The organism is Streptomyces sp. NRRL F-5755, from assembly GCF_001279365.1.
GTDB lineage: Bacteria > Actinomycetota > Actinomycetes > Streptomycetales > Streptomycetaceae > Streptomyces > Streptomyces rimosus.
On the sequence record NZ_LGCW01000299.1, the window covers coordinates 1 to 44634 of the forward strand.

Below are 44634 nucleotides of genomic sequence, written 5' to 3' on the forward strand. Positions count from 1 at the left end.
CCCCGGGCCCCCGCATCGCCGCCCCGGGCCCCCGCGGCCACCCCGCCAGCCCCGGTCGCTCCGCCACGTCCGGTCGCCCCGCCAGGCCCAGCCGAGCCGCCAGACCCAGCCGAGCCGTCAGACCCGGTCGTGCCGCCAGGCCCAGCCGAACCGTCACGCCCAGCCGTGCCGTCCCCAAGCCCCCGCAGCACCGCATAAGCCTGCAGCCGCTTGCCCTGAGGGGTGTCGCGGGCGATCACCGCGGCCTGGGCCACGGACGGGTGGCGGGCCAGGACGGCCTGGATCTCGCCGAGTTCGATGCGGAAGCCGCGGATCTTGACCTGGTCGTCGGTGCGGCCCAGGAACTCGACCGTGCCGTCCGTCCGGCGCCGCACCAGGTCCCCGGTGCGGTACATCCGGCCGCCGGGCTCGCCGTGCAGCGCGCCGTACGGGTCCGCGACGAAGCGTTCGGCGCTCAGGTCCGGCCGCCCGAGGTAGCCCCGGGCCAGGCAGGCGCCCGCCACGTACAGTTCGCCGGTGACGCCGTCCGGCGTGGGGCGCAGGCAGGAGTCGAGGACGTAGACCCGGGAGCCGCGCACCGGCCGCCCCTCGGGGGCCTGCCCGACGCCGCCACTCACGGCCCCGGCCCCGACCCCGACCCCGACCCCGGCCCCGGTCTCGGTCCCGACTCCGGCCCCGGCCCCGGGCTCGCGCTTGGCCCCGGCCCCGCGCTCGGCCTCGCCCACCGTCCAGTAATACGCGTCGACCGTCGTCTCCGTGGGCCCGTAGAGGTTGACCGCGTGCAGTCCCTCGGTCGCCGTCAGCCGCTCCCACAGCGGTGCGGGTACGGCCTCGCCGCCGACGACGAGTACGGCCGGGTGGTGCCGGCCGTCGTCCAGCAGTCCTTCGGCCAGCAGGGCTTCGGCGTAGGAGGGGGTGACGTCGAGGTAGTCGATGCGGTGCTCGGCCACGTACCGGGCGAGCGCGGCGGGGTCGCGGTACGACGCGTCGTCCAGCAGGTGCAGTTCGTGCCCGTGCACCATCCACAGCACCGGGTCCCAGGACGCGTCGAAGGCGAACGACGCGCTGTGCGCGACGCGCAGCCGTTCCCGGCCGGTGCGGGCGACGGCGGGCGCGATGTGGTCACGGCCGTGCCCGGCGTACAGGTTGGCGAGCGAGGCATGGCCGACCACGACACCCTTGGGGCGGCCGGTCGAGCCGGAGGTGTGGATGACGTACGCGGCCTGGCCGGGCGCGGGCGGCGTGGCGGGCGCGTCGGCGGGCTGCGCGGCGAGCGAGGCGGCCGTGCCGGGGTCGTCCAGCGTGACGACGGGCAGGCCGTGCGCCGGGAGTCCGGCGAGCGTCGCGGCCGTACCGATCACGCAGACGGGTCGGGCGTCTTCGAGCACGGCCAGCGTCCGGGCCGCCGGGTGCCCGAGGTCGAGCGGCTGGCAGACGCCGCCCGCCTTCAGGACCGCGAGGAGTGCCGCCATCATGTCGGTGCCACGCGGCAGCGCGAGGGCGACGGGCCGTTCCGGTCCGGCGCCCAGTCCGGTCAGCAGGTGGGCCAGCCGGTTGGCGGCAGCGTCCAGTTCGGCGAAGGTCAGGGCGGTGCCGCCGGTGCGGACGGCCACCGCCCGCGGGGTGCGGGCGGCCTGTTCGGCGAAGTACTCGGTGAGGGTGCGGGCGGCGGGCGCCTCGGTGCGCCCGGCCGTGACGCGGCGTATCCCGGCCGGGTCCAGCAGGTCGACGGTGCCGATGGGGCGGTCCGGGTCGGTCAGCAGCAGTTCGGTGAGCCCGTCGAGGTAGCGCAGGAACGTTTCTTTGTGTCCGGCGAGTTCGGCGGGCGCGTACCGGCCCGTGTGGGCGTCGAGGCTGATGCGCAGTCCGCCGTCGGCGCCGGGCGCGGCAGTGACGGCGAGGTCCTCGACCGGCCCGGCGGCGAGGTTGTGGACGGTGCCGGGCAGCCCCGCGAAGTCCAGGTCGGCGTCGAACGGCTTGATGTTGACCATGGGTCCGGTCAGCGGTGTACCGGCGGAGGAGAGCGCGAGGTCGCGGCGGATGTCGGCCTGCGGGTAGCGCTGGTGGCGGCGGACCGCGCGGATTTCGAGGACGACGCGGCGCAGCAGTGCGGCGCCGGTGTCCTGAGGACGTACGGCGATGCGCAGCGGCAGGACGTTGACGGTCATGGCCGGGGTGCGCAGCGCGGCGGGGCCGCGCCGGTTGGTCAGCGGCAGGCCGAGCACGATGTCCTCGGCGCCGGTGACGCGGTGGAGGTGGCCCGCGGTCGCGGCGACGACGAGTTCCGCCCAGGTGGCCTTGACCCCTTCGGCGGCCCGGGTGAGCCGGTCCAGGGCCGCGGCGGGCAGGCCGGTACGGGCGCGCAGCACGTCGCCCGCGCCGATGGCATCGGCGAGCGAGGCCGCGCCGGTGCCGGCGGCCTCCCGCGCGCCCGCTCCACCCCCGGCGGACCCGGCGGACCCGGCGAACCCGACGGACCCGGCGCCCCCGCCCGCAAGCGTCACCGGCTCCGGCCGTCCCGCCATCCGCCCGGCCCAGAACTTACGGTCGATCGTGTACTGCTCGCTGTCCAGGTACCGCCGCTCGTCCTCGACCAGGTCGCGCAGCGGCGCGAACCGGGTGGCCGCGGGTTCCTGTCCGGTGGCGAGGGCGGTGTAGACCTCGGCGACCCGCTGTCCGACGAGCTGGAGGGCATATGCGTCGACCGCGATGTGGTGGACGCGCTGGTACCACCAGTACCGGTCGTCGGCGACGCGGAACAGCGCCTGCGTCATGAGCTGTCCGGCCTCGCCCGGGTCGGCGGCGCGGGTGAGGTCGGCGTGCATCCAGTCGCGTGCCGCTTCCTCGGCGGGCCGGTGCCCGCCGCGCAGGTCGGCGCGGTGCAGCAGCCGGTCGGGGGCGGGCGGCGCGAGGTGCTGCGCGGGGATGCCGTCCGTCTCGCGTACGCACACGCCCAGCGTCTCGGCCTCGGTGACGGTGCGCAGCAGGGCACGCTCGAACAGTGCCTCGTCCAGCGGCCCCTGGATCTCCACCACGTCCGCGGTGTTCAGGGCCGGGCTCTTGGGATCGATTTGACTCGCGTAATGAATGCCGGCCTGCGCGGTGAGCAGGGGGAAGTCCTCGGGCCCCGCGGACCCGGGAACGCCCGGCGAGGGGGTGCCGGGGCGCGGCGTCGCCGTGGGGGCTGCCTGGTCGAGCGGACGCTGATGCATGTGTGTGACAACTCCCGGGGAGAAATCCGACCTTCGCGCACCGGCCGGGACAGCCCGCGCGCAAACTTAGGGAAGCCTAAGTTATTTTTTACTCTTCTGTGGTGCCGCCGACCGCTGCGGGCACCGGCCACCGAGCCCGAAGAGGAGACGATGACGTCCGCCACCACCCCCGCCCCCGGGTCCGCCGTAGCGCCCGCCGCCGTCAAGGACGCCGTACGGCAGCACATCGCGGACCGGCGCGGCGCCCTGCTGGACCTCAGCCGCCGTATCCACGGCTGTCCGGAGACGGCCTTCACCGAGCACCGCGCCGCGGCCTGGTGCGCCGAGCTGCTGCGCGAGCACGGTTTCGCCGTGACCGCGCCCGCCCACGGCCTGGACACCGCGTTCGTGGCCACCGCCGGGACCGGCCCGGTCACGGTGGCGATCGCCTGCGAGTACGACGCGCTGCCGGACCTCGGCCACGCCTGCGGCCACAATCTGATCGCGGCGGCCGGTGTCGGCGCGGCGCTGGGCCTGGCCCCGTTCGCGGCGGAACTGGGCCTGACCGTGCGGGTGGTGGGCACGCCTGCCGAGGAGCGCGGCGCGGGCAAGGCGCTGCTGCTGGAGGCCGGTGCGTTCGGCGGGGTGGACGCGGCGATGATGGTGCACCCGTGTCCGTTCGAGATGTCCGACTTCCGGTCGTTCGCGCTGGGCACGCTGTCCGTCACGTACACCGGCCGTACCGCCCACCCCAGCCTCAACCCGCACGAGGGCCGCAACGCGGCCGACGCGCTGACGGTCGCACAGGTCGCCCTCGGCCTGCTGCGCCAGCAGTTGCCGCCGCAGTGGCGGGTGCACGGCGTCACGACGTCGGCGGGCTCGGCGCCCAACGCGATACCGGACCGCGCGACGGCCGAGTACGAGATCCGCGCCGAGGCCGCCGAGGACCTGCGCGAGCTGCGGGAGCGGGTGGAGGCGTGCTTCCGGGCCGGGGCGCTGGCGACCGGCTGCGAAGTGGCCCTGGAGCGCCCGGAGCCCGACTACCTGGACTTCCGCGGCGACCCGGGCCTGATCGCCCTGTGGGAGGCGAACGCGCGCACCTTGGGCCGGCCGGAGCCGGTCGTGCGCGGGCCCTTCGCCTGTACGGACATGGGCAACGTGTCGCACGTGGTGCCCTCGATCCATCCCGTACTGGACATCAGCGGGGGCGCCTGCGGGCCGCACGAGCCGGAGTTCGCCGCGGCGGCGGTGTCGCCGGCGGCCGAGCAGGCCCTGCTGGACGGCGCGGTGGGCCTGGCCTGGACGGCCGCGGACTTCGCGTACGGCAGGAACGGCGGCGCGGCCGGGGCGTGACGGAGCGCCGGTGGCACCCGGGGGTGCCACCGGCGTCCGGACGGCCGTGCGGGCCGCCGCGGCTCAGGACTTGGACAGCGCCTTGCTGATGTCGTTCATGACGACATCGCCGGCGAGCGGGCCGCCGCGGGTGGACCAGACGGAGCCGTCGACGGTCGCCACGTGGTTCTTCCGGACCGCGCCCAGCTCCTTGTAGGCGGGCTTGGTCTGCACGTCCTTGAGGGCCTTCTCGCCGTCGGAGGTCAGCGTGGACAGGAACAGCCAGTCGCCGTCGATCTCGTTGATCTTCTCCAGGCTGAGCGACGGGGTGTGCGCGTTGCCGTCCTTGTTCTGGTTGGCGGGCCGCTTCAGGCCCATCTCCAGGGCGACGCCGCTGGCGAACTGCTTGCGCTCCATCCAGCTCGGCCCGTCCTGGTTCCAGCGGACGATGGAGACGGCGGCGCCCTTGTTGGCGCCCAGCTTCTCGCCCGCCGCCTTGGCGGCCGCCTCGTGGTCGGCGATGACCTTGTTGGCGTCGTTCAGCTTGTTGACGGCGTTTCCGATGCCGCGGAAGGAGATCTTCCAGTCGTCGGTGGGCGCCATGGTGACCAGGGTGGCGGGGGTGATCTCGCGCAGCTGCTTGAGCACCTGCTCGTCCTGCATGTCACCGGCGAGGATCAGGTCGGGCTTGGCGGCGATGACCTTGTCCATGACCGGCTTGAGCAGACCGCCGACGACGTCGATGCCCTTGACCTTGTCGGCCAGGTAGGCGGGCGGCTTGTCCAGGCCCTGTCCGTTGGTGATGCCGACCGGCTTGATCTTCAGCGCCAGCACCGCGTCCAGGTCCTCCTGGGTCAGCGTGACGATCCGCTGCGGGTGGGCGGGCACCTGGACGACCTTGCCGGTGGCGTCCTTGACCGTACGGGTCTCGCCGGACGCCGCGTCCTTGCCGCCGTTGTCCTTGGAGTCCGCGCCGGCGTCCGAGCCGCAGCCGGTCAGCAGCAGCGTCGCGGCCCCGAGGGCGGCGACGGCCGCGGCGGCACGGCGTCGGGTGGTCAGAAGTGAGCGGCGGGACACGGTCATCGAGGACTCCGGGTTCAATGGGACACGAGGTGCGGACGGCATACGGGTGGCCGCCGGAAGCAGCCACAACGTGGCCGATTCGCGTTAAGGTTAGCCTTACCTTATGACAAAATGGCAAGAGGTGTGACACGCCTGTGACCACCCTTGCCCCGGAGAAAGGCCGGCCCCAGTGGAACTCCGCGTCGAGCAGCTCACCGCCGGATACGCCGGGCACCCGGTCGTCGACCGGGTGGACCTGACGGTCGAGTCGGGCACGGTGGTGGCGGTGGTCGGCCCCAACGGCTGCGGCAAATCCACCCTGCTGCGCTGCCTGGCCCGCCTCCACGAGCCGGAATCGGGGCGGGTGTTCGCGGGCGACGCGGACGTGTGGCGGCTCAAGCAGCGGGAGGCGGCCCACCGCATCGCGCTGCTCCCCCAGTCCCCCCAGGCGCCCGAGGCGGTCACCGTCGCCGGGCTCGTACGGTACGGACGCCACCCGCACCAGGGCCTGTTCCGCCAGTGGTCGCGCGAGGACGAACGGGCCGTGACCCGCGCCCTGGAGCAGACCGGCACCAGCGCCCTGGCCGGCCGGCGCCTCGACCAGCTCTCCGGCGGCCAGCGCCAGCGCTGCTGGCTGGCCATGGCGCTCGCCCAGGAGACCCCCGTCGTGCTGCTCGACGAGCCGACCAGCGCCCTCGACATCGGGCACGCCGTGGAGGTGCTGGACCTGGTGCGCGAGGTCGCGGCGGGCGGGCGCACCATCGTCATGGTCGTCCACGACCTCGCGGCGGCGGCCCGCTACGCCGACACGGTCGTCGCGATGCGCTCGGGCCGGGTGGTCGCCGCCGGCCCGCCGCGCGAGATCATCGACGCCGCGCTCGTGAAGGAGCTGTACGGCGTGGACGCGGAGATCCTCGCCGCCCCCTCCGACGGCGCCCCGGTGGTCGTACCGACGGCCCGCGCGGCGGAACCCGTACGGTCCTGACGGCCGCCGCGGTCACCCACACGCGGACGGGCCCGCCGTACGACGGACCCGTCCGTGGGTGTGGCCGGAAAGTGCCTCAGGCAACCAGCTTCTCCAGGTCGGCGACGACCTGCCCGATGTCCGGCAGGGCGAGGCTCGCGAGCTGCGCCCGCCGGCAGCGCGCGGCCGTCTCGCGGTCGGCCAGCAGCTCCCGGCAGACGGCTGCCACGGCGTCCGGGTCGGTGTCGGTGAGGTGCCGGCCGAGGCCCAGTTCCTGTACGCGCTCGGCGTTGGGCAGCTGGTCGCCGAAGTTCGGCAGCACCGCCATGGGCGTGCCCGTGCGCACCGCTTCGCGGATGCTGTTGTAGCCGCCGTGGGTGACGAACAGGTCGGCGCACTCCAGCAGCAGCGGCTGCGCGAGGCGGTCCGTCAGGTGGACGTGCGGCGCGGGCTCGACGCCGCCGGCCGCTTCGATGCCGCCGGTCGCCACCACGGCCGTGCACTCCAGCCGGGACAGGCCCGCGATGATGGTCGCCAGCTGCTCCGCCGGGTCGGTCATGCCCACCGGCAGCGGGGTGCCCGGGGGCAGCACCTCGCGGAACATCGGCAGCGCGGTGCCCACCGCGGCGAACACCAGCGGCCGGTCGGCGGGGAGTTCGGCGACCCAGCCCGGCAGTCCGGCGGTGCGGTCCACCACGGTGGTCTGGCGGTAGGCCAGTACGGTGGCCGGGAACCGTGCGAAGGAGTACTCGGCGGGCAGGTAGTCGAAACGGCCGTGCGGGTAGAGCGACCCGGGCTCCTCCTGCACGGGCAGCCCCAGCTGCTCCCGCAGCCGGTTCAGCGCCGGGAGCAGCGCCGCCGGGTCGAGGATGTTGACGGTGCCCGCGGGGATGGGCAGCTGCGGGATGCCGAGCTGTTCGGCGAGCAGGCAGGCGCCGATGTCCATGCCGTCCCGGATGATCGCGTCGGGGCGGAAGTCCCGGGCCAGCTCCGCGAGGACGCGGTGGCCTTCGAGGGCCATGTCGCCGGTGAGGCGGTCGACCAGGACCTTCAGGTGCGCTTCCTGGCCGCCCTCCGGCGCGTCGGCCCCCGCCGCCTCGGCCGCCTCGGCCGAGGCCCGCCCCATCGCGCTGAAGTCGATGCGCGGCAGGGTGGGCTCGACCGTCACGGGGTCGGCGGCGAAGACCGGCGCCACGTCGGCCGTCGTGACGACCGTGACCTCGTGTCCGGCGCCGGCCAGCGCGCGGGCCAGCGGCAGCAGGGCTCGGCCGTGCGAGGGGGAGCCGGTGGCGGTGCACAGGACGCGCATGGTGTTCCTCAATTCTGGGCCGGTGGGAGGTTCGATCACCGTAGAAAGCCGCGAAAACACGTGTCAAAGACGGGTGACGGCGGTCGGCGACATTGAGTCATTCCCAGGGGAAAGGGCTTGTAAAGAGGAGGTGGGTGTGGGCAAAGGCGTCCCGCATCCGGGGCCGCGGCGTGATCCGGAGCGGGGTGCCGCACGCTCCGCCGCCCGCAAGATGCGATCAGCGGCGGGGCGCCACACGATGGGACCACGCAGGCGCCGCGGCGCACGGCCGGCAGGAAGGCGGACACCCGACGTGGAGCACATCGAAGAGCGCTCGGCGCCGTCCGGAACCGGCGGAGCGGACGGGGCCGCGTCCCCGGTCGAGGCCGCCCGCTCGTGCCTGACCCGCTCCTCCGTCTGCCTGATGTCCCCGGCCTCGGTACGGGAGCACCTGGGCGCGGACGACGAAGCCTGGGCGCGCTTCGCCGCGCACTGGGACGAGCTGGGCGAGGACCGGTACGCGGCCGAACGCGGGACCCGCAGGCTGCGCCGCTACGGACAGTTCTCCCTCACCCCGGCCACCGGGGAGCTGGAGCGGCTGCCCCACACGCCGTTCGTCCAGCCGGAGGACACCAACCCCCTGTACGAGACGGTGGACCGCGACTTCGAGCCGCTGACCGACACGTTCGCCGCCGACCCGCTGCTGCGCCCGCTGTTCGACCTGCTGGCACAGGCGGCGGCCGCGCTGGACGACGCCGGGCGCTGGATCGTCAAGGTGCACCCGTTCCGGGTCGTCGCGACCGCCGGCGACGAGGGCAACCCGACCCCGGAGGGGCGGCACAAGGACGGGGTGACGCTGGTGTCCTCACTGCTCGTCAACCGGGAGAACGCGGTCGGCGGCCAGAGCTGCGTCTACACGCTCGACGGGCGGGAGCTGCTGTGCACCACCCTGCACCGTCCGGGCAGCCTGCTGCTGTCGGACGACCGGGACTCGCTGCACTGCGTCTCCCCCATCCGGCCGATGGACATCACGGCGCCCGCCTACCGCGACGTACTGGTGACCACGCTCACCGCCGCATAGCCGCGGCTCCGCCCCGGGCTGCAAGGAATGGTGCGACCGGGGTACCCGTGGCGGGTGTTCTTCATCAGACCGCCGGGCGTGTACGCGCCCCAGGAAGACACCGGGATGCTGGCCGCGGCGCTCCGGCGGGAGACCCTGCGGCCGGGCGCGGAGGTGCTGGACGTGGGGGCGGGCAGCGGGGCCCTGGCGGTCGCCGCGGCCCGGCACGGTGCCGGGCGGGTCACCGCCGTGGACGCCGCGCTCGCCGCCGTGCTGACCACCCGGTTGAACGCCTGGTTCGCCGGGCACCGGGGCCAGGTGCGCGCGTACCGGGGCGACCTGCTACGCCCGGTGGCCGGGCGCCGCTTCGACCTGATCATGGCGAATCCGCCGTACGTGCCCAGTGCCGCACCGGTGCCGCCGCGCGGCGGCCGGGCGCGGGCGTGGGACGCCGGGCCCGACGGCCGGGCCGTGCTGGACCGGCTGTGTGCCCAGGCGCCCACGCTGCTCGCCCCGGACGGCGTGCTGCTGATGGTGCATTCGGGGCTCTGCGATCCCGTCCGGACCGTGGAACTGCTGGCCGGGGCCGGGCTGAAGGCCGCCGTCACCGACCGGCGGTCCATCCCTTTCGGGCCCGTGCTGCGGCGGCGCGCGCCCTGGCTGGAGGCCCAGGGGCTGACGGCTCCGGGCCAGGACAAGGAAGAGCTGGTGGTGGTCCGTGCCCAGCGCCCCGCGTGAGGAGCAGGAGCCGGTACGAGAGTGCGCGCACGGCGGGCGCGAGGACGCCCGCCGGGTCGTCCAGGACCCCGGGGGCCCGGTGCTGATCGAGGGCCCTGTCGAGGTGCAGCTCGACGACGGTACGACGGCCCGTTCGGACCGCCCTTTCGTGGCGCTGTGCATGTGCCGCCGCAGCCGGTCCTATCCCTGGTGCGACACCAGCCACCGCGGGCGCAAGCGGCCTCCGGGGCCGCGCGCCCGGACCACCGGGGACTCGTGAAACAACGGTCGGGGCTTCAGAGCGGGGCGAACAGCGAAGTCCGGCCCGCCTGCCACGCGTCGAGCAGATGCGCGCCCAGTCGCTCCTCCAGCAGGTCGGTGGCGGCGATGCCGAAGGCCACGTCCGGCGCGAGGGCGGGCTCCTCGCGCAGCAGTCCCCGTACGACCTGGTGGCGCACCAGCTGTTCGTGCACGGCGTCGGCCTCGACGTGCTCGGCGTAGAAGTGCACGGCGGCCGGTCCGGCGTCCAGCCGCTCCAGCGCCTGCGCGAGGCGGCGCGAGCCGGGTGACGAGGTGACCTCCACCCAGGCGAAGTGGCCGACCAGGGCGCCCCGGTGCGCGCGGTGCAGCCCGAAGAGCGACATGAGGTTGTTGACGGCGAGCATCTGCCGCGGGCAGACGCCCAGGTAGTGGCCGTAGGCGGGGTCCAGGCCGAGGTCGGCCAGGAGGCCGGCGAAGAGCCGCGCGTGCACCCGCTCCGCGCGTCCCGCCCCGAACTCGTCGTACTCCACCGCCATCATCCCGGCCTTGGCCTGGCCCCACAGGCGCGGCACGACCCACAGGTGGGGGTCGGCCTCTTTGAGGTGGTACAGGGACCGCTGGGCCGCGTACTCGCGCAGGTGCCACAGTTCGCCCTCGTCGCGCAGGAAGTACGACACGCCGGTGCCGTCGGCGGGCTCCACCAGCAGGCCGTCGAGCAGCGCGGTCACCTCGCCCGGCCGTGGGAGGTCCGCGCGCAGCGCGCCGAGGAAGCCCTTCTCCAGCAACGCCCGGAAGCGCAGCAGCTCCGGGTCCCACTCCCAGGTGTCGGGCACGGCGTCGAAGCCGCGGTAGTGCAGTTCGTAGCAGAGGGCCAGGGCGAGGTGGAGGTCGTCGCCGTACGGGTCGGCGGCGGCCACCGTACGGGCGTCCGGCAGCCGTACGGTGCCGGGCGGCCGCTCCAGCGCGGAGACGACCGCCGCCGACAGGTCTCCGCGTGCCGGGGGGCGTCGCACGTCGCGGTCCTTCCCTTCACCCGACCGGGGCATGGTGTGCCGTGTGGTTCACGGGTGCCCCGGGGGTGCCCGGGAAAACGCGGGCGGCCCGTCCCTGCGCACGGCGGGTGACCTGCCCGTACGCCCGGCCGGGGTCACCCGGCCCGCCGCTCTTCCGCCGCCGGCTCGCCGGACACGTCCGAGCGGGCGAAGTTGGTCAGTTCGTACAGCAGCTGCTTCATCTCCACGAGCAGTTCGCCGCCTGCCGCGGTGGCCGCGGGGTCGTCCAGCCGCCGGAACTCGTCCGCCAGCTCGTCGTACAGCTCCTGGGACCGGTGGCGGGCCGCGTGGTAGCGCTTCTCCGCGTCCTCCCGCTCGTGGCCGGCCAGCAGGTCCGCCTCGGCCTCGCAGAGCGCCGCCGCCTCGTCCGCGAGGTCGGCGTAGCGCCGCAGGAACTCGGCGCCGGGCGTGGTCAGGCGGGCCCGTTCCCCGGAGGCGCCCGACAGGGTGCGGGTGATGGCCCCGAGGTGGTCGGCGGCGCGTTCCCACACGGTGTCGGCCTTCTCGGGCGGCGGCGGGGGCGGTCCGGTACGGCGCAGCCGGAAGCCGGGGTTGAAGCGGGAGCTCTCGGCGGTCCACTGCCGGGCGCTGGCCAGCGCTTGCAGCACCTGGCCGAGGCGGCGCGCGCGGTCATGCCAGCCGGCCGCATCCGTCGCGCTCCACTCCTCGTCGCGCAGGCCCGCGGCCATCGTCCGCAGCAGTTCGGCGGACTCCCGGGGCAGCCGCCGGAGCTGGTCGTGCACGTTGCGCAGGTGCACCGGCGGCAGGACGAGGGCGTTGACGGCGACGCCGATGACCGCGCCGATCATGGTCTCGACGAGCCGGTGGCCGACCTCGGTCAGGGAGTAGGCGCCGTAGGTGATGACGAACAGGGCGGTGGTCGCCCCGTAGATGCCCTGGGCGCCCAGTCTGCGGTGGGTGCCGACCAGCGTCATCACCGGCAGCACCAGAAGCATGGCGCCCAGCGTGCTGCCTTCGGTCGCGGCCATCGCGGCGGACGCGAGCAGCGCGCCGAGCACGATCACCACGAGCTGCTGGAGTCCGGAGCGCAGCGAGCGGTAAACGGTGGCGTCGACCAGTGCCAGCGCCGTCCAGGGCGCCATCAGGGCCAGCGGCGCGTTCAGCCACCAGCCCGTCAGCGCCCAGGCGACGGTCGCCGCGCCGGCCGCCTTCAGCGACTGGACGACGGTGTCCCGCTCCGGCCCGGAGTGCCGTACCGCGGTCCGCACCGTACGGCCGACCGCCGTCGCCTCCCACCACAGCCGCCGCCACGCGGCCAGGGCCCGCACCTTCGCCAACTCCGCCTCCCGGGCCGCTCCCGCGCTGGTCAGGACCGGGCGGTGCCCGGTGGTACGGCGCGCTGGGTACCCATGATCGGCGGGAGTAGTCGTACGGCGGGCGGGCGCCGCCCTCGAACACGCTCGCCGCCCTCTCGGCCGCCCGGGTGATCCCCGGCCCCCGTAAGGGTGGTCACGCGGGCCGGGGCGCTTCGCCGGCACGTCCGTCCGCATTGACTTGGGTGCACCCCGCGCGCCCTCCCCCCGTCCCCGACCCCCGTGGAAGTCACGTTCTGATGCGTATTCGTTCCGCCGTCATCACCGCGGTCGCCGCTGCCGGTGCCGCCGCCCTGGTCCCGCAGCCCGCCGCCGCCTCGGGGTCGAGCCCGGTGGTCTCCTCCCTCACCGATTCCAAGGCCGTGGAGTTGCTGCGCATCCCGTTGAGTGAGCGCAATGTCGAGCTGGCCCTGGACGCCGTCGAGACGGTCGCCCGGCCGCTGAACATGGAGAAGGGCGCCTCGTTCACCGGCCGGTGACACCCGGCGCCCGCAGGGCGCACACACGTACGAGTCACCGCGCGTGTGCGCCCCCGTCTGCGCCTGTCCGCCCCCTTGTCCCGGCGGGACGGTGGTGTCCGAGACCGGTACACCGGACCGCGGACGAGGAGAGCGAAGTGATCCACATCAGTGAGACGCTCATGCTGCAGACGGTCGAGGAGTTCCTGACCGAGGAGGAGATCTCCCGGCTGCTCAAGATCATGGACAGCGAGGCGGCCGGCTGGCGGCCCCGCCACCAGGCCGAGGTGCTCCCGGCCCCGGCGACCGCACACGAGGTGCTGGGCGAGGCCACCCTGCGGGCACTGCCCGCGATCCGGCGCAGCATGCCGTCGATCGCCGGGTCCGGACACTGGGGCTACACCGAACTGGCCGTGGGCCAGGGCGTGCCGACCCACCTCGACGGGATCAGCAGCCCGCGCACCCCGCCCCGGCGCATCGGCCGGATCGGTGTGACGATCGCGGACGCGACCGAAGGCGGCCGCTTCTACATCGAGACCACGTCGGACAGCGCGCCCTGGACCGACACCCTGCTGGGCGCGGCCGACGGGTACGAGCCGGGCACCCCGATGAGCCGCAGCCTGCCGCACGGCCCCGCGGCCCACGAGCGGACGCCGCAGTGGCTGAGCGCGCCGCGCAAGAGCCGGTGGCTGACCGACGCCGGGCCGGGAGTGGCCGTCGCGTACGGCGCCCAGGTCATCCACGGGGTGACGCCGGTGCTCCGCGGCCGGGTGCGCAAGTTCGTCACCGACCTCGTGGACACAGCGGCGGCCTGACGGCGCACGGCCGGGTGCGTGCGGGCTCGTGGAGCCCGCACGGGGCCGCTCCCCCATCAGGCTGCCGGCTGCTCAGCGCCGTACGACCGACACCCTCGACACCCCGAGCAGACCGGCCAGCGGCACTTCGGCGGACTTCTGCTCCGGGCTCACCGCCAGGCCCTGTTCCCGCACCAGGTCCAGCAGCCGTTCGGCCAGCGGCATGACCATGTGCCGTCCCCAGCACCGCTCGTTCGCGTGCCCGAAGGGCAGATAGCCGGGCTGGTCGTCGGCGTCGAGGGCCGCCCAGCGCTCGGGCCGGAACTCGTCCGGCGCGTCCCACAGCCGCGGATCGCGGTGGCTGAGCAGCGGCAGCAGCAGGACGTCGTCGCCCGCGCCGATCCGGTCGTCGAGGGCCGCGAACTCCGGTGACGCCACGCGCAGCAGGTTCCACGAAGGCGGCAGCAGCCGCATCGACTCGTACAGGATGTGACGGTTCGGTATGTGGTCCTCGAAGGGCGACCCGAGCCAGAGCGCGTTGGCGACGAGCGTGGACACGGTGAAACACACCGGTGCCGCTGCCCGCCGGTACAGGCCCATCGCGTACCGCCGGTCCCCGTAACCGGCCGCGGCGGCGGCGAGACCCGCCAGCCGGGACACCGGCGCACCGGCTCCCGGGCAGCCCGGCAATGCCGCGCCCGCCGCGATCACCGTCCAGGTCAGTTTGGGCGTCCATTCCAGCTTGCGGTCCACGAGCACCCGCAGCCGCATCGGGTCGGACCCGAAAACCAGGTCCCGGAGATAAAGGTGCGCCGCCCGCGGCCATTCCCCCGACAGGTCGGCCGCCGCGCCGCCTTTGCTGTCGGGCCCGGCCGGCCTTTCCAGTGCGGCGCGCACATCCAGGGAAACGGCCCGCATGACCGCGGAGGATTCGGGGCGGCTGATGGGCCGGCCCTGGAGGGGTTTGAAGGTGGGCCGTTCGGCCGCGTTGGCCGGTCTGCTGCGCAGCACGGCGTCGATCAGCGCGGGCCCGGCGACGCCGACCGTGTCGGCCTCCAGCCGGAAGACGTCCGCGCCGCGGTGCTCGCTGAGGAGCCGGCCGAGCCGCGGCGTGAAGACCGTGACCCGGTCGCTCCGTTCCGTACCGTACGTACGCATCGGCGGCCTCCGAGAGCCTGGATGAGGGAACTACCGGGTCACGTGCCGATCAGTACCAGATGTACCAGGCGTAGGACTTCAGGCTCTTCTCCGCCTTCAGCTTCTTCTTGAGGGAGTTGATGAGCTTCATGACAGCACCTCCGGGACAGTGGACCGACTGAACCGAACACTGACTCCTGCGGGCCGGAACGCGGAATACCCATGCTCCGCCACTGAATCCGGCTTTCCGCTTTTCGTCAGGGGAAAGTGAAGCCCAGCGGCGAAAGGTACGTCAATGTGGTCAAGGTCACCGCAAATTCGGGGTATTGGGGGTTTCGTCGGCGAACGGGGCCGAAGGGACGGGCTGTACGGAACGTGCGCCCCGGCGTGGGAAATCGCCGCCGCGCCCGCCCCCGGAGGCGGATAACGCCACTTCCCCGGCGGTGACTGCCACCTCCGGGTGCCGCCTTCCACGCTGGTCCGCGACCGGCCCCGGGCTGCCCGCCCGGGGCCGAGGCGTCGACAACGCTGGAGGGGATTTCCGATGACCGCTGAGCGCGTGCTCGCGCCGCCCGGTGCGGCGTACCGATGGCGGTGGTGGGCGCTCGCCGCCCTGCTGCTCGCCGAGGCGATGAACCTGCTGGACGCGACCATCGTGCAGGTCGCGGCGCCGGCCGTGCACGCCGATCTGGGCGGTCCGGTGTCCGACGTCCAGTGGTTCACGACGGCCTACACCCTGCCGTTCGCGGTACTGCTGATCACCGGCGGGCGCCTGGGCGACATCGCCGGGCGGCGGCGGATGTTCGTGCTGGGCGTCACGGGCTTCCTGCTCGCGTCCGTCGCCTGCGCCCTGGCGCCCGGCGCCGGCTCGCTGATCGCCTTCCGTGTGGTGCAGGGGGCCGCGGCGGCCGTGGTCATTCCGCAGACCATCGGCCTGATCAAAGCGATGTTCGCGGGTGCGGAGCTGGCCCGCGCCCTGGGCACCATCGGCCCGGTGATGGGGCTCGCCGCCGTCTGCGGACCGGTGCTCGGCGGCTTCCTCACCCACGCCGACCTGTTCGGCTCGTCCTGGCGGGCGGCGTTCCTGGTGAACGTCCCCCTGTCGCTGCTCGTCCTCGCCCTGTCGCCCAAGCTGGTGGACCACCGCGCCCCGCGGCGCCCGGCCCTCGACCTGACGGGCACACTGCTGGCCATGGCGGGCGTCGGGCTCGTCGTCCATCCGCTGATCGGGGCAGACCTCGCCGCGCTGTCCGGGTGGAACTGGGCCTCCGTCGGGGCCGGACTGCTGCTGATGGCCGTCTTCGTCCGGCATCAGCGCGGTGCCGTCGCCGCCGGGCGCAGCCCGCTGGTGGAGCCGAGGCTCTTTGCACACCGCAGGTTTCCGGCCGCGCTGGTGGCCTCGGCCTCGTTCTTCGCGGTGACCAACGGCCTGATGATGGTGATCGTGCTCCAGCTTCAACTGGGCCTGCACGTGACCGTATTGGCGGCAGGGCTCACGCTGGCACCGTGGTCGGCCGGTCTGGCCGTGGCGTCCTGGGCGGCCGGTGCCCGCCTCGTCCCGCGCTTCGGGCACCGGACGATGCCGCTCGGACTCGCTGTGCTCCTGGCCGGCGCGCTGGCCGCCATCGCCGTGTACCGCACCGCGGACCCGACGGCCTACCCCGCACCACTGCTTCCGGCGCTCGCGGTCGTCGGCCTGGGGGCCGGCCTCTTCACCCCGGCGTTCTTCACCGTCGCGCTACGGCCGTTGCAGCCGCAGGAGATCGGCTCGGCCGCCGGGCTGCTGAACGCGGTCCAGCAGCTGGGCGCGACCCTCGGCGTCGCGGTCCTCGGCAGCGTCTACCTCCACGCCGCCGGGCCCGGCGGCGCCGCGGCCTCCCTGCACGCCGTGCAGGTCGCGTTCTGGTCCGCCGTGGCGCTGACGGTGATCAGCCTGGTGGCGGCCAGGATGATGACCGGCGGGCCGGAGGCGGGAACGGTTCACTGATCCGCCCGTACGGCACTCCCCCGACCCGACCGGTACGCGTGAACCTTTCGCCGCACGCGGCCGATCGGCGTACGGAACGGCGTTTCCCGGGACGTATCGGCTCGTTGGGCGTGGACGAGCCTTGTCCGGCAAACCGGCCTCCGCCGGGCCGCGGGAAGGCTCTCGCGTCCGGGGCGCTGGGCTCCGGCGCCAGAGAGAGGACGACCTGTGCGAAAGATGAGCTACGCCCTGGCCGCGGCCGTCGCGCTGAGCGGCATGCTGTTCACGGGAGCGACCGCCGAGGCCGCCGCCACCGCCCGCACGCAGGCGCAGCCGAGCGGTCCGCCGTTCCCGTACGCCGACTGCGTCAAGGTGGTGAAGAAGCAGTACAAGGGCAAGAAGGACCCGAAGGCGACCTGCGACGCGCTGGTGCGCAAGGGCTACATCAAGAAGCCGGGCACCTGATCCGGCCGCTCCTCCCGACACCGGGCCGCGCGCCCCGGGCTCCGCGCCCGGGCCGCGGGGCCCGGCCGGAGCCCCGTACGGGACCGGTCCGGGCGCCCGCGCGCACGTCTGTCAGACGGTAGCGCGCGCACTTCCACGGCGAACGCCGCGCACGCCCCTTGTGCGCCGGTGGCGGCCGGGGCAAGCTTCGTTGATGGTAAAAGCAACCCGGTTCTGAGAAACGGCCGCAGCTCGCGAGGATAAGGGCAGTATCCGGGCGGCCTGTTGCATGACGCTTATGGGGACCGGGAGCGCGGGAACGACTCCTCCTTTCGTCGATTCCCTTGTGGACGCAGCGTCAGAAGCGTCCTGCCCTATTGGTACTGGCCGACCGGCCGGCGAGGAACGCGCGCAGTTTGGCGAGACCACGTACCCGGGACAGGGAAAGGGGTTCCATGTCGTCTCCAGGCACGGTTCCACCAGTATGCGGCGGCGTGACGTTCATGGACTACGGAGTTTCCACCCTCAGGCGGCTGCTCGGCAGCGCGGGCCTGAACGTCGAACAGGGTGCGAGGGTTCTGCGCAGGATGCTCTCACCGTGGGGAGAGCGGCGGATAGGAACACATCCGGACTGGCGTTCCGATGTCTGCGCCGACGGTTCGCCGATCGAGTTCTCCGCCGCCTTCTCGCGCGAGCGCACGCAGATACGGGTGCTCGTGGAGGCCGTACCGGACCGGCTGAGCACATCGGCCGCACAGAAGTCGGCACTCGGCCTCACCCGCGGACTCACCGAGGATTTCGGCGCCGTCGACGACCGTCTCGCGGCGGTCCACGACCTGTTCCTGCCGGACGACGGCCCGGCCGGATTCGCGATGATGCACGCCGTCGTCTTCTCGCCGGACAGCGCCCCCGAGTTCAAGGTCTATCTGAATCCGGACGCCGACCGGCGCATGACCGCCGTCGAGCGGACGCGCGAGGCGCTGGGCCGCCTGGGATTCGGCAAGGCGTGGGACGCGATCAGCGAATACGCCCGCCGGGGATTCGACCTCGACAGGATCGTCTACCTGGGCCTCGATCTGGTGGACGGCCCCCAGTCGCGCGTGAAGGTGTACTTCCGCCATTACGACATTCCCCCGGCCGAACTGGACGCCCGCATGCGGGTATCGCTCCAGCACGAGCCCGGATTCCTGGAGGATTTCTGCCAGGCACTGACCGGCAACGGCGGTGAGGCGCGGCCCCAGCCGCTCGTCAGCAATCTGACGTTCACGGCGGTCGGCGAACACACACCGGTGTCCGCCACGCTGTACGTCCCGCTGTGGGTGCACGCGGAGAGCGACCGGACCATACGGGACCGCATCAGCTCCGTCATGGCCCGCATGGGCCTGCCCGCCGGCCGTTACCGGGCGCTGCTGAGCCAGGTGGCGCGGCGCCCGCTGGCGGGCGGCCGCGGCATCCACACGTACGCGTCGGCGCGGATGCAGCACGGCCGCCCCCGTATGACCACGTACTGGTCGCCGGAACTCTACGACCGGTATCCGCCCGCCCGATACCAGCGGGGGTGAGCACCGTGCCGCGCCACGACGCGCTCCGTTCGCTGTTCGACGACGCGCGGGTCCGCCCCGACCTGCTGCGGCGGCGCTCGCCCGTCCGCTGGGGCGCGGTCCCGTCCGACGTCATTCCGCTGACGGCGGCCGAGCCGGATTTCCCCGGGCCGCGAGTGGTCCGGGACGCGGTGATCGAGGCGGTCGCCGACGGCTATTTCCCCTATGCGGCACCCGAGGGGTCCGAGGAACTCCGGGAGACCTTCGCGGAAGTGGCCGAGGCCCGCCACGGAATCGGAAATCACCCCGATCGCGTGGTGCCGGCCCCCGGCACGGCGGCGGCGCTGTGGGGCGTGGTCCGCCTGCTCTGCGCAGAAGGCGACGAATGCATTGTGCTGGACCCGGTGGACCTGCTCTTCGGCCAGGCCGTCGATGCCGTGGGAGCCCGGCGCGTCTACTGCCCGGTGGACAAGAAGACCGGGCAGCTGGACACGGACCGGCTCGCCTCATTGGTGAATTTGCGCACCGCGCTGATCTGCCTGTGCAATCCGCACAATCCCTTGGGCACGGTCTTCGGCGAGGCGACGCTCCGGGCGGTGGAGGACATAGCCGCCGCCCACCGCGTCCCGATACTTTCCGACGAGGTGTGGAACGAAATCGTGTACCCGCCCGGGAAGCACATCAGCATGGCGCGCCTGGACACCGGGAACAGCCGGCGCGTCTACACGGTGACCGGTCTTTCCAAGACGTTCGCGCTCCCAGGGCTGCGCATGGGCTTCGTCATCGCCCCGACCCCGCGGGCGGCGGACGCTTTGCGGCTCGCCTTCCAGCGCCTGGGCGCCGCGTACAGCATGACGCCCTGCACCCAGGCCGGCGCCCTGGCCGCCCTGCGCCACGGCTGGCCCTGGCGCGACGCATTCCTGGAACACCTGCGGGACATGCGGAATTACTGTGTGGACCGGCTGAATGCGATACCGGGCTTTTCCTGCGGCCGCCCGGACGGTACGTACGTCCTGTTCCCCGATGTGTCGGCGCTCGGGCTGAGCAGCCGGGCGATGGGCGAATTCCTGCTGGCGAAAGCGCGGGTGGCCGTGGTGCCCGGCACGGCCGAGTGGTTCGGCCCGGCCGCCGAGGGCAATATCCGTATCAGCTACGCCACTTCGCGGGCCGTGCTGGAAGAGGCGCTGCACCGCATCGCGGGCGCCGTCGGAGAACTCGTACCCGGTGGCCCGGCCGCGCTCCGGGCCACCGGGACGCCGCAGCGGGCGTGACCGGCGTACCGGCCCCGTCCGTGCATCAGCCGCGCAGCCATGCCTTCAACGCGGCCCACCAGGACGTACGCCCCTTGGGCACGGGAGCCGCCGGGGGCGGGCCGGGCGGGGGCGTGGCCGGGGGCTCGGCCGCGGGCAGGGAGCCGTCGTCCGGGGTGGTGCCCGGCAGGCGCTCGAAGGCCGTACCGGCGGACGCGCCGGAGTGCGCGGGCCGGGAAGCGCTGAACGTCACCGGGAGGCTGGTCAGATGGCGTGTCATCCAGCCCGACGTCCAGCGCAGTTCCTCCTCGGGGATGCGCAGCCGTACGTCGGGCAGCCGGGCCATCAGCGTGTCGATGCCGGTGTCGGCGATGGCGCGGCCGATGTTCTGGCCGGGGCACTCCTGCGGGCCGCTGCTGAAGGCGAGGTGCGAGCGGTTGCCGTGCAGCGGGATCGAGGGGTCCGGCCGGACGGCCGGATCGTGGTTCCCGGCGGCCAGGCTGAGCAGCAGCATGTCCCCCGCCTCGATCTTCTGGCCGCCGACCTCCGTGTCCACCGCGGCCCAGCGGCCGGGGATGGTCATCAGCGGCGGTTCGCTCCACAGCACCTGCTCCACCACGTCGGGCAGCGTCATCTGCCCGCCGGCCAGCGACGCGTGGCACCGGGGGTCGGTCAGCACCATCCGCAGCGTGCTCTTGAGGAGGTTGACGGTGGTCTCGTTCGCGGCGATCAGGACGACCCGCAGGTGGTTCCACACCTCCTCGTCGGTCAGCCGGGAGGAGTGGTCTATCAGCCAGGACGTGATGTCGTGCCCGCGGGTGGTGTGCTTGCTCCGTACCAGCTCCATGAGGGTGTCCACGATGAACGCGTTGCTGGCCACCGAGGTCGCGGTGCCCGCCACCATGTCCCGGCTGGCGGCGACCAGCCGGGGCCCGTACTCGTCGGGCATGCCCAGGAGCTGGGTCAGCACGAGCATGGGCAGGTGTTCGCAGAACTCCTCGGCCAGGTCCGCCTCCCCGCGCTCGGCGAAGCCGTCCACCAGCTGGTGGGTGAAGCGGGTGATGTGCCGCCGGATGCCCCGGCGATTGAAGCGGTCCAGGCTGTCGGTGACGGCCAGGCGCAGCCGGTTGCGCTCCTCCCCGTCCAGGAACAGGCACACCGGCTGCCAGGCGATCATCGGGAGCAGCGGCGAGTCCGGCGGGACCCGCCCTTCCCTGAACCAGCGCCAGTTGCGCGAGTCGCGGCTGAAGCGGGCGGGCGTGCCGGCGACCTCCAGGATCTCGCGGTAGCCGAGGACGAGCCAGGCGGGCAGGTCACCGTCCAGCAGGACGGGCGCGACGGCCCCGTGCCGGGCGCGCAGGCGCTCGTACAGGCCCATGGGGTCGGCGGCCGCCTCGGGGCCGAAGAGCCGGGCCAGTCCGTCGGCGGTGCCGGGCCGGGCGTGTGCCGGGCACTCCGGAGGCGGCGTGGCGGCCCACGTGGTGCCGGGCTGTTCGGGAAAAGGGAAAGTCACCGTGGCTCCGGAGTCGTGGTGGTGAGGGTGTGCAGATAGCGCATGAGGGTCAGCAGGCCGTCGCGGCTGGAGCCGCGTTCGCGGGCGTCACAGTCGATCACCGGCACCTCGTCGGGGATGTCCAGGGCCTGCCGGAGCTCGGAGACCGGGTACGACGGGGCGTCCGGGAAGGCGTTGACGGCGACGATGAAGGGCACACCGCGCTCCTCCAGGCGGCCCATCACATCGAAGCTGTCCTCCAGCCGCCGGGTGTCGACGAGGACCACGGCGCCCAGCGCGCCTTCGAAGAGCCCGTTCCACAGGAACCAGAAGCGCTGCTGGCCCGGGGTGCCGAAGACGTACAGGACCAGCCGGTCGTTGAGGGTGATCCGGCCGAAGTCCATCGCCACGGTGGTCTCGCTCTTGCGCTCGACACCGGCGAGGTCGTCCACGCCGGCCCCGGCCTGCGTCATGATCTCCTCGGTGGTGAGCGGTCTGATCTCGCTGACCGAGCCGACCAGGGTGGTCTTGCCGACGCCGAAGCCGCCGACGATCACCACCTTCACCGCCGTGCTGACCGAGGCCGGCAGGACGTCCTCGCCCCGCGGGCCTACGACGGGTTCAGAGATTCTGTAGTCCATGCATCACCGCCTCCAAGAGTTCGATGTCGGGCAGCGACTTGGCCGGGACCGACGCCCGTGCCTCGACGTGGCCGCTCGCCAGAAGTTCCGTCAGCAGTACGGTGACCACGCTGACCGGCAGGTGGAGGTACGCGGAGACTTCGGCGACGGACAGCGGGTAGTCGCAGATGCGGACGATGGCGGCGAGCTCCGGCTGCATGCCGGGACCGGCCTCGCCGCGGCTCACGATCAGCGTGACCATGTCGAGGGGGGCCTGCCGTCCGGCCGGTTTCCGGCCGGAGGTGAGGACGTAGAGCCGTTCGGGCCCGCCCTCTTCCCAGGCCCGTCCCTTCTTCTGCTCGGGGTCGCTCATGGGATCTGCCGGTCGGACCGCGGCGGACTGGAGAGGTGCTGGCCGATCCGGGCGACCAGGTCGCGCATCCGCTGCCCCATCAGGCCGGCGTCCACGTCGTCGTCGGCCAGCACCGCCAGATACGCTCCGGCACCGGCCGCCATCAGGTAGAAGAAGCCGCCGTCGACCTCGACGACGACGAGTTTCATCCGGCCGTCGCGGTGCGGGAACTCGGCGGCGATGGCCGCCGACAGGCTCTGCAGCCCGGCGCATGCGGCGGCGAGGCGGTCGGCGGTGTCGGTGTCCGTACCGCACTGCGCCATGCACAGGCCGTCCGAGGACAGCACCACGACGTTGCGGGTCTGCGGGACGCTGGACGCCAACTCCTCCAGCATCCAGTCCATGTTGAGCCGCTGCTGTGTGGCCACTTGCTCACTCATCCTTATCTGCTGGCTCAGTCACTGTTCGCGCTCCGCGTCGCCCGGGCCCTCGGGACCGTGTGCCGGGGGCCCGTCCGGGGTCGCGCCGGAGGCACCGTCGAGGAAGGCGGACATCCACAGCCCGGCCGGCGGCGCCGGGGGGCGGGGTTCGGTGGCGGAGGGGGCCGCCTGCCGCGGCTCCGCCGACGGGAACAGGGGGCGGGTGGTGCGCCGCCTGCGCTGCGGGAGCCCGTTGGTGGTGCGCGGGGCGTGGGCGGGCACCGACTCGTCGGCGGCCGCCGTGGCACGGTGCCTGGGGCCGCCGGGGTAGCGGGGCGGCGGCAGGCTGGGTGCCTTGGCGATGGCCCCGCCGGGCGCCGGGGTCACGGTGATCAGTTCGGGCGGTACGACCAGGACGACGCGCACGCCGCCGTACGCGGACACGCGCAGCGACACGGTGAAGTGGTTGGTGTGGGACAGCCGGCCGACCACCGCCAGGCCGAGCCGTGGCGACTCGCCCAGGTCGTCGAGGTCGAGTCCGCTGGTGGCGTGCTGCGCCAGGGACCGTTCGGCGCGGATACGGGCCTCGTCGGTCAGGCCGAGCCCGGCGTCCTCGATCTCGACGGCCACCCCGGTCTGGACCTCGGTGGCGGTCAGGTGGACCCGGGTCTGCGGCGGTGAGTAGCGCGTGGCGTTGTCCAGGAGCTCGGCCACGGCGTGGATCAGCGGTTCGGCCGCGCGGCCGAGGATGCCGACGTCGGCCACCGAGTGGAGGTCGACGCGCTGGTAGTCGGTGATTCGGGACATCGCCCCGCGCAACACGTTGAACAGCGGGATGTCCTTCTGCCACTGCCGCCCCGGCCGGGCGCCGCCGAGGACGGCGATGCTGTCCGCCAGCCGGCCGATCAGCGCGGTCCGGTGGTCCAGGTGCAGCAGGTCGTGGAAGACGTCCGGGTCCTGCCCGTGCTTGTCCTCCAGTTCGCGCAGTTCCAGCGCCTGTTGGTGCACGATGGCCTGCACGCGCCGGGCGATGTTGACGAAGGCCCGGCGGGCGGAGTCGCGCAGGTCCTCCTCGGCGTCGACGGTCAGGAGGATGTAGCGCACCACCGCGTTGTGCGCGGTCTCGAACCGGGGGCTGACCCGGGACACCGGGCCGGTGGTGCGCAGTACATCTTCGATCGACGTGCCCTGCTGGAGCCTGGCCAGGGCCTCGGGCAGGGTCTCCTTGGCCAGCCGAACCGTCTCGGTCTCCTGCTCGGCGAGCAGCCGTTGCAGGAACGCCTCTCGTTCGGCGTACTGCTTGCGCAGCGCGTCGATCGCGCGGCCCCGGCGGGCCGCCTCGGCGGCCGCGACGGCGACGGCCGCGGTCGCCAGGACGCCGATCCAGGCGGCGTGGGCGCGGGCCGCCGACGGCAGCAACGACACGGCCACGGCCGTACATATGGCCAGCAGGGCGGGTGGCAGCAGCCACGGTGCGGTGGCGGCCGGCCCCGGCCTCCCGGGTGGCGAATCAGCACGAGCCATCGGCATCCTCAGAGCGCTAATGGAAGGGACAGGGCGTCATGCGCGGTGTTCTCGGGTGGAAAGGCAGCGGGAAGACAAAAGGCGACGTGCCGCGCGCGAAGCCGGGTCCCAGGACGCCCGTGCCCTCGTGCGGCGGCGGCTTCGCGACAGCCGTCGGCGGCTTGTCGCAGCCGTCACAACTCGCTGCGCGGCAGGAAGCATAGTCCGGGCGGAATGACTCCGTGGGGCATGTGCATACACCACATGAATGTACTCACGTACGAAATTCAGAAGAATCGTTTGGCGCTGGCGTTTTACCGACATCACGAAAAGCGGGAGCCGTTGACCTGCACGGACAGGAATTCTGCGGTTTTTCGGGGCGTACGTCGGCGGGCGAAAAAGACAGAAGTGCCCGCACGCCGGGAAAAGCGTGCGGACACCGGTCTTCCGGGGCCGGTCCGGTGGATTTCACCGTCCGGTGATCGCCGGCAGCCTCACCCGCCGGAACGGTGCCGGTGCTGCCCCCGGCTGCTCTGCGCGTGCCGGGCCGCGGGCTGGGGGGCGCCGGCGAGGTCGAGTTGGCGTACGAACTGGTGGAAGCAGAGCAGGACGGTCAGCGGCGGCAGGCCCGCCACGGCGATGCCGGACGGCGAGGGGTGGACGCGGGCGATGCACAGCATCATGGCGACGGCGGCGAAGAAGATGACGACGGCCCAGGAGTGCAGGGTGCGGCGCCGGTGGACGCGGGCGCGCAGGATGGACAGGGTGGCCACCACCCAAGGGCCGTAGATCAGCAGCGGCCACAGCGCCGCGACGTCCGACGGGGCCACACCGTCCGCGATGGCGCGCAGCGGCGGGTAGGACGCCACCGCGCCCAGCGCGGAGACGGCGATCGCGATCACCGCTGTCAGCAGCACGGACGACGCACTGAGCAGCCGCCGCCAGGTCCAGGCGACACGCCCGGCACCGGGCGTCGCGCGCGCGTCGGCGGCCTGCGGGCCGGGGGCGGCGGGCGCGGTGGGCCCGACGGGCCGGTGGGCGGCCTCGGCGTGCGGGTAGGCCGTCTCGGCGCGCTGGTAGCCGGCCTCGGCGTGCGGGTAGGCGGTCTCGGCGTGCGGGGGGCCGGTCTCCGCGTGCGGGTACGCGGGTTCGGTATGTGGGTGGAAGGCTTCGGCGTGCAGGTACGCGGGTTCGCCGGGGCAGTACACGGCCCCGCCGGGCGGGAACACCGGATCCGGGCCGTCGGCCACGGCCGGCTGCTCGGCCGTGTCCCACAACTCCGCCATTTCGGGGCCGAGTTCCTGTACGACGGCGGCGTCCCACCCGTCGTCGATGATCTCCTGCGCCAGGGGCAGGTCGTGCGCGAACGGCACGCCCGCGCCGCCGGGGAAGGAGACGGCCTCCTCCGTGCTCTGACGTGGCAGCCGGTGCCGGCCGGTACCGGGAGGCACGGGGACCCGCGGGATGTCGTTCACTGCAGCTCTCACTGGAATCGGTGGTGGCCGGTGGACAGGGGCCGGCCGACGCGCCGCCCTCGGGGGCGGCGGGCGCCGGGGATGCCGTTACCGGTCGTCGTCGCTGCCGTCGAGGGTGGCCAGCAGCTGTTCCAGCAGGTCGCCGGTGTACTCCAGCCGGACGCGCTGTCCGGCGCGCAGCAGGTGGACGTCGGGCCGGACGCCGGGGGTGGCGCGCGGCACGGTCGCGCGCAGTTGCCAGGCGCCGAGCTGACGGGTGGGGGAAACGCTCGTCTCGGTCATACGTCGTCAACGAACAGGTGTCGAGGGGGGTGACTGCGGCATACGGGCGAATCAGAATTAAGATAACTAATTCCTCATAACGGCTCTCCGGGACGAACCGGAAGCAGTCGCACCGTCACGAGTCGATCAGATCCAGCGCCGCGCGGCCGCCTCATCGGGCCGCCATCCGCTCAAGCACCGCTGACCAGCACCAATACCATAAACGGAGAGTTACGGACATAACGCCAGGAACCCCGGCGACTCGGGCGTGTTTTGCGGGCCGCTCGCCGCCACGGCGAACCCCGCGTACGCCCAGATGGGCAGCACCACACATTCCCTTCACCCCAGTTGAAGCGCGCCAATCACCGGGCCAGGGTTCCTACGCCGCGCCTCGACCGTGCCGAAAGCCCGAACCGCGCGACATTCACGCAGAGTTGACGTCGGCGGCACGAGCCCCTGCACGACTGCCGGACACCTGGCCGAGGCACCGGCCCCGCCGCGGGAACACACACCGCCCCTTGCACCGGAGCCGATCCGTCAGCAGCGGGCGAAAGGAAGAGCGACGACCACAGAGTTCTGCGCCCGGGGACCGGCCGGGCCCCGGGCGGTCCCGCGCATCACGAAGGTGCATGCCTCATCCGCCCGTTGGGCTTTGGGCTGAACGGGTCCGCCGGGGGGCTGCGGGGCCTCCGGCGGAGTCGGCGCGTCCGCCTGTGCGCGCAGGACGCGCGTGGTGTGCTCGCCGAGGGGGAAGAACAGCTCGATCGCCAGCTCCGAGAGGGTGACGTCGGCCGGTGCGCCGAAGGTGGCGATGGTGCTGAACAGCGCCAGCTAGCCGTACGGGGTGCGGAACCGCATCGGCACCACCGCCTCGCGCGGTACGTGCTCCCGCGGCGGGGCCGGCGCCTCGCCCGCGGGCACCTCGTAGGCGCTCACCTCATCTTACAGCGAGCGCAGTTGGGAATCGCCGGTCGTCTGGATCTGTTGCAGCAGCCCACTGAGGATGTACGCGCGCACCTCGCCGTAGTCGACCGCATGCGCCGGAAGCCCTGGGGGTGCAAGGCCAGCCGTATCACGTTCGGTTCGCCCGCCAGCAGTTCCGGTGAGGCCACGCCGAGCAGCACGTCCATCGCCCGGTTGGCGCGGACGACGTTCCACATTCCACAGCCGGTCGACGACGACCGCCGGGTACGGTTCGTGCCCCCGCAGCAGCATGTCCACCGCAGAGCGCGCCGCGCTCATGCCCTCGCCGTCCAGAGGCCGTACGCGGTACACGGGCGCGTAACCGGCCGCCATCAGCAGACTGTTGCGCTCGCGCAGCGGCACGTCCAGGTGGTGGGCCAGGCGCAACACCATCTGCCGGCTGGGGCGGGCCCGCCCGGTCTCCACACAGGACAGGTGTCGTGTCGAGGTGTCCGCGCGCAGAGCCAGTTCCAACTGGCTGAGCTTGCGCCGCAGCCGCCATGCCCGCAGCAGCACCCCGGCCCGCGGCAGTTGACCGACTCCCATGCGGCCGACCCTACCGAGGCCCTCGCTGACCGGCCATGACCTACCGGGTCATACGGGCCGGGCACGCCCCGATGCGCTCCCGGGCGCGCCGCAGACCCCGGCGGCGCCACACCCGCCTCACGGTACGGGGGTGGCCCGGCCGGCCCCGGACCGTGCGGTCGTGCGCGGGTGGCACCTGATGGGGCCGCCCTTAGATGGTGAGGATGACGTTGATGACCACGGCCACGGCGACGATGGCGGCCACCACCCAGGGCCACATCGGGCGCTCCCGGGACGGCTTCCAACCGGTGGACTCCGGCATGACTGCTCCTGACGCTGGTTCGTACGGTGATGAGGGGTGCGGGCCCCTCGGGCGACGGGGGACGCTCAAGGGGGCCGGTGGTGTGGCTCTGACGGCACAGGCACCCGGGATGCCGCCGCCGAGCCCGGTTCGGGGGCTGCTTTTCGGGACTGCTTTTCGGGGGCCTACTGGTAGTCGTCGCGGTTCAGACAGGTTTTCCGGAGGTCTTCGAGCAATGCGTTCTGCTCGGAGATGTATCCGATCACGGTCCGGCTCGCCCCCTCCCCTCGACTTCCACGCTGCGCATTTTCCGAGCGGTTTCTGCGACGGCCGTACGGAGCTTCTCGTCCGACGCCTGGCCGACCATGGAGTCCAGTTCGTCGGCGCGTTCCCGGATTTCCTTCTTCGTCTTCTCCACATCATCAGGGAACGGATTGGTGAGGGCCTTGCCCACGATCCGTGCGCACAGTTCCACGCGGTTGGCTTGGCCGTCTTGGTGCTGACGTCCTGGCAGCCGCCGGCACCCACAGTCAGTGCCACCGCGGCGAGAACCGCGACCGCCACGACGCCCGTCCGGCTACGGCGTCGGCCGCCGCCCCCGACGCTCGGTTCCTTCGGTATCACCTGCCGGCCCCCCTGTCGTGGTCCGGCGCGGGTGGCGGACCTTTCTGCGATATCTCCATGCTGCGCCGCCGGACGCCGCCGCGCAGTGGGACAGACTCCCCAATCGAGGTGCAGAGAACTGCACCAAGGCGGCAGTGCGTACCGCCGGTCCGGGAGCGGGGTTCCAGGCCGCAGGCCGAGGGCCGGGGCTGGCCACTAATACGCGGCGCGCTGCCGCGCGGCATCACCGACCGCTTCGACGAGGAGGGGTACCTGCGTGCACAACTTCCCCCGGGGCTCCGCCTGCCTTGGCAGGACGCGTTCGGCACGAAGGACCGCGCGGAGGTGCAGGCGTACTGCGATGCCAACGCCATCGAGTAACCGGCCGGTGTTCGTGGTTCGACCACCTGACGTCCTGCCATGCGCCCGCGCTGCGCCCTGGGTTGGACGGACTCCTGCTGGAGGAACACGGCCCCTGGGTCATGCCGACGGATACCTTCACCTGCTCACGCCGTACGCCGCCCTGGCGCTCCTGCCGCGGGGCGCGGCGGCACCGGCGCCGCTGCTGGCGCTGCTGTCTCCGAGGTACGCGCGCGGATTGGTCCTGGCGGGTGTCGCCCTACTGGCGCCCACCGCGAGCGCGATCATGACGACGTACCAGACGCTCGTCACGCCCGACCGATGCGCGGGCGGCCGGCCAGCGTGACCGGCATCTCCACGAGCGCGGCCTCCGCGCCGGGGCCGCTGACCGGCGGTGTGCTGCTGGAGACAGCGGGCGGCAGCGGCCACCGCCCTGGTGCGCACGGCGGTGTTCGGGCCCTCGCGCTGGTGGTGTCCTGCGCGCCGACCCTACGGACCTCCCCGCGACCGAAGGGGCTGGAGGCGGCCGAGTAGGCCCAACGTACGGCGGGGACCGCTCCGTTCCTGGACCGGCCCCGCAGGCGTTCATGCCCGCAGATACGTCAGGACCGCCAGCACGCGCCGGTGACCGCTGGCCGAGGTGGGCAGGCCGAGCTTGGTGAAGATGCTGCCGATGTGCTTGTTGACCGAACTCTCGGCGATGAAGAGGGACTTCGCGATCACCGGGTTGCTCTGCCCCTCGGCCATCAGCGCCAGCACCTCGCGCTCGCGCTGGGTGAGGGTGCTCAAGGGGTCGTCGCCGGCCCGGCGGATCATCAGCTGGGAGATCACCTCCGGGTCCATCGCGGTGCCGCCGGCCACGATCCGGTCCAGCGCCTCCAGGAATTCCTCAGTGTTGCCCACCCGGTCCTTGAGCAGGTAGCCGACGCCCGACGCGCTCTGGGCGAGCAGTTCGCCCGCGTAGGCCCGTTCCACGTACTGCGACAGGACCAGGACGGGGAGTTCGGGGATCTGGCGGCGGGCCTCCACCACCGCTCGCAGGCCCTCGTCGCGGAAGGACGGGGGCAGCCGGACGTCCACCACGGCGGCGTCGGGGCGGTGTTCGAGCAGGGCGGGCAGCAGGTCGGAGCCGTTGTCGACGGTGGCGCAGATCTCGTGGCCCTCGCCCGCCAGCAACAGGACCAGCCCCTCCCGGAGCAGCGCGTGGTCTTCGGCGATCAGGATCCGCATGGAATCTCCACTCTGAGTACGGTCGGGCCCCCGGGCGGGCTGACCAGTTCTGTCGTGCCGTCGAAGGCCGCGACCCGGCGGCGTACGCCCATGATTCCGCTGCCCGCGTGCTCCGAGGCGCCGCCGCGGCCGTTGTCCTCCACGTGGATGAAGATGCTGCGATCGTTGATCCGCAGCCGCACCAATGCACTGTCGGCGCCGCTGTGCTTGGCGACGTTGGTCAGCGCTTCGGAGACGACGAAGTACGCGGCGGCCTCCACGGCCGCGGGGGCGCGGGGCGCGGTCGCCGCGTCGTCCTCGATGTCGATCGCGGTGGGCACCTCGTTCAGCGCGGCCAGCGCCCGCACGGCGTCGATCAGGCCGCGGTCGATCAGGACCGGCGGGTAGATACCGCGGACCAGCTGGCGCAGCGACTCCAGTGCCTGCTGGGCGAGTTGCTGGGTGGCATCGACCATCTCGGGGACCTGTTCGGGCCGTACGTCGAGGGCCCGTTTGATCATGCCCAGGCGCAGCGACACCGCGACGATTCCGGCCTGCGCCCCGTCATGCAGGTCGCGTTCGATACGGCGCAGCTCCGCGTCGTGCGCGTCCAGCGCCTCGGCACGGGTGACGGACAGTTCCCGCACCCGCTGCTCCAGCGGGACGCGGGCGCGGGTGACCAGGACTTTCCGGGAGCCCAGCGCGTGCACCCGGGCCAGCGCCACAACGATCGCGGCGGCCACCGCCGCGTAGACCATCCCGACGAACATGGCGCCGATCGCCTTCGGCCAGGAGTCGACGGTGATGATGATGACTGCGTCCCGCTCGCTCGGCGCGAGGCGCCACCACAGCGGCGCGGAAAGCCAGTTGACGGCGCCGCCACAGGCCATGATGGCGGCGACGCACAGGGTGGTGCCCAGGATGCTGTGGGCGAGCAGCCACACGATGTCCTTGCGCACGGCGGGATCGCGCAGCGACAGCCGGGGGCGGCGGGTGTCGGCGTCCACCCCGCGGTAGTACGTGACGACTTCGGCGTCCAGGACGCGGGACACCCGGCGGCGATGGAATTCGGCCACCCGGCGCAGCAGCCGCAGGACGACCGGCAGCAGCAGGAAGCCGGTGCCCACCAGGCACAGGGCGAGGGTGGCGACGAGCAGGTAGAAGAGGCCGAGGCCGGCCAGTCCGGTGCCCAGGCAGAGCACGACGTAGCCGATGGCCTGCGGGAAGCGGCCGAACAGCCGGCGCGGGAGCTCCCGCGCGGGCACCCGTCGCAGTGTCGTGAACAGCGGTAAGGACATGACCGAGTGACCCCCCGACGCAACGGCGCGATCACGGTACCACCGGCGGTGCCGCCCGAACCGGGTCTCAGAGCCCTCCTGGAGCGCCGGTCCGGGGGCCTGCCACAGGCCGCGGGGGCACTTATCTGCACCTTCAAAACTCCAGCTCACGTGGTGGTCCACCGTGTGCCCGGAGATCTAGCGTGCTGAAGCGGAAAGACCGAGGACGGACTGCGCAGCGAGGGGACGGACGTGAGCAGAAGGGGCCGGGCGACACGGGGCGCGACGGAGGCGGCGCCTCCGCGGCCGGACGAGGCCACGCCCTTGGGCAACGGAGGCGACCGGCGGGCGGGCGGAGGACCGGTGGTCAGCCTCAGCGGCGTCCGCAAGACCTACGGCAGAGGCGCCGGCGCGGTACACGCGCTGCGCGATCTGTCCCTCGACTTCACCCGGGGCTCCTTCACCGCGGTGATGGGCCCCTCGGGCGCAGGCAAGAGCACCTTCCTGCACTGCGCGGCGGGCCTGGACCGGCCGGACGCCGGGACCGTGGTGCTGGGCGGCACCGACCTCGCGAGCCTGAACGAGGTCGAGCTGACCCTGCTGCGCCGGGAGCGTGTCGGCTTCGTCTTCCAGGCGTACAACCTGATGCCGGCGCTGACCGTGATGGACAACATCACCCTGCCGCTGATGCTGGCGGACCGCCGACCCGACCCCACCTGGCTGGACCGGGTGGTGGCGCAGGTGGGGTTGAGCGACCGGCTCGGGCACCGGCCGTCGGAGCTGTCCGGCGGCCAGCAGCAGCGGGTGGCCATCGCCCGCGCGCTGGCGCCCCGCCCCGAGGTGGTCTTCGCCGACGAGCCCACGGGCGCGCTGGACACCCGTACCGCCAAGCAGGTGCTGCAACTTCTGCGCGACGTGGTCGACTCCACCGGGCAGACGGTGGTCATGGTGACCCACGACCCGGTCGCCGCCTCCTACGCACACCGTGTGGTCTTCCTCGCGGACGGGCGGTACGCGGAGGAGATGACGCGGGCGACGCCGGAGCTGATCGCCGAGCGGATGCCCCGGCTGGGAGAGTGGTGATCCCGTGTTCGCCCTCGTGCTGAAGACGGTCAAGGAGCGCAAGAGCGGCTTCGTGGGCGCGTTCGTCGCGCTCCTCGGGGCGTCCATGCTGATCACCGCCTTCGGCATCATCCTCCAGTCGGGCATCGACTCCGGTGTCCCGGCGCAGCGCTACCGCGACGCCGCGGTGGTGGTGGCGGGCAAGCAGGAGTTCTCGGTCATCGAGGGCAAGAGCACCAAGACGAAGGCGCTGGACGACGCCGTCGGGGTGCCGCGCTCGCTGGTGGCCAAGGTCGCGGCGGTGCCGGGGGTCCGGCAGGCCGTGGCCGATCTGCGCTTTCCCACCCAACTGGTGGGCGAGGACGGCGGTGTGCTCAAGGGCGAGGACGGGGAGGGAGCGTTGGGCGCGTCCTGGCCCGGCTCCGTTCTCGGCCCGTTCCACCTGATGGGCGGGCGGGGCGCGGAGCGGCCCGGCGAAGTGGTCCTGGAGAAGTCCCTCGCCGAGCGGGCCGGGGTCAAGGCCGGCGACACCATACGGCTGGCGACCACGCAGGCCGCCGCGCGCTACACGGTGGCCGGTGTGGTCGAGTACCGCGGCCCCGGTGACGGACTGCGCACCCCGCCGGTGTTCTTCTCCGAGGCGCAGGCGCGGCAGTTGTACGGCCGGGACGACCAGGTGTCGGCGATCGGCGTGCTCGCCAAGGACGGCACCGCCCCGGAGGAGCTGGCGGAGCGGATCGAGGGCAAACTCGGCGGCACCCCGGCGGACCTCTACACCGGGGACGCGCTGAGCAGCGTGGAGAATCCGGACGTGGCCTCGGCCCGGGGCAGCCTGAAGGAGCTGGCCGGTTCGCTGGGCGGCACGATCATCTTGATCACCCTGATGGTGGTGAGCAGTACGCTCGCGCTCGGCGTCCACCAGCGGCGACGTGAGCTGGTGCTGCTGCGGACGGTGGGGGCGACGCCCAAGCAGATCCACAAGGTGATCGCCGGTGAGGCGTTGGTGATCTCCCTGCTGGCGTCGGTCATCGGCTGTCTGCCGGGGGCGCTGGCAGCCGGGGCGCTGCGCGGGGCGCTGTCGGTGATCGGCGTGGTGCCGGACGACTTCGCGTTCTCCTACGGGCCGGTGCCGATGCTCGCGGCGGTGGCCATCGGGGTGGCGACGGCGCAGATCGCGGGGTTCGCGGTGGCCCGCAAGGTGGTGGCCATCCGCCCGGTGGAGGCGCTGAGCCAGTCCCGTACGGAGGCGCCCACGCTCGGCAGGGCGCGGGTGACCTTCGGCGTCCTCCTGCTCGTGCTGGGCCTGGGGGCCTCGCTGCTTCCGCTGTTCTTCGGCTCCGTCTTCGCCGTCGCGGGGGCGGGCAGCGGCGGCCTCGTCATGGTCATCGCCATCCTGATGCTGGCGCCGCCGGTGGTCGGGCGGGCGACCCGGCTGCTGGCCCGGCCCTTCCAGCGGCGGTTCGGCACGCTGGGCCATCTGGCGGTGGCCAACACCCGTGCCAACTCCCGGCGGCTGGCGGCCGGCATCGGCCCGCTGATCCTGGCGATCGGCTTCGCCTCGGTCCAGCTGTTCATCCCCACCACGACCAACGAGGCGGCCAAGGACCAGGCCGCGGCGGGCGTTGTGGCCGACTACACGCTCGGCAGCGACCTCGACGGGCTGCCCGTGGCTGCCGCCGGGGACATCGCGCGGCTGCCCGGTGTCTCGGCGGCGGCCGGGGTGGTGCGCACCAAGCTCTTCGCATCCCGGAAACTGCTGGACTCCCCCGAGATCTTCGACTACGAGGCGCAGGGCGTGACGCCCGGGAAGCTGGACCAGCTCTTCGACCTGGCAGTGGAGAAGGGCGACCTGAACGGCCTGGGCGCGTCGCCGGACGCGGTTGCGCTGAGCAGCGGCGCGGCGAGCACCCTGGGGGCCGGTGTGGGCGACCGGGTGCGGCTGCACCTGCCGGACGGCGCGCAGCAGGAGTCCAAGGTCGTCGCCACCTACCGGAGCGGGCTGGGCTTCGGGGACGTGACGCTGCCGCACGACACGGTGATCAAGCACAGCTCCAAGCGGCTGGACGACGCGGTCCTGGCACGGCTGGCACCGGACGCGAACCGGGACAAGATCGCCGACGGACTGTCCAAGCTGGCCGCGCGCTATCCGGGGCTGAAGGTCGCCGACAACGAGAGCATGGCGCAGGAGACGAGCGCGATGGCGGGGCTGGTCGGCAGCGCGCTGCCGCTGGTGCTGGTCTTCGGCTACATCGCCGTGGCGGTGGCCAACACCCTGGTGATGACGACGCTGAGCCGGACCAGGGAGTTCGCGCTGCTGCGGCTGGTCGGCGCGACACCGGACCAAGTGATGCGGATGATGCGTACGGAGACCCTGATGATCATCCTGATCGCCGTGGTAGTGGGCACGGTCGTACCACTCCTCCCACTGATAACGGTGAGCCTCGGCCTGACCTCCTCCCCCGTGCCCTACATACCGCCGCTGCTGTACCTGGGCATCGTCGCGGCGACCGCGGCACTGGCCGCGGCAGGGGTCCTGCTGCCGACCAAGCTCGCACTGCGCTCGCCACCCGCCGACGCCATCAGCATGCGCGAATAGCCGCGCCCGTACGCGCTCCGGCCGGCGGTCCCCAACGGGGGCGCCGACCGTTCCGTACGCCGGGCCCCGACACGCGGCCGACCGCCCTCAGTCGGAGGTCCGGGCCCGGGACAGCGCCAGATCCTCCTGCGGAGCGTGAGGCACGGCGACCACCTGTGATGCGTGAGGCATGACGGGCGCCTCAGGCATGTGAGATACGACGGGCGTCTGTGGCGGGAGGCGTCGGGCGTGGCGGCGACGGGGTACGACATGCCGACGCACGTCGTCGATGCCGCGCCGCATGGTGGTGCGGAGCCACTTCCCGACGGGCCGTTCGACCAGGCGGTGGATGACCCAGGCAGCGACCAGCATGACCACGGTCACCGAGGCCACCAGAACCGGAGCGGGGACCCGGTTGCGGAAGTGGTGTATCAGGGTCATGCCGATGTTCATGTGGATCAGGTAGAGCGGGTACGTGAGCGCCCCCGCGGTGGTGAGCCACTTCCACTGGGTCCGGTCGAAGCGACCGAGTGCGATGGCGCCGACAAGGGCGAAGCCGGCGATGATGACGAGGCGCGCGGGCCAGGTGGGCAGCGTCTGGGCGACAGCCTTGCCGAGGCTCGTGGCCAGTCGGTAGTCGATGTAACGCTGGGCGAGCAGCAGTTGCAGCACCACGATCGCCCACAGGATCGCGTTGGGCCGGTACCGGCGCATCAGGTAGAAGGCGACGCCGGCGATGAAGAACGGCGCGTACTGCGGCATCGCGAACGCGGTGAGCAGCGGCGTTCCCATGACCGGTGCCAGGGCGGCAGCCGCTGTCCACACCCCGCACAGAATCAGGCAGTTGCGGTAGGTGACGCCGAACAGCATGACCACGACCACGATCAGGTAGAACTTGAGCTCCACGAAGAGCGTCCAGTACACCGGGTCGATGTTGGGCGTGTTGTTGCCGGCCTGGAGCATCGTCAGGTTCGTGATCACATGGCCCCAGCCCCGTAGGGACGTGACCTCCGGCCACAGCTTCACCACCACCGCGGTGAGCAGGATGGCGGCCCAGTAGGCGGGGAACAGCCGGGTGAGCCGGGACACGGCGAATTCGCCCACCGTACGGCCCCACACACTCATGCAGATCACGAAGCCGCTGATCAGGAAGAAGACCTCCACCCCGAGCCACCCGTACTGGGCCGCGTAGTGAGCGGTCGGGAAGATCGTCTCCGTGGAATGGCCCCAGGGCCGGGCGAGGGCGACGTAGTGGTAGAAGACCACCATCAGCGCGGCCAGCAGCCGCAGTCCGTCCAGTGCGGCAAGTCTGTTGCCCGAGCGACGCTCGCTCATGATGCTCCCCCCAGCGCTCTGGTCAGGAACGCTCCTGGTCCGAAGGATTCACGGGCTGTACAAGCCCCGCGGGTACATAGGTGGTACGCCGCTCCGGTATGACGGGCAGGAGAGCGGTGGTCCTGCGCGAAGTGGGAGTGCCCACGTCCGACATCACGAGGCGGTGGCCGGTGATCCGTGTGTGGCCGGACTCGGTGCCATTCGGCGCCGGGCCCCTGCCGGAAGAAATCCGTCCGCCCAGGCAGGTGGGCTCAGGCCGGCTGCTTGGCCCATGACTGCGCAAGCCCATGACAGCAATGCGGTGCAGGGAATCGGCAGGGCGCAACAGGCACACCCACGCCCGTCTTGCCCGAGTCGTACGGACCTTGCCTGCCTACTCGCTTGCTTGCTCGCTTGCTCGTGCGGATCTCGACCGGGGTGCGCCGATCGTCCCGATCAGTGGACACCCCGACCGGCGTCCACTCTCCCTTGGGGGCAGCCCGGTGGCAGAGGAGCGCTCGGCAAGCGCGACGTGTCGGCCACCGTCGCGGAACCAGCCGAGGCAGCCACAACGGTGGCAGTGATCCGCCGTGCGAGCTTCATACGAAATCCCCCCGTGGGAAGCGTGGCTTGACCGTGCCGTGCACCCACCCGGAGATGAGTCGGTGTTCAGGCACGCAAAGGCAGTTGGGCAGTTCAACCTTGGAGATGCCAGATCCAAGCACATGGCCACACCCACCACCGGGGCAACAAGTCGGGCATTGAGTAATGAATCACGTCAAACACCCTTTGTGTCTTTTCTTACTTGTTACTTAGGCATCTACCGATAGAGATGACCCGCTTCGCGTGCATAGGGTGGCGTCGCCAGTCCTGTTTCCGCCGCGCCAAGGGCCGGTCCGAGGTATGACGGCGCGAGGCTCACGATACGCACCGGGCGTCCGGGGTCGGCGACAGCGGTGTTGTGCTGACTGGCGTGCCGGGCCAATGACCAGCCGTCTTCGCTCGTTCGCCCCGTCGGCTCGTGTGCGAAAAGTCTCGGTCTCGGTTACGGAAGTGCCCCCACGATGGTGCCGCGCCCCCGGGCTCCGGTGACGTACCAGCTGACCCAGGCGAAGGCACCGCCCGACCGGCTTCATCACCGCCTCGGCCAACCACCCTTTCTGGGCGGCCGACGCCTGGACAGCGGCCGAAAAGCTCAAGCCTGGCGCCACGCCTCGAACCCCGTCCGGTACGCTGGCGATGATCATTCGCGTGCGCGCCTGCACCGCAACGCAGCAGGTCTGCAATCTCACCGCCAAAAGCATCCATTGCGGTGATCTCGACAAGGACGAGAGACCCAGGAACCCACGCCCGGTCACACTTCGATCCGCCCGTCACTCCCGCCAGGAATCGGCCTAGGGCCACCTTTCGCCAACGGAAGCCGGACTCAGAGTCCGATCAATGAGACGTTGAACGCACACGCCCCTTCCCTTGGGGCACCGCCGACCACTCCGCCCCCAGGAAAGAAGACAACAACACACAGATGCACTACCAGCACCTCCGCACTTTTCTTGATGACATGCGGGAAATCCACGATCAACTCACTGAATTTTCCACCGACCTCTTGGCGCGTCACGATTTCGGCCACGAAGTCGGCATGGGCCATCAACTTCGTATCGAGAAGGACGACAGCGGCCAGACCCTGCACGTTCTTCTCAGTCACCCGCTCATGATCCCGGTGAGCGAGGACTTCTCGGAGATCAACGAGATCACTCTGCATGTGCGCCTCTCAGTGACCCGAACCGATTGTGCGGCACGGGTCGCCGTCGACACCTATCTCGACGCGGCAATGGGCAGCGTCCCGGAAGGTGAGCACATCCTGCACGAGAAGCAGCTCGACGGCGTACCTCTGGAAGAGGCCATCACATTCCTCAAGGATGGCGTGGAGGAGCTGTGCCGGATGACGCATGTGCTTCAGGAACTGGAAGGGTGACGAGAAAGATGACCTACCGCCTAGAAGACAGGCGCCGGCAAGACGTTTACGAACTCCTCACGGCGCTGGAGAACATCAACGAAGAGCTGGGGCGCCTCACCATCGAACTCCTCTTCACTCTCGGCGAAGGCTTCACGCTGAAGCACGATGTCGACATCAGTCATCAGGGTGACGCGACCGTCATTTCCCTCGTGCATGTATACAAGTACGAAACAGCGCCGGATTGGGTAACGCAGGATGTCATCAGAGTGGTGGCGAGCCTCATCACCCACCCTTCGCACTGCGACGCCCGAGTCGCAGTCGAATACGACCTTCTCAGCGCATGCAATAGCCTACCGGCCGGCCCCGGAGTCCTCCGGGAGCAGCATTGCCAGAACGACACCGTGGAGGACGCGCTGCTTTTTCTCCGACAGAGCGTGGACGACCTGTGGAATGCGGAGAACCTATTGGCGACGCTCATCCGTTGAAGGTTTCCCGGAAGGACCGCACCGCACCGACCGGTCAGACATGACCGGTCGAATCTGCCTCGGCGACGTGGCCGACCGTCGAGGCGGGCGGCCTACTGCGCAAAGGAGCGCCGGCCCGATATGCCAACGGCGTTGACCAGCACCGCGACAGCAGACCGTCCGTGACTCACCCGACCGCCCGGTCCCGTTTCGCCTTGTCTTGCCGACGGAGCCGACTGTTCATTCAGCCGGAACCTCCGCCGCCTTGCTCGCACAATGGCTCGCAGCGCAACGAGCTTCGCCAAGAACGCCGAGAGCGCACAGAAGTACAGGCGGGAGCCAGTCAGGCCTCCTTGGCGGCCCGCTCCAGAATCACCACACACTCCGCATGATCCGTCACCGGACAGGTGTCGCGTCGGCCACCGGCTAGAGAAGCTGCAGATCAGAGGACTTTCCGTGGCTCAGTACGCGACCGCCTTCCGCGCCATCGCAGGCGACCACGGCATCAACGTCGTCCTCAACTCTGCCGCCGGCGACTACCTCGACGTGCCCCTGGTACTTCTGGGTTCCGGCGGGCACCTCCTGGATTTGGGTAGTACCGACCAAGCTGCCACTCAGAAAGCGGGTCGGCGGCCGCGGACGGGGCTGACCTCCTCCAGGCGCTCCGCGAGGTCGAGGAGGAGGGCCTCGGTCCACCAGCGGCTGACCAGCTGGACGCCGAGCGGCAGGCCGTCGTCCGTGGCGCCGAAGGGGAGCGCGACGGCGGGCAGGCCGGTCAGGTTGAACGGTACGGTCGCGCGCATCACCGCGCGTGCCGGCAGGGAGACACCGTCCACGTCGAGGCGGCTGCGGCCATGAGGCGGAGCGGGAAAGGGGGTTACGGGGCACAGCAGGACATCGTGGTCGGCGAACCATGCGGCAAATCGCGTGCGCAGCTGCTCCACCTCGTGTTCAGCGGCGACATAGTCGGCCAGCGGAATCTCGGCGGACTCCAGCGTGGCCGCGATGACCGGGTGCACCTCCGTCTCGCGGCCGGAGGTGACGGCGCGCAGGGCCGGCCGTACCTCCGGGGGAAACAGCGTCGCCGAGAGCAGGGTGCAGTCCCGCTCGGCGAGCCATGGAAGCTCGCTCTCCCGGACGTCGTGCCCGAACTCGGCCAGCGCTGCGGACGCCGCGGCGACCGTAGCGGCGACCTGTTGATCGACCGCGCCGAACGCCGCCGCGGTCCAGCCGATGCGCAGCCGGCCCCTGCCGCGGGTGCGGTCCGGGGCGGGCAGCGCCACGGCGTAGGGGTCGCTGCCGTCGGGCCCTTCCATGAGGGAGAGTGCCAGGCGCAGGTCGCGCACGCTGCGAGCCATCGGGCCCGCGTGCCACCAGCGGCGCGGCACGGCGGGAAAGTGGCCGGTCATCGGCACCCTGCCGTGGGTGGGTTTGATCGAGGCGATCCCGGTGTCGGCGGCGGGGCCGCGCACGGAGATGGCGACGTCGCTCCCGATGCCGAGCGGCGAGAGCCCGCTCGCGATGGCCGCCGACTCACCGCCACTGGAGCCCCCGGGAGTGCGCTGCGGATCGTAGGGGTTCAGAGACCTGCCGGTCAGACGGTTGTCCGTCTCGGTCCAGTAGGACATCTCCGGCAGGTTCGTCTTGGCCAGCAGGATGCCGCCGGCCTGCCGAAGGCGGGCCACCGAAGTGGCATCGGTATCGGGCACCCGGTCGGCGAAGAGTGTCGACCCCCAGGTGGTGGGGGCCCCTGCGGTGTCGAAGGAATCCTTGACCGTAAAGGGAACTCCGCCGAGCGGGCCACCGGCCGGTCGTGCTGCGGCGCGCAGAGCCTGCTCACCGAGCACGGTCACGAAGGCGTTCACTCGGTCTGCGACCGCCTCGACCCGGTCGAGATGGGCAGCCACCACTTCGACGGCGCTCACCGTGCCCGCTGAGATCAGACTCGCGAGGCCGACCGCGTCATGCCATACGAGATCGCTCGGCTCCATCGGCTCCAGGGCCCCTTCCTTCGCAACAAACTTTCCGAGCCTGCCTGTTCAACTCACCCTACGGAGGGCGGACTCACACCGTCCGCGAACACGACGAGCAGGCCGCCACCGCGGCGAGCACGTGATCGTCTCGCTCGGGTCAAGGTTGGCGGAGCAAGGAGCGCCCCCGCGTCCAAAGTGATTGCCGTCTTCGGGGCCGGCACCGCCTTGGTGCCTCCCTCGCCCGCCGCTTCGGCCGTGCGGGCTTCCGGGTGGCCCTGGTTGGGCGCCGGCAACAGCGCCTGGACGCCCTCATCGCGCAGTTGGCGGCGGGCGGTGTCGAAGCAGCCGGTTTCACCGCCGACCTGTCCCGGCCCGACGGAGTGCCGGTGCTGGTCGCGGACATCCGCGACCGCTTCGGGCGCATCGACGTGATCGAGTACGGTCCGTTCAGTACGAGCAGAGCCACACCTCGGCCGCCGAGCGGATGCCGCTGTCCTGGGCCAGGGCCTCTCCCGGTGCTCTTGCTGACACCGGTGGAAGTGGTGCGCGCCGTAATGCCGGAGTGGACCGGCCGGGGAGACGGCGCCTTCCTCCTGACCACCGGTGTCACAGCGATCCACCCCATGCCCGGACTGAACTGTGCATCACTTCCACTGCACCGGACACAGGGGACGCAGCCGCCAGGCACGGGACGAACACCCGTGTCAGTCGTGCTCTTGGGCCGTGCCGGTCCGGGGCGTTCCGGTGCCGGTCAGGGTCCACATGGCCAGGAGGTCGAGTGCTTGTCCGGACGACGATCCGGGTTCCGCGGTGTAGACGAAGAGGGTTGTGTCGGGGTCTCCTGGCAGCGTCAGCGTCTCGTACTCCACTGTCAGTTCACCGACGAGCGCGTGGTGGAGGCGTTTGGAACCGTGGGTGCGCTGGTGGACCCGGTGCTCTTCCCACCAGTGGTCGAATTCCGTGCTCTTTTCGCGCAGCTCTGCGATAAGACCGTTCGTGGCCTGGTCATCCGCGTCCCGTCCCGCCTCCAGACGCAGGCTTTCCACGGCGGCCCGTGCCTGGTCCTCCCAGTCGACGAACAAGGACCGGGGTTCCTCGCCGAGGAACATCCAGCGTGCGTAGTTGCGGTGCCGGACGGGTATCTGGTCGAAGTCGGTGAACAGTGCCTTGGCCATCCGGTTGGCCGCCAGGACGTCGCTGCGGCGGCCGAGGACCAGGACCGGTTCGCCGTCGAGTGCGTCGATGAGTTGGTGAAGGCCGGGGCGGAGTCTTCGGGCACCTCGGCTGTGACGCCGTGACGGCGCGGCCGTGACTCCGACGAGGGTGTGAAGGTAAGTGAGGAGGCGACCCGACCGACCTTTGGTGAGGGTGGTGAACACCACGGCATCCCGGTCGAGTCGGTGGATGTGTCGTTCGAGCACCTCCAGGACGTGGGATGGGAGCGGTACCTCGCGTCGGCTCTTGGAGCTCTTCGGGTACTCCTTGATGCCGCTCCTGGTGTTGACCTCCACCACGAACAGGCGTGAGCGGCGCTGATCGATGCGGTGGCGGTGAAGGCCGGAGAGTTCGCCCCATCGCAGCCCGGTGTAGAAGCCGAGCAGGCACATCGTTTGCCACACGGTGGGCAGTTCGTCCAGGATGCTCTGCGCCTGGTCGAGGGTGAACCACTGCGGCGGCTTGACGGCTATCTGCGGCAGGGACTCACCGCGATCACATCGTCGTCGACGGCCGCACGCATGATGGAGGACGTCAGGTTGTAGGCCCGCTTGATGGCGGCGGCGCCCGCTCCCTTCTCGATCAGGGCGCGGATCCAGCCCTGCATGCCCATGCGGGTGATGGAGCGCATCTCCCAGTCGGCCCAGTGGGGCATGACGTGGTTCTTGATGCTCGACGCGTCTCCCCGCAGAGTGTGGGGCTCGACCACGCGGGCGGCCCACCACCGGTCGTGCCACTCACGGAACGACGTTGCGCCGGCCCGCGGGTCGCGCATGCCACCGCGGGCGGACTGGGTCTCCATCTCCAAGCCCCAGGCACGCGCCTGCGCCTTGAGGGGAAACGATTCGCCGAACCGGTCACCGAGCCGGTTGCGAACCGTCGCTTGCCACTTACCGGTCTTCAACTTGCGTAGGTACAGCCCAACTCCTCACATCAGTACGGAGCCCCTTAAAACGGGCCAAGGTCAGCCGCGCGGTCTGGGCGTGACGACAGCGCGGCTGGAGATCAACTCGTCGAGGCCGACGGCGGGGACGCGGACACGCGAACGCCCCGTGCCGGTGCGCAGATCGACGACCGGGGGGTCGCCGGCCGCGATGAAGCGGTAGATGGTGCGTCGGTCGACGTCCAGGGCTGCGGCGACGGCAGGAATGGACAACAGGCGTGCGGGCATGGATCAGTCCTTGGCAGGTGAGGGTGAGAGGACTCCGGCGGGCGGACAGCCGGGCAGTGACCGGTCCGAGGAGATAGACGACAAGCTGCCGGAGATGGGACGCAGCACGTCAGGAAGCGGCGCAGCGCGTCCAGGCAGGAGTCAGGTCAGGCCGAGAAGTTGGCGTCGCCGGGCCGGAAGGGGGCGGGACGAAGTCATGAAGGACGGCGCTCCGCCCATCTACCGGAGCGCCCAGCCCGGTTCACCGCGCAGTCGGCTCCGGAAGGTGAATCGCCTGAGCGGGTCGCTCCCAGTCGGTCTCAGTTGCTTCGGGACGGAAGCAGTACGGGTAGCGGAGCGCCAACCAGGCCGGGGCCACCCCGGCAAGCTCGGCCACCGTCAAGACGTCGATGCCTGACCTCAGCCGCTGCACCAGGGAGGACTCTCGGAGGATGTCGACGGGTTCCCCCAGCCGCCAGCTCAGCAGCTCGTCGTGCGGCAGTACGGCCTCTTGCGCCTGCTCCCACACCTGTTCATACGCGGCAGCCGATAGCCGCCCACCGCGAGCGCCGGGGAACAGCAGATCGCCCTTCTGGAGACCAGCCTCGTCGATCCACTCACGGAGGAACGAGGCGAACTGTGCCTGAAGCGGAACCATTCGAGCCTGCCCTCGATGGCGAACTGTCAGCTCACCAGAACCACCTGCATGAAGGACAACATCGCGAACACGCAGGGAGCGGGCCTCACTCGGACGAAGTACCCCTTCGGCCACAGCGACCAGGAAGGAGTGCACCACCGGGCGACCCCCGCCCTCCTGCCTACGTATCCAATCGAGCAGCGAAAGAGCCTGACTCTCGGAAAGTATCCATTCCTCATCCAAGATGTCGACGAGCACGGCATTCAACTCCTTCTGGGAAACAGCGATTCGTCGCACGGAGACCCGCTCGACAGCATCAATGGTCCACACGATCCCCGGTTTCGCTAACCGGGGATCTCGTGCTACAAAGGGCAGGGGACCGCACAGAGGAGCCTCACTCCCAACTGCGGCATTCACACATCACGGCAGCCGATCCGCCTGCATCTAGGTTCACTTGAAGCCACCGCACTAATCCAGTTCACTGCCGCACCCATATGTCTGCTGTCGGCGAACTACCCCCTGCGACGAGAGTTCGCTGCAAAAATACGCGCGAACTGGGGCAATTTAGGATCGGATGCGACGGAGTAGAGCAGGCGCCTTCTAACCGCTTGGCCGCAGGTTCGAGTCCTGCCGGGGGCTGCCGCACGATCGGGGGACATCTGAACTGGCTTGCCCCCGTCGAATTCGAGACCGTCATGCCCACACCGGCCCTCCAGGCCGCGTGACCGAATCTGTCACCAGAACCTGCATCAGACCCATGTACCTCATCGTCGGCCCCGGTTAGATCGTCCCTAGAGTATGCCAACTTTGCGAGAACGTCGTGAATCTTCTCACTCAAATCAGCGACGCGCGACCGCGCGTCTCCCGGCGCAGTCGGGCCAGTTCCTCGCTTCCGGTGGCCGCCCCGGCAGTGCCGGCACGGCAGGCCCGTGCGACCCAGCTGCCCAGGGTGGTCGCCTTGATCCCCAGGTCCCTGGCGACCTAGGCCGTTTCCTTCAGATCATCGGATCGTTGGTCTGGTGTGTCGTTGACTGACGCCCAGTGGGCACGCATCGAGCCGTTGCTGCCGGACCGGACAC

General features: G+C 71.4%; 41 protein-coding genes and 2 pseudogenes. 18 read left to right on the forward strand and 25 right to left on the reverse strand.

All coding sequences use genetic code 11. The features are described 5' to 3' along the window. On the reverse strand, nucleotides 1-3212 hold a 3212-nt coding region (locus ADK86_RS33290; RefSeq protein ID WP_199834523.1), incomplete at its 3' end, for an amino acid adenylation domain-containing protein. Nucleotides 3213-3362: 150 nt separating this feature from the next. Here ADK86_RS33290 and ADK86_RS33295 point away from each other — a divergent pair. Beyond that, nucleotides 3363-4544 (forward strand): amidohydrolase, encoded by a 1182-nt coding sequence (locus tag ADK86_RS33295; RefSeq protein WP_053699963.1) that lies wholly within the window; start codon nucleotides 3363-3365, stop codon nucleotides 4542-4544. A gap of 63 nt (nucleotides 4545-4607) precedes the next feature. On the opposite strand, the gene ADK86_RS33300 is transcribed toward ADK86_RS33295, so the two are convergent. Continuing rightward, complete coding sequence (locus ADK86_RS33300) at nucleotides 4608-5606, reverse strand: ABC transporter substrate-binding protein (RefSeq protein WP_053699964.1); 999 nt, start codon at nucleotides 5604-5606, stop codon at nucleotides 4608-4610. Nucleotides 5607-5775: 169 nt separating this feature from the next. Between ADK86_RS33300 and ADK86_RS33305 the strand changes: the two genes are divergently transcribed. Beyond that, a complete protein-coding gene (locus ADK86_RS33305) occupies nucleotides 5776-6570 on the forward strand; it encodes an ABC transporter ATP-binding protein (protein WP_053699965.1) in 795 nt (264 codons plus the stop codon). A gap of 76 nt (nucleotides 6571-6646) precedes the next feature. On the opposite strand, the gene ADK86_RS33310 is transcribed toward ADK86_RS33305, so the two are convergent. After that, nucleotides 6647-7858: a glycosyltransferase gene (locus tag ADK86_RS33310; RefSeq protein WP_053699966.1), complete on the reverse strand. Its 1212-nt coding sequence runs from the start codon at nucleotides 7856-7858 to the stop codon at nucleotides 6647-6649. Between the two features lie 292 nt (nucleotides 7859-8150). Here ADK86_RS33310 and ADK86_RS33315 point away from each other — a divergent pair, with 292 nt between their 5' ends. From ADK86_RS33315 to ADK86_RS43990, 3 genes are read left to right on the forward strand one after another with little or no spacing between them, the layout of a single operon-like run. After that, nucleotides 8151-8918: a 2OG-Fe dioxygenase family protein gene (locus tag ADK86_RS33315; RefSeq protein ID WP_078952425.1), complete on the forward strand. Its 768-nt coding sequence runs from the start codon at nucleotides 8151-8153 to the stop codon at nucleotides 8916-8918. 54 nt (nucleotides 8919-8972) lie between these two features. After that, a complete protein-coding gene (locus tag ADK86_RS33320) occupies nucleotides 8973-9635 on the forward strand; it encodes a HemK2/MTQ2 family protein methyltransferase (protein WP_078952426.1) in 663 nt (220 codons plus the stop codon). Continuing rightward, nucleotides 9616-9894, forward strand: coding sequence for a CDGSH iron-sulfur domain-containing protein (locus ADK86_RS43990; RefSeq protein ID WP_053699968.1), 279 nt, complete (start codon nucleotides 9616-9618; stop codon nucleotides 9892-9894). The genes ADK86_RS33320 and ADK86_RS43990 overlap by 20 nt, the downstream gene beginning before the upstream one ends. A gap of 16 nt (nucleotides 9895-9910) precedes the next feature. Here the strand turns inward: ADK86_RS43990 and ADK86_RS33330 are convergent, their stop codons facing one another. Together ADK86_RS33330 and ADK86_RS33335 are read right to left on the reverse strand one after the other, a co-directional pair. Beyond that, nucleotides 9911-10921 (reverse strand): iron-containing redox enzyme family protein, encoded by a 1011-nt coding sequence (locus ADK86_RS33330; RefSeq protein ID WP_053699969.1) that lies wholly within the window; start codon nucleotides 10919-10921, stop codon nucleotides 9911-9913. 101 nt (nucleotides 10922-11022) lie between these two features. Further along, the gene (locus ADK86_RS33335; RefSeq protein WP_053699993.1) at nucleotides 11023-12216 is read right to left on the reverse strand and encodes an FUSC family protein; all 1194 of its coding nucleotides are present in this window, start codon (nucleotides 12214-12216) and stop codon (nucleotides 11023-11025) included. A gap of 284 nt (nucleotides 12217-12500) precedes the next feature. Between ADK86_RS33335 and ADK86_RS33340 the strand changes: the two genes are divergently transcribed. Together ADK86_RS33340 and ADK86_RS33345 are read left to right on the forward strand one after the other, a co-directional pair. Next, entirely contained in the window at nucleotides 12501-12740 is a 240-nt protein-coding gene (locus ADK86_RS33340) for a hypothetical protein (RefSeq protein ID WP_053699970.1), read from the forward strand. A 137-nt stretch (nucleotides 12741-12877) separates the two neighbouring features. Next, nucleotides 12878-13534 carry a hypothetical protein gene (locus tag ADK86_RS33345; RefSeq protein WP_053699971.1) on the forward strand — a complete coding sequence of 219 codons (657 nt, stop codon included), beginning with the start codon at nucleotides 12878-12880 and terminating at the stop codon, nucleotides 13532-13534. Between the two features lie 72 nt (nucleotides 13535-13606). Here ADK86_RS33345 and ADK86_RS33350 read toward each other — a convergent pair whose 3' ends face one another. Both ADK86_RS33350 and ADK86_RS45815 read right to left on the reverse strand, forming a co-directional pair. Then, the gene (locus tag ADK86_RS33350) at nucleotides 13607-14671 is read right to left on the reverse strand and encodes a cytochrome P450 (RefSeq protein WP_053699972.1); all 1065 of its coding nucleotides are present in this window, start codon (nucleotides 14669-14671) and stop codon (nucleotides 13607-13609) included. A gap of 49 nt (nucleotides 14672-14720) precedes the next feature. Further along, the gene (locus ADK86_RS45815) at nucleotides 14721-14801 is read right to left on the reverse strand and encodes a tryptorubin family RiPP precursor (protein ID WP_394297255.1); all 81 of its coding nucleotides are present in this window, start codon (nucleotides 14799-14801) and stop codon (nucleotides 14721-14723) included. A gap of 393 nt (nucleotides 14802-15194) precedes the next feature. On the opposite strand from ADK86_RS45815, the gene ADK86_RS33355 reads away from it, so the two are divergent. From ADK86_RS33355 to ADK86_RS33370, 4 genes are all read left to right on the forward strand, one after another. Then, nucleotides 15195-16637: an MFS transporter gene (locus ADK86_RS33355; RefSeq protein WP_053699973.1), complete on the forward strand. Its 1443-nt coding sequence runs from the start codon at nucleotides 15195-15197 to the stop codon at nucleotides 16635-16637. A gap of 216 nt (nucleotides 16638-16853) precedes the next feature. Further along, nucleotides 16854-17081 (forward strand): hypothetical protein, encoded by a 228-nt coding sequence (locus ADK86_RS33360; RefSeq protein WP_030601130.1) that lies wholly within the window; start codon nucleotides 16854-16856, stop codon nucleotides 17079-17081. Nucleotides 17082-17563: 482 nt separating this feature from the next. Beyond that, complete coding sequence (locus ADK86_RS33365) at nucleotides 17564-18622, forward strand: tryptophan dimethylallyltransferase family protein (RefSeq protein WP_078952429.1); 1059 nt, start codon at nucleotides 17564-17566, stop codon at nucleotides 18620-18622. Next, complete coding sequence (locus ADK86_RS33370) at nucleotides 18619-19872, forward strand: pyridoxal phosphate-dependent aminotransferase (protein ID WP_053699974.1); 1254 nt, start codon at nucleotides 18619-18621, stop codon at nucleotides 19870-19872. The genes ADK86_RS33365 and ADK86_RS33370 overlap by 4 nt, the downstream gene beginning before the upstream one ends. A 25-nt stretch (nucleotides 19873-19897) precedes the next feature. Here ADK86_RS33370 and ADK86_RS33375 read toward each other — a convergent pair whose 3' ends face one another. The 10 genes and pseudogenes from ADK86_RS33375 to ADK86_RS33415 all read right to left on the reverse strand — a co-directional run bounded on the left by ADK86_RS33375 (nucleotide 19898) and on the right by ADK86_RS33415 (nucleotide 28216). Further along, nucleotides 19898-21364, reverse strand: coding sequence for a cytochrome P450 (locus ADK86_RS33375; protein WP_053699975.1), 1467 nt, complete (start codon nucleotides 21362-21364; stop codon nucleotides 19898-19900). Beyond that, nucleotides 21361-21984, reverse strand: coding sequence for a GTP-binding protein (locus tag ADK86_RS33380; RefSeq protein ID WP_053699976.1), 624 nt, complete (start codon nucleotides 21982-21984; stop codon nucleotides 21361-21363). The genes ADK86_RS33375 and ADK86_RS33380 overlap by 4 nt, the downstream gene beginning before the upstream one ends. Further along, the gene (locus tag ADK86_RS33385) at nucleotides 21965-22336 is read right to left on the reverse strand and encodes a DUF742 domain-containing protein (protein ID WP_053699977.1); all 372 of its coding nucleotides are present in this window, start codon (nucleotides 22334-22336) and stop codon (nucleotides 21965-21967) included. The genes ADK86_RS33380 and ADK86_RS33385 overlap by 20 nt, the downstream gene beginning before the upstream one ends. Beyond that, on the reverse strand, nucleotides 22333-22755 hold the full coding sequence (locus ADK86_RS33390; protein WP_032915423.1) for a roadblock/LC7 domain-containing protein: 423 nt from the start codon (nucleotides 22753-22755) through the stop codon (nucleotides 22333-22335). The genes ADK86_RS33385 and ADK86_RS33390 overlap by 4 nt, the downstream gene beginning before the upstream one ends. An 18-nt stretch (nucleotides 22756-22773) precedes the next feature. Continuing rightward, nucleotides 22774-24258 (reverse strand): ATP-binding protein, encoded by a 1485-nt coding sequence (locus ADK86_RS33395; protein ID WP_234346183.1) that lies wholly within the window; start codon nucleotides 24256-24258, stop codon nucleotides 22774-22776. 473 nt (nucleotides 24259-24731) lie between these two features. After that, complete coding sequence (locus tag ADK86_RS43995; protein WP_053699978.1) at nucleotides 24732-25712, reverse strand: DUF2637 domain-containing protein; 981 nt, start codon at nucleotides 25710-25712, stop codon at nucleotides 24732-24734. Nucleotides 25713-25799: 87 nt separating this feature from the next. Further along, nucleotides 25800-25994: a hypothetical protein gene (locus ADK86_RS33405; RefSeq protein WP_003985440.1), complete on the reverse strand. Its 195-nt coding sequence runs from the start codon at nucleotides 25992-25994 to the stop codon at nucleotides 25800-25802. Between the two features lie 911 nt (nucleotides 25995-26905). Beyond that, on the reverse strand, nucleotides 26906-27133 hold the full coding sequence (locus ADK86_RS45530) for a hypothetical protein (RefSeq protein ID WP_324611435.1): 228 nt from the start codon (nucleotides 27131-27133) through the stop codon (nucleotides 26906-26908). A gap of 151 nt (nucleotides 27134-27284) precedes the next feature. After that, nucleotides 27285-27482: pseudogene (locus ADK86_RS45535) on the reverse strand (helix-turn-helix domain-containing protein); the annotation flags it as partial. 542 nt (nucleotides 27483-28024) lie between these two features. After that, nucleotides 28025-28216 carry a hypothetical protein gene (locus ADK86_RS33415; RefSeq protein ID WP_159394020.1) on the reverse strand — a complete coding sequence of 64 codons (192 nt, stop codon included), beginning with the start codon at nucleotides 28214-28216 and terminating at the stop codon, nucleotides 28025-28027. Between the two features lie 278 nt (nucleotides 28217-28494). On the opposite strand from ADK86_RS33415, the gene ADK86_RS33420 reads away from it, so the two are divergent. Continuing rightward, the gene (locus ADK86_RS33420; RefSeq protein WP_053699980.1) at nucleotides 28495-28746 is read left to right on the forward strand and encodes a hypothetical protein; all 252 of its coding nucleotides are present in this window, start codon (nucleotides 28495-28497) and stop codon (nucleotides 28744-28746) included. A 300-nt stretch (nucleotides 28747-29046) separates the two neighbouring features. Continuing rightward, complete coding sequence (locus ADK86_RS33425) at nucleotides 29047-29259, forward strand: hypothetical protein (protein ID WP_053699981.1); 213 nt, start codon at nucleotides 29047-29049, stop codon at nucleotides 29257-29259. Between the two features lie 51 nt (nucleotides 29260-29310). On the opposite strand, the gene ADK86_RS33430 is transcribed toward ADK86_RS33425, so the two are convergent. Together ADK86_RS33430 and ADK86_RS33435 are read right to left on the reverse strand one after the other, a co-directional pair. Further along, nucleotides 29311-29955, reverse strand: a complete 645-nt coding sequence (locus tag ADK86_RS33430; protein ID WP_053699982.1) for a LuxR C-terminal-related transcriptional regulator — start codon at nucleotides 29953-29955, stop codon at nucleotides 29311-29313. Beyond that, nucleotides 29943-31199 (reverse strand): sensor histidine kinase, encoded by a 1257-nt coding sequence (locus ADK86_RS33435; protein WP_078952427.1) that lies wholly within the window; start codon nucleotides 31197-31199, stop codon nucleotides 29943-29945. Before ADK86_RS33435 ends, ADK86_RS33430 begins: the two co-directional genes overlap by 13 nt. A 336-nt stretch (nucleotides 31200-31535) precedes the next feature. Between ADK86_RS33435 and ADK86_RS33440 the strand changes: the two genes are divergently transcribed. Beyond that, a complete protein-coding gene (locus ADK86_RS33440) occupies nucleotides 31536-32294 on the forward strand; it encodes an ABC transporter ATP-binding protein (protein ID WP_053699984.1) in 759 nt (252 codons plus the stop codon). A 4-nt stretch (nucleotides 32295-32298) separates the two neighbouring features. Continuing rightward, the gene (locus ADK86_RS33445; RefSeq protein ID WP_053699985.1) at nucleotides 32299-34869 is read left to right on the forward strand and encodes an ABC transporter permease; all 2571 of its coding nucleotides are present in this window, start codon (nucleotides 32299-32301) and stop codon (nucleotides 34867-34869) included. Nucleotides 34870-34956: 87 nt separating this feature from the next. Here the strand turns inward: ADK86_RS33445 and ADK86_RS33450 are convergent, their stop codons facing one another. Continuing rightward, on the reverse strand, nucleotides 34957-36183 hold the full coding sequence (locus tag ADK86_RS33450; RefSeq protein ID WP_053699986.1) for an acyltransferase family protein: 1227 nt from the start codon (nucleotides 36181-36183) through the stop codon (nucleotides 34957-34959). 1501 nt (nucleotides 36184-37684) lie between these two features. On the opposite strand from ADK86_RS33450, the gene ADK86_RS33455 reads away from it, so the two are divergent. Beyond that, nucleotides 37685-38134: a hypothetical protein gene (locus ADK86_RS33455; RefSeq protein ID WP_053699987.1), complete on the forward strand. Its 450-nt coding sequence runs from the start codon at nucleotides 37685-37687 to the stop codon at nucleotides 38132-38134. After that, nucleotides 38131-38601 (forward strand): hypothetical protein, encoded by a 471-nt coding sequence (locus ADK86_RS33460; protein ID WP_053699988.1) that lies wholly within the window; start codon nucleotides 38131-38133, stop codon nucleotides 38599-38601. Before ADK86_RS33455 ends, ADK86_RS33460 begins: the two co-directional genes overlap by 4 nt. A 593-nt stretch (nucleotides 38602-39194) precedes the next feature. Here the strand turns inward: ADK86_RS33460 and ADK86_RS33465 are convergent. Then, nucleotides 39195-40571, reverse strand: a complete 1377-nt coding sequence (locus ADK86_RS33465) for an amidase (RefSeq protein WP_053699989.1) — start codon at nucleotides 40569-40571, stop codon at nucleotides 39195-39197. A 251-nt stretch (nucleotides 40572-40822) separates the two neighbouring features. Here ADK86_RS33465 and ADK86_RS44975 point away from each other — a divergent pair. Beyond that, nucleotides 40823-40927 (forward strand): annotated as a pseudogene (locus ADK86_RS44975) (short-chain dehydrogenase); the annotation flags it as partial. A 330-nt stretch (nucleotides 40928-41257) separates the two neighbouring features. Here the strand turns inward: ADK86_RS44975 and ADK86_RS44000 are convergent. The 4 genes from ADK86_RS44000 to ADK86_RS41715 all read right to left on the reverse strand — a co-directional run bounded on the left by ADK86_RS44000 (nucleotide 41258) and on the right by ADK86_RS41715 (nucleotide 43885). Continuing rightward, nucleotides 41258-42172, reverse strand: coding sequence for a transcriptional regulator (locus ADK86_RS44000; RefSeq protein ID WP_234346185.1), 915 nt, complete (start codon nucleotides 42170-42172; stop codon nucleotides 41258-41260). A 65-nt stretch (nucleotides 42173-42237) separates the two neighbouring features. Further along, nucleotides 42238-42672 carry a hypothetical protein gene (locus ADK86_RS44980; RefSeq protein ID WP_234346186.1) on the reverse strand — a complete coding sequence of 145 codons (435 nt, stop codon included), beginning with the start codon at nucleotides 42670-42672 and terminating at the stop codon, nucleotides 42238-42240. A 60-nt stretch (nucleotides 42673-42732) separates the two neighbouring features. After that, on the reverse strand, nucleotides 42733-42939 hold the full coding sequence (locus ADK86_RS33475; RefSeq protein ID WP_053699990.1) for a helix-turn-helix transcriptional regulator: 207 nt from the start codon (nucleotides 42937-42939) through the stop codon (nucleotides 42733-42735). A gap of 241 nt (nucleotides 42940-43180) precedes the next feature. After that, nucleotides 43181-43885, reverse strand: a complete 705-nt coding sequence (locus ADK86_RS41715; RefSeq protein ID WP_159394021.1) for a site-specific integrase — start codon at nucleotides 43883-43885, stop codon at nucleotides 43181-43183. Nucleotides 43886-44634 lie beyond the last annotated feature (749 nt).

What these genes read in the sequence shown, in the direction of transcription:
- ADK86_RS33475 (WP_053699990.1), bottom strand. Translation starts at nt 42,939, where the DNA reads ATGCCCGCACGCCTGTTGTCCATTCCTGCCGTCGCCGCAGCCCTGGAC.
- ADK86_RS33390 (WP_032915423.1), bottom strand. Translation starts at nt 22,755, where the DNA reads ATGAGTGAGCAAGTGGCCACACAGCAGCGGCTCAACATGGACTGGATG.
- ADK86_RS33340 (WP_053699970.1), top strand. Translation starts at nt 12,501, where the DNA reads ATGCGTATTCGTTCCGCCGTCATCACCGCGGTCGCCGCTGCCGGTGCC.
- ADK86_RS33395 (WP_234346183.1), bottom strand. Translation starts at nt 24,258, where the DNA reads ATGGCTCGTGCTGATTCGCCACCCGGGAGGCCGGGGCCGGCCGCCACC.
- ADK86_RS33355 (WP_053699973.1), top strand. Translation starts at nt 15,195, where the DNA reads ATGACCGCTGAGCGCGTGCTCGCGCCGCCCGGTGCGGCGTACCGATGG.
- ADK86_RS45815 (WP_394297255.1), bottom strand. Translation starts at nt 14,801, where the DNA reads ATGAAGCTCATCAACTCCCTCAAGAAGAAGCTGAAGGCGGAGAAGAGC.
- ADK86_RS33295 (WP_053699963.1), top strand. Translation starts at nt 3,363, where the DNA reads ATGACGTCCGCCACCACCCCCGCCCCCGGGTCCGCCGTAGCGCCCGCC.
- ADK86_RS33425 (WP_053699981.1), top strand. Translation starts at nt 29,047, where the DNA reads ATGCGCGGGCGGCCGGCCAGCGTGACCGGCATCTCCACGAGCGCGGCC.
- ADK86_RS33405 (WP_003985440.1), bottom strand. Translation starts at nt 25,994, where the DNA reads ATGACCGAGACGAGCGTTTCCCCCACCCGTCAGCTCGGCGCCTGGCAA.
- ADK86_RS33350 (WP_053699972.1), bottom strand. Translation starts at nt 14,671, where the DNA reads ATGCGTACGTACGGTACGGAACGGAGCGACCGGGTCACGGTCTTCACG.
- ADK86_RS33430 (WP_053699982.1), bottom strand. Translation starts at nt 29,955, where the DNA reads ATGCGGATCCTGATCGCCGAAGACCACGCGCTGCTCCGGGAGGGGCTG.
- ADK86_RS45530 (WP_324611435.1), bottom strand. Translation starts at nt 27,133, where the DNA reads ATGTGGAACGTCGTCCGCGCCAACCGGGCGATGGACGTGCTGCTCGGC.
- ADK86_RS33360 (WP_030601130.1), top strand. Translation starts at nt 16,854, where the DNA reads ATGAGCTACGCCCTGGCCGCGGCCGTCGCGCTGAGCGGCATGCTGTTC.
- ADK86_RS33455 (WP_053699987.1), top strand. Translation starts at nt 37,685, where the DNA reads ATGCACTACCAGCACCTCCGCACTTTTCTTGATGACATGCGGGAAATC.
- ADK86_RS33300 (WP_053699964.1), bottom strand. Translation starts at nt 5,606, where the DNA reads ATGACCGTGTCCCGCCGCTCACTTCTGACCACCCGACGCCGTGCCGCC.
- ADK86_RS33385 (WP_053699977.1), bottom strand. Translation starts at nt 22,336, where the DNA reads ATGAGCGACCCCGAGCAGAAGAAGGGACGGGCCTGGGAAGAGGGCGGG.
- ADK86_RS33380 (WP_053699976.1), bottom strand. Translation starts at nt 21,984, where the DNA reads ATGGACTACAGAATCTCTGAACCCGTCGTAGGCCCGCGGGGCGAGGAC.
- ADK86_RS33450 (WP_053699986.1), bottom strand. Translation starts at nt 36,183, where the DNA reads ATGAGCGAGCGTCGCTCGGGCAACAGACTTGCCGCACTGGACGGACTG.
- ADK86_RS33465 (WP_053699989.1), bottom strand. Translation starts at nt 40,571, where the DNA reads ATGGAGCCGAGCGATCTCGTATGGCATGACGCGGTCGGCCTCGCGAGT.
- ADK86_RS33365 (WP_078952429.1), top strand. Translation starts at nt 17,564, where the DNA reads ATGGACTACGGAGTTTCCACCCTCAGGCGGCTGCTCGGCAGCGCGGGC.
- ADK86_RS33330 (WP_053699969.1), bottom strand. Translation starts at nt 10,921, where the DNA reads ATGCCCCGGTCGGGTGAAGGGAAGGACCGCGACGTGCGACGCCCCCCG.
- ADK86_RS33310 (WP_053699966.1), bottom strand. Translation starts at nt 7,858, where the DNA reads ATGCGCGTCCTGTGCACCGCCACCGGCTCCCCCTCGCACGGCCGAGCC.